This is a genomic window from Betaproteobacteria bacterium (assembly GCA_016720855.1).
GTDB lineage: Bacteria > Pseudomonadota > Gammaproteobacteria > Burkholderiales > Usitatibacteraceae > FEB-7.
In genome coordinates, this window is sequence record JADKJU010000001.1 from 635,723 (window position 1) to 693,393 (window position 57,671).

The following is a 57,671-nucleotide window of genomic DNA, read 5'->3' on the forward strand; positions in this document are numbered from 1 at the left end:
ACGTCGCTCTCGGAGAACGAGAGACGGCGCTGCAGCGCCGGGAAGACCGCGCAGTAGCCCTCGCAGTAGCGGCAGGCGTTGCAGATCGCGAGTACGCGCTGCGCCTCCTCGACCAGTTGCGGCAGCGACCTGGGCTCAGCCATGGACATGGCGTGCGGCCTCGCTGCCCGCGATGCGGCCGAAGGTAGTGCCGATCGCCATGCCGATGCCGGCAAGGTAGCCCTTGCCCAGGATGTTGCCGGCCATGATCTCCCCGGCGGCGAAGATGTTGGCCGCTGGCCTGTCGTCCTGCAGGATCATGCGGGCCTTCTCGTCGATCGCGACGCCGAGGTAGGTGAAGGTGAGGCCGGGGCGCAGCGGGTAGGCGTAGAAAGGCGGCGTGTCGATGGCGCGCGCCCAGTGGGTCTTGGCGGGCACGATGCCCTCGGTGCGGCAGTCGTCCTGGACCGTGTGGTCGAAAGTGCCCGGGCGCACCGCGGCGTTGAACTCCGCGACCGTTTTCTCGAGCGCGCCCGGATCCAGGCCGAGCTTCGCTGCGAGTTCGCGCACGGTTTTCGCCCTTTCCGGCGGGAACACCGGCGGCATGAACTTGCCCATCGACTTGGCGTCGATGATCGAATACCCGATCTGGTCCGGCTGCCCGGCCACCAGGCGACCCCAGATCGCGTAGCGCTTGGGCCAGAAGTCCTCGCCCTCGTCGTAGAAGCGCTGCGCGTTCTTGTTGACGACGATGCCCAGCGACACCGCGTCCACGCGCGTGACGATGCCTCCGTCGAACCGCGGCGAGCGCGCATCGATCGCCACGCAGTGCCCTTGCGTGGGGTCGCTCACCTGCTTGGCGCCCTTGGCGAGCAGGAGCTTGAGCACCACGCCCATGTTGAAGGGGGTGCCGCGCACGAGGAAGTTGTCGGCCGGTGGCCCCCACGCTTCGCGCAGCCACGCCAGGTTCGATTCGAATCCGCCGGAGGCGGCCACGACCGTCTTCGCGCGGATCTCGTGGCGCGCGCCCCGGCATTCCACGATCGCGCCGGTGAACCGGTCGCCGGAGATCGCCAGATCGACCACCGCCGTCTCGTAGGCGATCTCGACACCCAGCTTTGCCGCGCTGGCGTAATAGGCGTTCATCAGGGCCTTGCCGCCGCCCAGGAAGAAGGCGTTCGTCCGCGACAGGTGCAGCGTCCCGCCCAGCGGCGCCTGGAAGCGCACGCCGTGCGCCTTCATCCACGGCAGGTGCTGCTCGGTCTGGCGGATGGTCATGCGCGCGAGATTCTCGTCGGTGAGCCCGCCCGTGACCTTGAGGAGGTCCTGCCAGTACTCCTCCTCGGGATAGGCCTGCGTGAGCACCTCCAGCGGGCCCGAGTGCATCGTTCGCATGTTGCGCGTGTGGCGGCTGTTGCCGCCGCGAAACGGAATCGGCGCCGCCTCCAGGACGAGCACGCTCGCTCCGGCCTTGCGCGCCGTGATGGCAGCGCACAGCGCGGCATTGCCGCCGCCGAGCACCAGGACGTCGCAGGTTCGTGAGGGGTCCATCGCCGGTCAGTCGTCCAGCATCAGGCCCAGGCGAGCCCGATAGGCGGCGCGGATGTGGGCGCGGGCCGCGGCCGCGGCGGCTTCGGCATCATGACGGGCGATCGCCTGGACGATCGCGTCGTGCTCGGCGCGCGCCGCTTCGGGCCGACCGGCGATCGCGAGCGTCGTCCTTCCCAGGAGCACCATCGATTGCCGCAGCGCGTTCACCGAGCGGACAAGGAAGCGGTTGTGCGCGCTTCGGAGCAGGGCTTCGTGGAACAGGCGGTTGATGCGCGCCAGGCGCATCGGATCGGCTCCGACCTCGCGATCGCGCTGGGCGATCTCGCGCAGCGTGTCGATCTCCGCTTCGGAGGCATGCCGGGCCGCCAGCCCCGCGGCAGTGCCCTCGAGCACCTCGCGCATGTCGTAGAGTTCCGCGACCATTCCGGGGTCGAGCTCGGCGACGATCATGCCGCGCGAGGGGTCACGCGCGATGAGCCCGTCGCTTTCCAGACGCCCCAGGGCCTCGCGCACGGGCGTGCGGCTGGCGCCGACCCACGTCGACAGCTCGACTTCCCGCAGGCGCGTGCCGGGCTTCAGGACCCCGGTTTCGATCGATTCGAAGAGCTTCCTGTAGGCGTGGTCGCCACGCGAGGCCCGGCTCGCTCCGGGCTTCGGTTTTCGTGCGATCGCTGGCTTGTGCGTGGGCATCAACAGGGACGGGGCGCGGATTGACAGGGGGCGGTGTGTGTATACAATCGTATACTGGATTCGCCATGACCGACAAGACCCCGAGGAGAACGCGCATGAGACGCTTGCTGCTTGCCGCCGCCGCACTGGCCTTCGCCGGAGCCACCGCCGCGCAATCGGATTTCCCTACCCGCTCGATCACGATGCTGGTCGGGTTCGCACCCGGCGGGGCGAGCGATACGGCGGCGCGCATCATCGCCAAGAAGCTCTCCGAGAACATGGGCCAGACGGTCGTCGTGGAGAACAGGGCCGGCGCCGGCGGCAACATCGCGCACCAGCAGATGGCCGGCGCTACCCCGGACGGCTACACCATCCTGCTCGGTTCGGTCGGCCCGCTCGCCGTCGCGCCGCACCTCATCGCGAAGCTGCCGTACGACCCGCTGAAGGACCTCGCCCCGCTCACCATGGCGGTCTCGTTCCCCAACGTGCTCGTCGTTCATGCCGGCGTGCCGGCGAAGACACTGGCCGAATTCGTGGCCCTCGCCAAGGCGAAGCCCGGTAGCCTCGACTACGCATCCACCGGCGTTGGCAGCGCCTCCCACCTGGCCGGCGAGCTCTTCAACCAGCGCGCCGGCGTGGACATCGTGCACATCCCCTACAAGGGCGGCGGCCCGGCCATGACGGATCTCCTCGGCGGGCGCGTCTCGGCCTATTACTCGACCCCGTCCACCGCCGGCCCGCACATCGAATCCGGGAAACTGAACGCACTGGCCGTCACCGGCCTGAATCGCTCGGTCTTCCTGCCCAACGTGCCCACCATCGCCGAGTCCGGCTACCCCGGGTTCGAGGCGGAAAACTGGTACGCGTTCGTGACCACGTCCAGGATGCCCGTGGCTCTCCAGGAGCGCTGGAACAGGGAACTCGTGAAGGTACTGAGCTCGCCGGACGTGAAGGAGCAACTGGCCAAGCATTTCTTCGAGCCCAAACCCTGCACGCGCGACGAACTCGCGAAGTACATCAAGAGCGAGTACGACACCTGGGGCCGCGTGGTGAAGAAGGCGGGAATCACCGCGAACTGAAGACTGCATGCGTTCGACGATCACGGAGGCCGAACTCGGCGAGCTCGCGACGAACGCGCTTGCCGGGCTGGGCCTGGATCGCCGGGATGCGGCCGACGCCGCCCGCATCCTGGTGCTCGGTGATCTCTTCGGAGTCGGCACGCACGGCGTGAGCCGCATCGAGTCCTATGGCGAGCGCCTCGACCTCGGCGGCATCAAGGCGCGCCCCGACATCCGCATCGACCGGTTAGCGCCGGCCCTCGTGAAAGTGGATGGCGACAACGGCGTGGGTCCCCTGGTCGGGATGCGCGCGCTCGAGGCTGCGATGGCGCTGGCGGGCGAATCCGGCGTGGGCATTGCATTCGCGCGTTCGAGCAACCATTTCGGCGCCGTGGGCCCCTACTGCCTCATCGCCGCGCAGGCCGGGTTCGCGAGCCTCATCGGGAGCAACGCCACGACGACCATCGCCCCCACCGGCGGGCGCGATGCGCGGTTGGGCAACAGCCCGGTGGGCTTCGGCGTACCCAATCCCGGCGGCATGCCCATCATCCTCGACATGGCGATAAGCGTCGTCGCCCGCGCGAAGATCCGCAATGCATTCAAGCGCGGCGAGTCCATTTCCCCCAGCTGGGCAACGGACAAGGACGGCAACCCGACCACCGACCCGAAGGCGGCGCTCGACGGATTCCTGCTGCCCATCGGCGGCTACAAGGGCTACGGACTGGCGCTCATCGTGGATCTCTTCGCCGGCCTGCTCTCCGGCGCCGCCTACCTCACGCACGTGAAGTCATGGTCCGACAACCCGGAACTGCCGCAGGACCTGGGGCATTTCTTCTTCGTCATCGACGCGAAGCGGCTCGGCCCGCCCGAGTGGCTGGCCGAGCGCATGCGGGACTTCATCTCGATCCTGCACTCGACGCCGCCGGTGGACCCCGCCTCGCCCGTCCTCGTGCCGGGCGAGATCGAGATGCGCAACGTCGAGCGCCAGCGCCGCGACGGGATCGCGATAGACCCGGAGCTGCGCTCGAAGCTCGAGGCATTCGCCGCCCGGCTGAAATGACAAAGGGGACAGACCCCTATTCAGGAAAAGGGGTCTGTCCCCTTTTTCACGGGTCTGTCCCTCAATCGAGCCGCCGCAGATGCGAGGGACGCAGCTCGTCGAGGCGGTTGATGCCCATCATCGCCATGTCGCGGTCGATCTCGATGCGCAGGATGTCGATCGCGTGGCGCACGCCCGCCTCTCCCCCGACCGAAGCGGCGTAGCCGAAGGATCTTCCCAGGAACACGAACTTCGCTCCCAGGGCGAGCGCCTTCAGGACGTCGGTGCCGCGGCGAATGCCGCTGTCGAGCATGACGGGCACGTCCCCGCAGACATCCACGATCTCGGGCAGCACCCGCAGCGGCGCAATGGCGCCGTCGAGCTGGCGGCCCCCGTGATTGGAAACCACGATGCCGTCCGCCCCGTGGTCGATCGCGATGCGCGCATCCTGCCTGTCGAGGATTCCCTTCACCACGATCCGGCCCTTCCACATGGCGCGGATCTTCGCGAAGTGGGCCCAGTCGAGGTCTCCCCGGTCCGAGTAGTCGCGAAGCACGTTTGGCGACAGGATCGGCGCGCCGCGCGTGGCGAAGTTATTCTCGAAGTGCGGCATGCCGTGCTGCGCGATCGTGCGCAGGAAGGTCCCGAAGAGCCAGCGCGGATGCGTGATGCCGTCCCACGCGAGTCTGGGCGTCGGCCTGAGCGGCGTGGAGAACCCCGCGCGAACGTTGTTCTCGCGGTTTCCCGCCATCGGCACATCGACGGTCACGACGAGCGTGCGATAACCCGCCTGCGCGATCCGTTCGATGAGCGGCACGAAGCGCGCCTCGTCGCCCGTGAGGTAGGCCTGGAACCAGGTGTCCGGCGCGGCCTGCGCCACCTCCTCCAGCCTGATGAGCGAGGAGCCGCTCATGGCCATGGGGATGTTCGCCCCACGCGCCCCGCTGGCCAGCACGAGGTCGCCGCGAAAGGCGTAAAGCGCGGCGATGCCGATCGGGGCGATGCCGAAGGGCGCCGCGTACTCGTGCCCGAAGAGGGTCGTGGACTGCCGGCGTCGCGCAACGCCCTTCAGTACGCGCGGAACGAAAGCCCATTCCGAGAACGCGGCCCGGTTGTCGTTCATGCCGGCGTTGTCCTCCACGCCCCCGGAGAGATAGGCAAAGACGGGCCGTGGCAGGTGGCGCCGGGCAGCCTCCTCGAAGTCGTCGAGGGAGAGGATGCCTCGCAGGCGGGCGGGCGGATCGTTGTTCGCGGCAGGCATGAAAAGGTTCGTGGAAGAATCGGCAACCCGAACGATAGCGCAATCGAAGCGATCCCCGCGTTTGCGGGTAAGCAGGCAGGCGTTGATCCCGACGCCCTTCCCGACGGAGAATCTCCCCATGAACCGAACTCTTTGCAATGTCCTCGCGGCGATCGGCCTTGCGTCGCTCGCCTTCGCCTCTGCCGCCCAGACCCCGCTCAAGCTTCTCATCCCCGCCGAGCCCGGGAGCGCCTGGGACCAGGCCGGCCGAACCCTCGGCGCCGCGATGGTCAAGGCGAAAGCGGCCGCCTCCGTGCAAATCGACAACGCTCCCGGTGCCGGTGGCACCCTCGGACTTGCGCAATTCGCGAATGCGTCGAAGGGTGACACGGCGGCCCTGATGATCGGGGGCTTGGGCCTGGTCGCCGCCGTGGAACTCGACCGCTCGGCCGTTCCAGTGCAACGCGTGACACCGCTCGCGCGGCTCGCGACCGGCTACGAAGTGGTCGTCGTCGCGGCCGACTCGCCCTTGAAGTCGATGTCCGACCTCATGAAGGCGTTCAAGGCCGGTCCGGGCGCAATCGCCTGGGGAGCAGGCGCGGTGGGCAGTCCCGAGCACCTCACGGTCGCCCTCCTGGCCCGGGCCGCGGGCGTGGATCCCGCCAGGATCCGCCATGTCGCCTTGAACGAAGGCGATGCATCCAAGGCTCTCGTCGGGGGCCGCATCGCCGTGGCCGTCGTGGGGTTTCGGGAAGCCGCAGAGGCCCGTCGCGGCGGGAAGGTGCGCGCGCTGGGCGTCTCCGGGCCCAGGACCATGGATGGCATCCCCTCGTTGCGGGAACAGGGCATCAACGTGGTGTTCGGCAACTGGATCGGGCTATTCGCCGCCCCAGGCCTGCGGCCCAGCCAGCGCGACAACCTGCTCGACGCCGTCCGGTCGGGCATCGAGGCGCCGGAGTGGATGGCGATTCTCTCCAGGATGGGCTGGACGCCCGTCTTCATGCACGGCTCCGACTACGCACGCTTCATCGACGAGGAGTCGAGGAGCCTCGGATACCTGGTGGAAGCGCTCGGCCTGCGCAGGAAGTAGCAGGCGGCAGGTCCCTAGCCTGCCGACGCAGGCGCAATCGTCACCTCGCCGACGCCGCTCTCGGCGAGCGCGCGCGCGACGAATCCGGACCGCTTGGCCTCCTCGATGAATTCCGCCAGGAAACGATGCGCAAGGCTTCGACCTTTGGGAACGCCGGAAGCCTGCCGGATGACCATGAAGCTGTCGGCCAGGACGCGCAAGCCCGGATGACCCGCGGCATACGCCTCGAGAGGCTGGCGCACGCCGGCGACAGCGTCGAGATTCCCGGCCAGGAAGAGTTCGATCGCAGCGGGCGAGCTTGGCGCACGCTCGAGCCTGGCTTGCCTGATCTGCCTCGTGAGATAAAGGTCGTAGGCCGTCTTGAGCCCCACGGCGATGCGGGTGCCTTCGCGGTCCAGCTCGCCCACGCTGCGAACCGGCGACTCCGCCGGCACGAGGTACGTGCCTTCGATGTGCACGTAGGGCGCCGTGAAGTCGATGTCGATCGCGCGCGCCGGATCCACCGCGAGGAAGGCGACATCCCACGCATCCTCCTTCACCGCATCGGCCGCCTTGCCGGCGGTGTCGTAGGTGACAAACTCCACCGGCACACCGAGCCGCGCGGCGAGCTCGCGACCGAGCGCAGGGCCGACGCCCTTCGGTTCTCCGCCGTCGGGATCGCGCTGCGCGATGACGGGATTGCCCAGGTTGATGCCGATGCGCAGGATTCCGGAAGGAGCGGTCTGCGCAACGACCCGCACGCTGGGGGCGACATCGTTGACCGGATCGACTTTCACGGTTCGGTTCTCCTCGTCGACATGTTCAGCTGGCCGGCACGCAAACCCAGCCCTCCATCAGCCTTCGGGCGCTGCGGCTCATGACGGCCTTCGTGACCGCCCATTGGCCATCGCGCAACGTGGCTTCCGCGCCCACCGTGAGCGTGCCTGAAGGGTGCCCGAACCTGACTTGCGCGGGATCACATTCCGGCCGGGCGCAGCGCTGCACGACCGTTCCCGGGATGGAGGCGGCGACCGCGATCGCGACCGCGCCGGTGCCCGTCATGGCGTGGTGGAGCTTGCCCATCGAGAGGATGCGCGCCGTCACGTCGATCGTGTCCGCGCCGACTGTCTTGCCGTCGGAGGCGACGTAGGACTGCGGCGCCGACATGAAGGCGAGCTTCGGGGTGTGGAGCCGGCTTGTCGACGCCTCCTCGACCGAGGACGCGTGGCCCATCGCGACGGCGCCGTGCGCCCGGACAGACTCGCAGCGCGCAAGGAGCGCCGCGTCGCCGTTCATCGCTTCCTGCAGCTCGGTTCCGCCCAGTCCCAGCGCCCGCGCATCGACGAAGACCGTGGGATTGCCCGCATTGATGAGCGTGGCCTCGATCCGGCCGACGCCCGGCACGTCGAGCACGTCCGTGATGTGTCCCGTGGGAAACATTGCGCCGCCCTGCGCCCCATCCTCGCCTCCGCCCGGCTCGAGATACTCGATGCGGATCTCGGCCGAGGGGAACGTCACGCCGTCCAGGTGGAAGTCGCCCTCCTCCACGACCTCCCCGTCCCGCACGGGAACATGCGCCACGATCTTCTTGCCGACGTTGGCCTGCCAGATGCGCACGGCCGCCATGCCATCGCGCGGCGCCGCGACGAGTCCTTGCGAGATCGAGAACGGACCCACGGCGCCGATGAGGTTGCCGCAATTGCCGGACCAGTCGATGAACGCCTTGTCGATAGACACCTGGCCGAAGAGGTAATCCACGTCGCAGTCCGATCGAGAGGACTTCGACAGGATCACGATCTTGCTCGTGCTCGAGGTGGCCGCCCCCATCCCGTCGATCTGTTTCCCGTAGGGATCGGGACTCCCGATCACGCGCTGCAGGATGCGGTCGCGAGCAGCGGAATCGGCCGGCAGGTCCTCCTTGCGGAAAAAGACGCCCTTGCTGGTGCCGCCGCGCATGTAGACGGCGGGAATGCGAAGTTGGGTCATGGCAATCGTCTCGGTGAGCCGGGTCTCGGCGAAGCCTGTGGCGAACACAGGCAGTCGGGTTCGATTCTACCGCCATGCGCCCCGCGGCACGGACAGTCGGGCAACTCAGGTGCGTGCTACGATTTGCGCCCCATGAGCACCCCTGACAAGCCCCCGCAACGTGCTGCGGGTGAATCGCCGGCGCCTGCCTACCCGCGTCTTTCCCGACCCGGATCACCGCTGCGCGAAGCCATCACTGCCGCCTATCACCGCGCCGAGCCGGAAGCGGTGGCGGCCCTGCGCCTGGCCGCGACCCTCGATGAAGCCGCCCTCGCCCGCATCCGGTCCCGCGCCGGCGCTCTGGTCGAGCGCGTCCGTGCGGAACGGTCCGGCGCCTCGGGGGTCGATGCGCTGATGAGCGAATTCGACCTGTCGTCGGAAGAAGGCATCGCGCTCATGTGCCTGGCGGAAGCGCTGTTGCGCATCCCCGATGCGCCCACCGCCGACCGGCTGATCCGCGACAAGCTCTCGCGCGGCGACTGGCGCTCGCACGTGGGCGGCAGCGAATCGCTCTTCGTCAACGCCGCGTGCTGGGGGCTCGTGGTCTCCGGCAGGCTCGCCCGTGCCGAGTCCGCCCCACGGGGTTTCGACGGGGCGCTCACGGCAGCTCTCGGGCGCCTCGGCGAACCGGTTATCCGTGCGGCGACCAAGGCGGCCATGGGATACCTCGGTTCGCAGTTCGTGCTGGGAGAGACGATCGACGGCGCGCTCGACCGTGCGCGGAAGAAGGAAGCCCGCGGCTACCGCTACTCCTTCGACATGCTGGGCGAGGCTTCCATGACGATGGCGGATGCCGACCGCTACCGTGAAATCTACCTCGAGGCGATCCAAGCCGTCGGCCGCTCCTCCGCGGGGCGGGGGATCTATGCGGGGCCGGGCGTTTCCGTGAAGCTCTCCGCCCTGCATCCGCGCTTTTCGCGCGCGAAGCACGAGCGGTCCATGGCAGAACTGCTGCCGCGCGTGAAGGAACTGATGCTGCTCGCGAAGCGGTACGACATCGGCCTCACCATTGATGCGGAAGAAGCCGAGCGCCTGGAAATCACCCTCGACCTGCTCGAATCGCTGGCGCTGGACGCGGACCTTGCGGGCTGGGACGGGCTCGGCTTCGTGATCCAGACCGTGCAGAAACGCGCGCCCTTCGTGGTCGACTGGATCCTCGATCTCGCCCGTCGAAGCGCTCGCCGCCTCATGATCCGGCTGGTGAAGGGCGCGTACTGGGATTCGGAGGTCAAGCGCGCGCAGGTGGCCGGCTACGACGACTATCCCGTCTTCACGCGCAAGAGCCACACGGACATCGCCTATCTCGCCTGCGCGCGCAAGCTGCTCGCCGAGCCGGGGCTCGTCTTCCCGCAGTTCGCCACGCACAACGCCTCGACGCTTTGCGAGGTGATCGAGATCGCCGGCAACCACCGCGACTTCGAGTTCCAGTGCCTGCACGGCATGGGCGAGACGCTCTACGACCAGGTGGTCGGCTCGAAGGACTTCGGCCTGCCCTGCCGGATCTACGCGCCCGTCGGGACCCACGAGACGCTCCTTGCCTACCTGGTGCGCCGGCTCCTGGAGAACGGCGCCAATTCGTCCTTCGTGAACCAGATCGTCGATCCCGAGGTGCCGATCGAGCGCCTGCTGGAGGATCCGGTCACCACGGCGAAGCCGTTTGCGGGAAGCCCGCACCCGCGCGTGCCGGCGCCCTCCGCGCTGTACCCGGATCGCCGCAACTCGCGCGGCATCGATCTCACCGACGAGCACGCGCTGGCCGCCCTGGAATCGGCTCTCGCGGCCGCCGCGAGCGAACCCTGGCCCGCCGCCCCGGATGCCACGATCGGCGACGTCGAACGCACGCTGGACCTTGCATGCGCGGCTGATGCGTGGCGGGCCACGACGCCACACGAACGCGCCGCCATCCTCGAGCGCTCGGCGGACCTTCTCGAGCAGAACGCCGCGCGCCTCATCCATCTCGCCGTGCACGAGGCCGGAAAGACGCTTCCCAATGCGGTCGGCGAGGTGCGCGAGGCAGTCGATTTCTGCCGCTACTACGCCGTGCGTGCCCGTGGCGAGGCGCTCGCCGCGCCCCTCGGCGTGGTCGTGTGCATCAGCCCGTGGAATTTCCCGCTGGCGATCTTCATCGGGCAGGTTGCGGCCGCTCTCGCCACCGGCAACGCCGTCATCGCCAAGCCCGCCGAGCAGACACCCCTCATGGCCGCCGAGGCGGTGCGCCTGCTGCACCAGGCTGGCGTGCCCTCTTCCGCCCTGCAACTGCTGCCGGGGCCGGGCGAGACGATCGGCGCCCGTCTCGTCGCCGATTCCCGCGTGGACGGCGTCGTGTTCACGGGGTCGACCGAGGTCGCCGAGATCATCCACCGCACCCTCGCCGCGCGCGGGAACGTCCCTCTCATCGCCGAGACCGGGGGGCAGAACGCGATGATCGTCGATTCGTCGGCGCTGCCCGAGCAGGTGGTCTCCGATGTCCTCGTCTCGGCGTTCGACAGCGCGGGCCAACGGTGTTCGGCGCTGCGGGTACTCTTCCTGCAGGAGGAGATCGCAGACCATGTCCTCGCGATGCTTGCCGGTGCGATGCATGAATTGGAGATGGGGGACCCTGCGCACCTCTCGACCGATGTGGGCCCCATCATCGACGCGGCCGCCAAAACCGGCCTCGACGCGCACGTCTCGCACCTGGAGAGAACGGCGAAGCTCGTCGCGCGGGCGCCCATGCCGGGCGGGCTCCAGGGCCATTTCATCGCGCCCGTCGCCTTCGAGATCGGCTACATCCGGGACCTGGAGCGCGAAGTCTTCGGTCCGGTCCTGCACATCGTCCGGTTCAAGGGCGCCGAACTCGCCCGCGTGGTGGACGAGATCAATGCCACCGGCTATGGACTCACGCTGGGTATCCACAGCCGCCTCGATTCCACGATCGATTTCATCGTGGACCGGGCGCGCGTCGGAAACATCTATGTCAATCGCAACATCGTCGGCGCCGTGGTCGGCGTGCAGCCATTCGGCGGCGAGGGAAAGTCCGGCACCGGGCCGAAAGCCGGTGGCCCGCAGTACCTGCGCGCGCTGGTGCGCGAACGCACGAGCGAGGCCGCTCCACCCCCTTTCGCGCCCCCGGTCGTCAACACGGCAGCGGCCACGGCGTTCGATGCCGCGATCAAGGCACTTGCGGGGGCCGAGCCCGGTTTGCGGGCGATCGACCGTGGCAAGGTACTCGCCACGCTGGCAACACAGGGCGGTGAGATCGTGGCGGCACTGGCGCGTGACTGCGCCGCGGCGCTCGATGACGGGAAGGAGCGCGAGCTGCCCGGGCCCACCGGCGAACGAAATACCTGGAGAACACACCCGCTCGGGCTTGCCGTCGCGCTGGGGAATGAATCCGGGCACGCCCTCGTCTGGCTCGGACAGGCGATGGCAGCGATCGCGGCGGGGAATCCCGTGCTCCTTGTGCCGGGGGGCGACACCTCCGATGCGGAGCGGATTGCTTCATGGGTGCGTTCGGCGGGATGGCCCGCGATCGCCGTGACGCGCGCCCCCCTCACGCAGTGCTCACGCCTGCCGAACCTCGCCGTGGTCGTGGCCGGCAGCCGTTCGATGGCCGCCTCGGCCGCTCCAGTGCTGGCGGCAAGGGCCGGCGCGCGAATCCCCGTGGTCGAACCGGCCGGCTCCGCGTGGCGCTATCCGGTGTGGCGACTGGAGACGGAGCGAACCGTCTCGGTGAACACCGTGGCCGCAGGCGGGAACGCCCACCTGCTCGCGCAGATGGACTAGTGCCTCTCCCGCGCGAAGTCCTGCGCGCGGCGAGGCTTCAGAACCGGAACCGCGTGAGCGCGAGCTTTCGTCCGTTCGGCAGCGTCATCGTCGCCGTGGTGGTCGTGTCGAACTGCACCGTCACCGGCGCCACGTTGTCGCTGATGCGCGTGGCCGGCTTGTACGGGCCCATGAGCGTCTGCCCGTTGCCGTAGCTCCACCAGTTGCCGCTGAAGGTGCGCGGGTCGGGCGTCGGGTAGAGCGACAGGTACCACACCGGGTTGCCCGCCTCGTCGTACATGTAGGCCGCGAGGTCCGCGCTCCCGTTCTGCCACTCGATGAAGAAGCCGCGGCCGGTCTCTGCCGCGTTCCACCACCAGCCCGACTCCGGCGCATCGGCCTGCGGAGCCGCCGCGAGCCCGCCGGGCACGATGTTGAAGCGCTCGATGGCCACTGTCCCGCCGGGCCACACCATCGTCCCGTTGGAAGCATCCGAGAAGGCAAGGGTGAACGGACCCACGCTCTGCGGGGAAGAAGGCGCCTTGTAGGCGCCGGAGAGCGTCTGCCCTCCCGTGACCTTGAGCAGGTCGCCGGTGAAAAGCGAGCGGTCGAGGGACATGTTGCCGGTTGCCACGTACCAGTTCGAGCGGCCCGTGTCGTCGTAGAGAAAGCCGGCAAAGAAGATGTGGTTGCCGGCCACCTCGATGGAATAGCCGCGGCCGCCCTCCTTCGTGTTCCACCACCAGCCGGTCTGCGGTGCCTGCGGCTTGCACTCGCGCGCCCCGGGCACGGACACGACGCTGCGATTGATGCCGCTGCTCAGCATCGAAGCGGCGCTCGAGCCGTAGCCCACGTAGAAGGTCGCGCCACCGATGTTGGCCGTGGCCACGCCATTGATCACATTCACGGCCTGGCCCTGCGCGGAGAGAACGCCGGTGACGTAGGCTTGCAGGCTCGAAGCGGAGACGGCCTTGAGCTGCCCGGTTGAATCGAGCTGCGCGAGCACGCACGCCACCGCCGTGTCCTTGGTCCCGTCCGCCAATGTCGCGTACCCCAGTGGAGGCAGTGAATCCTCCAGGACCGCGGCCTTGACCAGGGTCGACGGGGCCACGGCGAAGGTATAGACGCTGCCGGGCCTGCCGACGTCCTCGGGACGATACTGGATGGCCGCGGCGATGTTGGACACCGTGGGCCCGATACTGCCCGTCACGACCATCGGGAAGGCGGCCGGCACTCCCGTTCCCGTGATGGAGTATCCAAACGTCAAGGTGCAGGTAACTCCATTTCCCGCCGGCGCCGTTATGGGGCCGCAGGTTTTTGATGTTCCGTTCATCGCGAGCGAAGGAGACGCCATGTATTGAACGTTCAGGTCGCAGTACGCCGGAATGCCGTTGAGACTGTAGGTATAGGTGTGCTCGAGGGCCGCACCGGTTGGTGAGATGGGATATGAGCGATCATAGGCGGGAAATGTATAGGACCCGTCTCCAAGGCCGACGCAGGTTTCCGAAGCGGGTCCGTACACGCCGTTGAACTGTCCCTGTGCGTCCACAGCTCCGGTCCACGGATCGGTGCGCGTGCATGTCTGCGAGTTCCCGTTGCAGACGGTCAGGTAGGAAGAAGTCAGTGTTCCGCGCCACGTTCCGGCAAACGGACTTGAAGCACCCTGGGCGAACGCGCTACAGGCGCCTGCCACGAGGACCAGCACGCTTCCGGCTGCAACCAGGAAGCGCCTCACACCGGGAATATTCCGTGCCGACCCGCCGAGAGTTCCCATCGCCATCTCCCCTTCTCAGAACCGGAACCGCGTGAGCGCGAGCTTTCGTCCGTTCGGCAGCGTCATCGTCGCCGTGGTGGTCGTGTCGAACTGCACCGTCACCGGCGCCACGGTGTCCGGAGGAAGATTGGGTGGCCTGTAAGCCCCAGCAAGAGTCTGCCCGTTGCGGTAGCTCCACCAGTTGCCGCTGAAGGTGCGCGGGTTGGGCGTCGGGTAGAGCGACAGGTACCACACCGGGTTGCCCGCCTCGTCGTACATGTAGGCGGCGAGGTCCGCGCTCCCGTTCTGCCACTCGATGAAGAAGCCGCGGCCGGTCTCTGCCGCGTTCCACCACCAGCCCGACTCCGGCACGTTGTCCTGGGGCGCCGCCGCCAGCCCGCCGGGCACGATGTTGAAGCGTTCGATGGCGACTGTTCCGCCAGGCCAGATCATCGTCCCGTTGGACGCATCGGAGAAGCTCAGGGTGAACGGACCCACGCTCTGCGGGGCCGTGGGCGCGATGTAGGCACCCGTGAGCGTCTGCCCTCCCGTGACCTTGAGCAGGTCCCCGGTGAAGAACGAGCCTTCGAGTGACGTGTTGCCCGTGGCCACGTACCAGTTCGAGCGCCCCGACTCGTCGTAGAGAAAGGCGGCGTAGAAGATGTGGTTGCCGGCCACCTCGATGGAGTAGCCGCGCCCGCCCTCGGCGCTGTTCCACCACCAGCCGGTCTGCGGGGCCTGCGGCTTGCACTCGCGCGTGCCAGGCACGGAGACGACGCCGCGATTGATGCCGCTGGTCAGCATCGAGGTCGCGCCCGTCCCGTAGCCCACATAGAACGTCGCGCCCCCGATGTTGGCGGTAGCAACGCCGTTGATGATGTTCACCGCCTGGCCCTGCGAGGAGAGCACGCCCGTGACATAGGCCTGCAGGCTGGACGGGGAAACCGCCTGCAGTTGCCCCGAGGCGTTGAGCTGCGCGAGGACGCAGGCCACCGCCGTGTCCTCCTTGGTGCCGTCCGCCAACTTCGCATACCCCAACGGCGGGAACGAGTCCTTCGCGAGCGCACCTTTCACGAGCGTTGCGGGAGCCACGGCGAAGGCATAGACGCTGCCCGTCGTGCCCACGTCCTGCGGACGATACTGGATCGCCGCGGTGATATTGGACACCGTGGGCCCGATGCTGCCCGTCACGACCATCGGGAAGACGGGAGCTTCGGCCTTGAGCGTCACCACGGTACTGACTTCGTACAGCGCCGCGTTCAAGCTGCCGGGTAACGTTGCATTCGGGCGTACATCCACGATCGCCGAGTAGCTTCCGATGGCGACATATTCCTTCCCGGCGACGAACGTATTGGCCGGCACGGTGTAGGTCAGGAAGTTGGTGCCAGGCACGGCGGAGTGGAATTGCGCCTTCATCTGCGGTCCCCACTCGCAGCCGAACGGTGCGATTTCGGAGAATGGCAGGGTCGCGGCGTCGGCGGCCCCGACACAGATGAGGTCATCCGCGTGCGATCCGTAGGCCGTGAAAGCACCCGTCGTGATCGTGAGCGGCAGGGCAGGATCGAAGACATATTTGCCGTTCAACCATTTGCCGCCGGTGAGCGTAAGCACCGGGGCGTTGGGGAACGCATCGCCGCCGAGATTCAGGGAGATCGGGGTGCCGTTCACCGTGATCGTGTAGGTACCGCTGCCGAAGTACGAATTCAGGCTGGCGAGCGACGAAGTCCCGAAATCATTCCCGTTGAGCCCCCAGCGCCAGCCGCTGTCCCCGGGCACGTACACCAGCTTCCCGCCGTTGTGGATGCTCCCCAGGCCCGCGGTGTTGATGGGGCCGGTGAGGACGGGCGTCGGGAGCGAGGAGATGTTCGTGCCATCGATGTCGGCGCCGAAGCCGTAACCGTTGGTGGTGGGAGCCTGCGTGACCGTGGTGGCCGACGTCTGGACGTGCTCGATGTTCTTCTTGACGGTCACCGACCGGACCTGCGCCAGCACATCGCAGGCGAAAGAGGCGAGGAGCGCCGCCGCCAGCATCGCGGCGCCACGAACATGGACCAAGGAATGAGTGGTGCGAAGATGGGACGTCGTCATTTTCTCTCTCGTTTTTTTTGAATTTTCAAGGGGCATGAACGACAACGGATGCCTGTGCGCGGGCCAGATGGTATCGCACATGCGGGCGCCGTGTAATTGTCCGACCGCATGACTGCCGGGCGGCGTGCGCCACCAGGACCGGGACATCCTGTCATGCGAAACCGCAATGCCGCCGCCGAAGCCGCCGGCGTCGCGGATGACGGCCCCGCTCGCGAGCTCGTAGCGGCCTCTACCTCTCGCGCGGAACTTCAGTCGTGCGCGATGGCCTTCTCGGTGAACAGGTAGTCCTTCAGTTCCTTCGAGAACGTCGGATCCTTGCGCCGGATCCACTCCAGCAACATGGAAGCGTGTTCCTTTTCCTCGTCACGATTGTGGGCGAGGATCGCCCCGAGCTCGTTGTCCTGGCAGGCGTCGGCACGCTGGTTGTACCAGTCAATGGCCTCCAGTTCCTCCATCAACGACACGATGGCCCGGTGCATGTCGCGCGTTTCGTGGGACAGCTCTTCAACGGGTTCGTGATAGCCGACGCTGGACATGTCTTTCTCCTGTTTCGTGGATGGGCAAGGATCGGTGAAGGAGCGATAGCCGAATGTGGTGCACAACGATGACCTGAAGAAGTCGGCGTGACCTGCCGGAATGCGATTGTCGAGATCGCTTTCAGCCACCCACGAAGGGAGTCACGCCACCCATGTAGAAGGATACGATAGTTGAACTTCACCGGCCAGCGCGGGGACAGGGTCGCCTGGGCCCGATGCTTCGAGCAGGCACGCAGCGCCTGGCTTCCCGGGCCGTGCGGGCCGAAGCGGCGCGTGAACTAGACCATGCGCTCTGGGCGCACCCAGTCGTCGAATTGCGCCTCGGTGACGAGCCCGAGCGATAGCGCCGCCTCGCGCAGCGACGTTCCCTGCTCGTGGGCCAGCTTTGCGATCGCCGCCGCGCGTTCGTAGCCGACATGCGGGCTCAGCGCGGTCACCAGCATCAGGGAGTGCCCCACCAGCTCGGCAATTCGCGCACGGGCAGGCTCGATGCCGCGCGCACAGTGGGCATCGAAGCTCGCCATCGCGTCGGCCAGCAGGCGCGCGCTCTGCAGGAAGTTGTGGGCGATCAGCGGCTTGAAGACGTTCAGTTCGAAGTTCCCCGACGCACCGCCAACCCCCAGCGCCACGTCGTTGCCGAACACCTGGCAGCAAGCCATCGTGAGCGCCTCGCACTGCGTCGGATTCACCTTGCCCGGCATGATCGAACTGCCGGGCTCGTTTTCCGGCAAGAGCAGCTCGCCCAGTCCGCAGCGCGGCCCGGAGGCAAGCCAGCGGACGTCGTTGGCGACCTTCATCAGGGCCACCGCAAGAGTCCTGAGTGCCCCGTGCGCGCTCACCAGGGGATCGTGGGAGGCCAGCGCGGCAAAGCGATTCCCGGCGCACCGGAAGGGGTGCCCCGTCTCCAGGGCGAGCCGGGCCGCGACGCGCTCGCCGAACTGCGGATGCGTGTTCAACCCGGTGCCGACGGCAGTGCCCCCCACCGCCAGTTCCAGGAGCGCCCCGAGGGTCGCGCCAATCGCCCGATCGGCGTGCTCGAGCTGCGCCACCCAGCCCGACATTTCCTGCCCCAGCGTGAGCGGCGTCGCATCCTGCAGGTGGGTGCGGCCGATCTTCACGATGCCGGCAAACGCCGTTGCCTTCTCCGACAGCGTCGCGCGCAGAGCACGAAGCGACGGCAGCACGCTCGAGGTGAGGCAGGCCACTGCCGCCACATGCATCGCGGTCGGAATGACGTCGTTGGAAGACTGGCCGAGGTTCACGTGATCGTTCGGATGCACGGAGCGCGCCTCGCCGCGTCCGCCGCCCTGCAATTCCGAGGCCCGGTTCGCCAGCACTTCATTCATGTTCATGTTGGTCTGGGTGCCCGAGCCGGTCTGCCAGACGGAGAGCGGAAACGCATGCGGGTGGGCACCGGCAAGCACTTCATCCGCCGCCTTCGCGATGGCGCCGGCTACCGCTGCGTCGAGCACGCCCAACTCTCCGTTGACCAGCGCGGCGGTGCGCTTGACCCGGGCCAGCGCCATCAGCAGCGCCTCCGGCATGCGTTCGGTCGAGATGCGGAAATGAACGAGCGAGCGCTGCGTCTGCGCTCCCCATAGCGCGTCGGCCGGCACCTCGATGTCGCCGAATGAATCGTGCTCGATCCTCACGTCCTTGCCCATGGGCATGTCCTCCCTGCGTGGATGACCTCGGCACCGCTCCGGGTTACGCCCCAGTGTAGTCCGACTCCGGCAAGGCGCCCGGCGCCGTCCAGCTGTGAAGCTGCTTCCGCCCCCGTGGGACAATGCTGTCCATGAACGCGGAAGACGACTGTGTCGACACGGACGAGGGACCGGCCGTCTCGTGCGCCACCTGCAAGGCGTGCTGCTGCCGGCTGGAAGTCCTGCTGATGGGCGAGGACGACATCCCGGCCGAATTGACCCTCCAGGATCCGTGGGGCGGATGGGTGATGCGCCGCCTCGATGACGGCTGGTGCGCGGCCCTGGATCGAAGCACGATGCTGTGCACGATCTACGAGCGCCGGCCGGTCATATGCCGCGATTTCCGGACGGGCGAAAGCGAGTGCATCGAGGAACGGCTCCAGCTTGTCGCTTCGCCATCCCGGGTACGCGCAGGACTCGTGGTCCCGCCGTGACGGATCCCGCGTCGGCCGATATGCGCGTCGAACAGGTTCGGGATCGTTTGCGTGCCCTGGGCGCCAAGCCCTGCCATGAGCGCCTCGTGCTCCGCGCCTGGACGCAGTCGGCTCCCCTGGACAGCGGCCCGCGCCCGGCCGAGGACTTCCTTCCCCGCCAACTTCGCGACGCCCTGCCCGCCCTCGCAGCCGAATTGCGTGGACTCGCACGCCTGCGATCCGAGCACGCCGGCAAGGACGGTTCCGCGCGAATGCTGGTCGGCTTGGCCGACGGCCAGACGATCGAGTGCGTTCTGCTGCCTCGAGACGGCCTGTGCGTCTCCACGCAGGTAGGCTGCGCCGTCGGCTGCGTCTTCTGCATGACCGGGCGCGAAGGCCTCCTGCGCCAGATCGGCAGCGCGGAAATCGTTGCCCAGGTGGCGCTTGCCCGAACGCTGCGCCCCGTGAAGAAGGTCGTGTTCATGGGCATGGGCGAGCCGGCCCACAACCTGGACAACGTCCTGGACGCCATCGAGCTGCTCGGAACGGAGGGCGCGATCGGCCACAAGAACCTGGTCTTCTCGACCGTCGGAGACTTGCGCGTGTTCGAGCGGTTGCCGCTGGGGCGCGTCAAGCCGGCGCTGGCCCTTTCGCTGCATTCGACCCGCGCCGGGCTGCGTGCGAAGCTGCTTCCACGCGCGCCGCGCATCGACCCCGCCGAACTCGTGGAACGGGGGGAGCACTACGCGCGGGCGACGCGCTATCCCATCCAGTACCAATGGACGATGCTCGAAGGCATCAACGATGGCGACGACGAACTCGATGGCATCGTCCGGTTGCTCGCCGGCAAGTACGCCGTCATGAACTTCATCCACTACAACCCGGTTCCGGGACTCGCCTTCAGGCGCCCCTTGCGGGGGCGCGCGCTAACGATGGCGCGCTACCTGAACGAGCGCGGCATCCTCGCCAAGCTGCGCGATTCCGCCGGCCAGGACGTGGAAGGCGGCTGCGGGCAACTGCGTTCGCGCGCCAAATCGCAATTCCTGAATCTCGATCAAATCGCCGCCTCCTGAAGGGTGCAGCATCGACAGGGAGCATCACGCTCCCAGTATCCCGATCACGAGGAACCATCATGAACAAGACTTTCGTCCGAACGCTCATCGTCCTGACGCTGTGCATCGCCTCGACCGCCTTCGCCAAGCCCGACAAGCGCGGCTGCACCGACCACCCGCTCTTTCCCACCCGCATGCCGGAGTACTACATCGTCGACTGCCAGACGAGGGAATTCGACGGCTACGACTTCTTCACCGCGAAGCCACCGAAGCTCCACCAGGAAGGCAGGTTCACCTACATCGCCTACCTCATCGAGAACCGGAAGAACGAGCAGAGCGGCCTCGCGATGGTGCGCAATTACGAGAACGCGATCACGAAGATCGGCGGCACCATCGCCGCGAGCGATCCGAACCGCTGGGTCAACGGCAAGGTCGTCGTCGACGGCAAGGAGGTCTGGGTTCAGGCCGAAAAGGGCAACGGTGCGATCTGGCTGCGCATCATCGAGAAGCAGCAGATGCAGCAGCACATCGTCGCCGACGCGGCATCCTTCGCCAACGACCTGAAGGCGACGGGGCACGTCGTGGTGCAGGGCATCTTCTTCGACACCGGCAAGTCGGTGGTGAAGCCCGAGTCGAAGCCGGCGCTGGACGAGGTCGCGAAGCTGCTCAAGGCCGATGCCACCCTCAAGCTCTGGGTCGTCGGGCACACCGACTCGGTCGGCAAGGTCGAGGACAACATGCGGCTCGCCCAGGCGCGCGCCGAAGCCGTCGCCGCAGAACTCGTCTCGGCGCACGCAATCGCCGCGGCGCGGCTCAAGGGCTATGGCGTCGGGCCGCTCGCGCCGGTGGCAGGCAACGATGCCGAGGAAGGCCGGGCGAAGAACCGCCGGGTCGAACTCGTGAAGCAGCCTTGAACTGCCTGGCGGGCGACCCCTGTCAGGCGACAGCGACGAACACCATGGCGCCGAGGACGACGGTTTCGCCCATCACCAGCATCGCCGCCTTCAACCCCACGCCGGCAAGAGCCCGAAGCGACGTCTTCATCCCGATGGCCGCCAAGGCAATGACCAGAAGCCAGCGCGACGCGTTGTTGCCCGCGTCGACCACCGCCGCGGGTACCCAACCCACGCTGCCGAGCAAGACGAGGATGGCGAACACCACCGCGAACCAGGGCAGCACCGGTGCCGATCCTCCGACCCGACGACCGCGCACGTGCAACACCATGCCGATCACGATGCAGACCGGAAGCAGCGTGGCCACGCGAAGCAGCTTCACGATGGTGGCCGTGTTGCCCGCCTGTTCCGATACAGAATAGCCGGCACCCACGACCTGGGCCACGTCGTGGATGGTCCCGCCCAGGAAGATGCCGGCGGTGCGGTCGTCGAAGCCTGCGATGACAGCCAGGACCGGGTACAGGAACATCGCGACCGTGGAAAGCGCCGTCACCGCGATGATGACGAAGCTCGCATCGCGCTCCGAATCGGCGTCCTTGGGCAGGACCGAAGCGATCGCGAGCGCCGCCGAGGCGCCGCAAATCGCCACGGCGCCGCCGCTCAGCACGCCGAAGCGCTCGCCGAGCCGAAGCCACTGCGAAGCCAGGATCCCCACCCCGATCGTGAGGCAGATTCCGGCGATGACCATCGCGACCGTGGACCAGCCGAGGGATGCGATCTCCCCTACCGTGATGCGCAGGCCGAGCAGGGCCACCCCGGCACGCAGCAGCCCCCGGGACGCCAGGTCGATACCGACGCGGCAGCGTTCGTCCTGCGACAGGAAATTGAGGGCCATGCCGAGTAACAGCGCGAACAGCAGGGCGCTCACGTTCGTGCGTAGCGAAAGAAAGGTGGCGGCGATTCCGACGACGGCAGCCACCATCAGACCGGGACGCGCCTCGTTCAGGCGGCCGACCATGTCCATGGGAAGCCTTGCCAAGGCTGGCCCGCCAAGCGCCATTGTGCTGGATTGATCCATTACGTCTCCGTCTGCCTGCATTGGCCTTCTACGCCCGGATCGCGGCATCGAACGGGAGGGATGCACGCTGATTCGCGTAGGTGGCCAAGGGTATGCGGCCGGCGGAAACCCTTGCTGTGTTCTCCGTCACAACTGGAGCGACCATCGGGCGTCGCCTCTCTTACATTGGTAGTCGGGGCTACCGCCCTGCCGTTTGCGGTATTCTCGCGATCGCTTCCGCTCCGCCCCAGCCATGGACCTTCGCGACCAGATCATCAAGGAGGCGCTCGACAAGACGGTCGGCCCCTACCAGCCGGAAAAAAAACTTCGACCCCGGCTCGCCCGCGTCGCGACCATCGCCGTCCTGGCGGTCGCCGCTGCGCTGGGAGTCGTGATCATCCTGAATCGGCCCGCCTCCAAGCTCCACCCGTCAGGCAACGACCGCAATCCCGTAACCGTGAACCTGCTGCCCGCACCCGAGAAGCGCTGAACCCATGTCGAAAAATCTCGTCGCCTTCGCACTGCTGCTCGCGCTGCTCCCCGACACCTCATGGGCCCAGGTCGTCGCGAAGCTGGTCGGCCGGTACCAGATGGAGGTCCAGGGAGGCGATATCCTCGAGCTGAGAGCCGACGGCACTGCCTGGCTGGCGGGTGACGAGATGAAATGGTCGGTCAAGGGTAACCAGCTCGTCGTCGGAACGGATGTCATGGCCTACAGCCTGCAGGGGGACCGCCTGATGCTGACGTTCGGCGCCATCCAGCTGGCCTGGAAGAGGATCGGCGGCGCCGGCAAGGTACCCTCGGCCATGCAAAGCGCCGCGAACAAGGCGAAGCCCCAGCAGCCCTCCGCAGCGCCTGCGCCGGCCGCCACCGCAGCCAACGGCAATGCGCAGGACGACCAGGCACGGCAGGTGCTGACCAACAACGCGTGGTGCTCGTTCACCTACAACAAGACGAGTGGAACCTCGACCACCCGCAAGGTCGTCTTCCGTCCCGACGGGCTGATGACGGTCAACGGCGGTGCGGAATCCTACAGTTCCGGCTACGGCGGCACCTACGCCGGGCAGTCGAGGACCGGCAGCGCGATGCGCTGGCGGCTCGAGAATCTGCGTGTGTTCGTGGACCAGGGCAACGGGGGCGGCTTCCAGGACATCGGGCTGACCGCGAACAGGAACTCGAACGGCTCGCTGATCCTCAGCGCCGGCGGGCGCGAATACTCGATGTGCAACTGACCTGCGCAATCGCTGCGGTCCCGCAGCTATTGCGCGGACCGGGAACAACGCCCCCAGTCAGCGCAGGGAAAGACGCCAGAGCGACGTCACCTCGGCAGCGCGCGCCGCGTGGAGCGGGTCCGCCTCATCGGACACCTTGGGATGCTTCGGCCGCGCATCGATCCGGTCCGCGACCTTCAGCCCCGCATCATCGAACCACCCGAGCAGCTCCGGCCGTGATCGCAGGCCCAGGTGCTCCGCAAGATCCGACAGGATGAGCCAGCCCTCGCCCGCAGGCTCGAGATGCGCGGGCAGTCCACGCAGGAATCCCCGCAGCATGCCGCTCTCGGGATCGTAGATCCCGCGTTCGATGGGAGAGCTCGGCCGCGCCGGCACCCAGGGCGGATTGCAGACCACCAGCCCGGCCCGCCCTTCCGGAAAGAGATCCGCCTGCACGACCTCGACCTGCGCCGCCAGTTCCAGGCGAGCGAGGTTCTCGCGAGCGCACGCCAGCGCGCGCGGATCCTGGTCGGTCGCGATCACCCGCGTGAAGCCGCGCCGCGCGAGCACGGCCGCCAGCACGCCTGTCCCGGTGCCGATGTCGAAGGCCACGCCGGACGACGAATCCGAAGCCGGCAGGCGCGCCTTGGCAACGAGATCCACGTACTCGCGGCGTATGGGCGCGAACACCCCGTAATGCGGGTGGATCCTGCCGCCGATAGCCGGGACATCGATTCCCCGGGTGCGCCATTCGTGCGCGCCGATGAGGCCCAGCAACTCGCGCAGCGATGCGACCGAGGGTCCCTCGGGCGGGCCCCACGCCTCCAGGCACGCCTGCCGCATGTCCGGCGCGCGCCGCAACGCAATGCCGTATCCCTCATCGATTGGCACCAGCAGCCTGCCCAGCGTGCGGGCGCGCTGCGATTGCGCCTGGCGATGCCGATGGAAGGCCTGAGCGGCCGATGCGGACTCCGGCGAGGCGTGCGCATCCTTCGACTTTCGCGGCCGGCGGTCCGCGCGGCTCGCGAGCGCCACCAGCATCTGGCGCGCGTTCTGGAAGTCGCTGCGCCACAGGAGAGCCGTGCCCTGGCACGCGAGGCCGTACGCCTCATCGGCCGTTATCCGGTCATCGACGACGACCACGCGCGCCGGGGGCGGCGCCCCGCTCTCCGAGCGCCAGCGCGCGCAGCGTGCCTCGCCGTCCTCGGTCCACTCAACGGTCGGCTGCGCGTCCAAGTCAGAGTTCGGTGTATTTCCTGCTGCTTCCGTGCGCCTTGTCCACGGGATATCTCCTGGCGTTCTTCAGGAGCTTCTCCCTGGCAGCGGCCATCGGATCGATGCCCAGCTTGTCGCTCAGCCGCACCAGGTACAGGAGTACGTCGGCAATCTCCTCGCCCGCCGCGGCAAGCGCCTCGGGCGCAAGACTTTGGCTCTGCTCTTCGGTGAGCCACTGGAAATGCTCCAGCAATTCACCCGCTTCTCCCGACAACGCCATCGCCAGGTTCTTGGGCGAATGAAACTGGTCCCAATCGCGCTCGACGGCGAAGGTCCTCAGTTGCTCACGCAAGTTGTCGAGATCGGTCATGTTGCCGCTCCAGGGGAGTCAAGGGCACCGAGAGTGCGGCCTGCAGTATTTGGGGCATGGCCGCCGGAGTCAATCCGGTTGGCGCGGGATTGCCGCAAGCATGGGGTTTCGAACCGGCGTATTCTGGATTCGACGCCGCTGCCGGCGGCGCCATGCAAGCGTCGAAGCCCACAGTGGAGCGGGCTAACCGGCTTCCAATTTCAAGGAGGCGTTCATGTCGAGTCGAAGCAATCCTTCCAGGCAGGTGCTGCGCCTGGCCGGGGTGATTCTCGGCGCCATGCTTTCGCTGCAGGCCCTGTCGCAGGCGGGGACGGAAATGCGCGTCACCGTCACCCTCAACGATCACACCTTCCTCGACAGCCCGATAGCCGGAGGCATTGCCCTGACTTGCAAGGGCACGCCCACGTGCGTGGCGGACACCACCTACCTGGACTTCACCCCGTACTTCGCGGGCCTGTGCTCCAACGCCCTGGTTGGCACGTTCAACGGCTCGATGACCGGGCTGAATCTCGCCCAATCCGGGGCAATACAGGGGCAGATGAACCTGCTGGGCTCGACCCCGACCCCGAATGCGGACGGTACCTGCTCGCTCACGCCCACGGACATCACCTACTTCTACACCGGGACCTGGGACCTCGGCAGCAGGACCGGCACGCTCTCGATCAACAGGACCGAGTGCGTATCCCAGGGGATTTCGCTTTGCACCGGAGCCAACACGCCCCCATTCACGGGTTCGCTCAAGGCCGACGCGATTCCGCCGCCGGTCTTTCCGATGACCGTGCGATCGGAAATCAATGCGGTATCCGCCACCGCGTCCGCGGACATCGAGTTCCGGCCGCAGGATGTGGGAACGAACGGCAGCGTCTTCGTCTTCGCCCTGGCGCCCGCCACGCTGGTGAAGGGCGGCGAGGATCCCAAGGCGATGCGCTTCGGATTCGCCAAGGACGCGAGGAAGGTCGATACACCCATCGCCTGCGTGCTCGCGCAGCTCTCGCAGTCGGGGCAGATGACCGCGGTCACTTCCTCCCAGCTCCAGGCCTACGTGACGGGCGTCCTGTCGGCACAGGGGGCCTCGGTCGCGATCCTGACCGGCGTCCCGACGAGCAGCGTGGCCGGGGCGACGTTCTTCGTGGGCTACGGCTCCAGCGGATCCTCGATGATCAACACCGGCATCAATCGCGGGGCGGTCACCGTACCGGCCGCGGTCCAGTGCCAGCCGGGCCCGCCACAGACGGGCTGGTGGTGGAATCCCCAGGAAGACGGGCGCGGCTTTTCGCTCGAGGTGCGCGGCAACAACATCTTCTTCGCCGGTTTTCTCTACGACGTCTCGGGACGTTCGACCTGGTACGTCTCCACCGGCGCGGTGTCGCTCGACGGGTCCTACTACACCGGGGACCTGCTGAGCGCGAGTGGCGGGCAGACGCTGGGCGGAGCCTACCCGGGGTTCCCCGCACTCAGGAGCGTCGGCCCCATCACGCTCACCTTCCACTCGGCAAGCCAGGGCACGTTGGTATGGCCAGGCGGCACGGTGCCGATCCAGCGATTCAACATCGTCCCCAACGGGCTGAACCTTCCTCCCGCTGCGGGGCAACCCGAGAGCGGATGGTGGTGGAACGAGGAGGAATCCGGACGCGGGTTTTTCCTCGAATGGCAGGGGGGAACGCTCGACATCGCCGGCTACATGTATGACGACCCCGGCAACTCCGTGTGGTATCTCACGGTCGGGGCGATCGGCGGGACGCCCACGGCCAGGTCCTTCCAGGGCAACTGGTGGAGCTATGGCAATGGCCAGACCCTCACCGGGGCGTGGAAGCCCAATACGCGCCTGAGCACCAACGTCGCCCCCGTGACGATCCAGTTCAGCAGTACCGAAACCGCGGTCATGACGCTGCCCAACGGGCGCACCACGAATCTCAAACGGCATCGGTTCTAGCGCCTGCCTGGGGAGGTCGTCCCCGGCGATGCCGGAGTCCGCTCGCGCAAGGAACCCTCGCCATCGTCGCGGGTGTTTCCCTTGGCGCAGGGGCGATCCGGAAGAAACCTTGGAGGCGCGGGCCGGAATCGAACCGACGTAGACGGATTTGCAATCCGCTGCATAACCACTTTGCTACCGCGCCTGAACGCTTGAAACGAAGCGGGGGGAGGATAGACCTCCCCCCGAAGGGAAAATGGAGCGGCAGAAGAGTCTCGAACTCTCGACCTCAACCTTGGCAAGGCCGGTCCCCCACCGCGCAACCACTGACAACCCCCAAATTATACAATAGATTGTTGTCCGGCGTAGCGCTCCGAAGCATCTCACCTGAACCGCAGCAGGGCGTAGCCAGTCTGCGCATCTCACTTGCTCGCGCTGGGCGCCCGAAAGAACAAAGCCAACAAGCCTAAATCGTGCCGCGCGACTACATTCCCCTAGATCGCACCTTCTATCCCGTTCAGGAAGGCGAGCGCACCGTCGCTATCTGGTTCTCACTCGCCGGTCGGGGCGAGTTACGTTGGGAAGATTTGCTGCGGTACTGGCGCGTCGTGATTCTGGCGGAAGGCGGAAGCGGTAAGACGGCCGAGCTCGAGCACGCGGCCCGCGCTCAGATCGCCGACGGGCGCCAAGCCTTCTTCGGTCGCCTGGTAACCGTGGCCAATAGGGGCCTGCCGGAAGGACTCGAGATCGGCCGGGACACCTTCGCCACGTGGAAGGCCTCCGGGGAGCCCGCTTGGCTCTTCTTGGATTCGGTAGATGAAGCTAAGGGGGAAGGCGTGAGAGTAGGCGACGCGTTCCGCGCCGTGGCCTCGGGGATCGAAGGGGCCGCCTCCCGCATCCATATCGTGATCTCGGGACGCTTTACGGACTGGGAACCGCAAGGCGATCTCGCCCTCTTCAAGCGCGACCTCACTTGGTCCGCTGCAGCCACCGATGAAATCTCCGAGGATCCGGACAAGCTGCTCTTGGAGATCGTGAACGGCGAAGCCCGCCGACAGCGCTTTGCCCCGCACCGGAAGGTCGACGACACCCATGAGGCGCTGGTGGTCGGCCTCTCCCCAATGAGCCCTACCCAGGTCAATGCATATGCACATGCCAGAGGCGTTCATGACGTCGCTGCGTTCGTGGAGGCGGTGGACGCAGGGAACCTCAGCACGTTCGTGCGTCGACCAATGGACTTGGACTGGCTGGTTACCTATTGGAACCGAGAAGGTCGATTTGAACGGTTGGAAACCATGCTCGAGGCCAACCTGCTGCAGCGACTTAAGGAACCTGATACCCATCGTCGCCGCGGCGAGCGCTTTAGCAAAGAATCGGGAATGCGTGCGCTCGAACGGATCGGCGCCGCGCTGGTATTGGGACGAGTTGACGAGATCGCGATACCCGATTCCGAGGCAAGCGAGCCTCAAAGCGACAAGGCCCTCGCACTGGACCAGATTCTTCCGGACTGGAACAATGCTCAGCAGATCGAGCTGCTGAATCGCCCGGTGTTCGACCCCGCTCGTGAAGGCCGTGTTCGCCTTCATAACGACAATGGCGGCGAAGTTCGAGCCTACCTCGCTGCGCGGTGGCTGCGCCGACTCCTTGCACAAGGCGAAGGCCACCTCTCGGTAGCCGCGTTGAAGCGACTCCTGTTCGCCACCTCTTATGACGTCGAGCTAGTAAAACCCTCGATGCGGGCCACGGCGGCCTGGCTCTCGCTCTGGGTACCGGCGGTCTGTGAGTTCGTCTTGGCCGTGGATCCTCGACTTCTCATGGACGCGGGAGACGCGGCCGGCCTTCCACGAACGGCGCGCGAACAGGCGCTTGAGCGCTGGACCGAGGAAGCCAAAAGCGCGCAATTCATTGGCATGCCAGATCGCCGTGCTCTCGCCCGATTCGCGCAGCCCGATCTGGCGACCAAGGTACGCGCTTTGTGGAAGCTCCACGGGAAACAACCCGACGCGCGCTCGTTCCTTCTCTTTACGATCCAAGCGGGGCGACTCGTCGATTGCGCTGATCTCGCTGAAGCAGCCGCCACCGGCAGTGGGATGGACAGTGAGAGCCGTACCCATGGCACGCTTGCTCTCCTTGATGTGGGGAATCCCGACGCCCTCACGCGCCTCGCGCGCCATGTTCACGCAAACGCGGGCGGAGACTCTGCGAGCATCGTGTGGCGGGTAGTCGAAGCGCTCTATCCCCGCCACATCACCGACGACGAACTGCTGGACATCATGCGGGCCACGTACAAGACCGCCACGCGCCACATCGAGCGCTTCGAGTATGTAGCACCCACGCTCGCGAAAAATCTCGATCGACCCGACCGCGTGGAGCACGTTCTCAAAGGCACTCTTAACCTGGCGCAGCTCCATCGGCCGGGGAGGAATGAACGCCGCAGTCAAGAGAACCGCGACCGCTTCTTGCCCACGATCGAAGCGTTCGGAGAGCGCTTGTTGGAACTCACCCCGACAACGCAGGCACCAGCAGCCGCCATCGATGCTGCGATCGACGCCAAGCACGAGCGACGCTACCGACCACTCCCGAGTCGCGAAGAGAACGACCTGTATGCGCTCTTGAATGCGACGCCCGAACGACGAGCAGCGTCGCTTTGGCACGCCGCCGCCAAGTTCCCCTCCAACTCGCGCGGCGACATCGATGACATCTTCACTTTGCAATATCTCGGCTTCGCGCCCGATCTGGTGGCCGAGGATGCTACGTGGCTGCTCGAAGCCGCGCGCTCGCGACCGTTGCCGAAGGATCGACGGCTAGCCGCCAACGCGGTTCTGCGCCTATCGGTTGTAGACGGAAAGCCCACTGGACCACTACTTGATGCGCTCAAGCAGATCGGGGACGGCGATGCGGCCGTGTCCGAGGTGGTGAAGGTGTGGACCACGCCGCGCACGCCCACGGCGGACGACATCGAGCATGCGCGTGTGATGGAAGAGCTCGAGCAGCGCAACGCCCGTGACCGCAAGGCCCTGAATGATAGGTGGCTCAACTTCGCCGCCAGGATACGCGCTGACCCGTCATCTATTCGGACACCGGCCTCAGCGAAACCAGGGAGCATGTCAGGCGCCCTATATGACTGCCATCAATTGCTTTCCCTATTGGCGCATGAGGACAATCGCTACGGCATCTCTTCCGTCGATCCTCTGCGCTCCATTTTGGGTGACGCCGCAGCCGAGGTCACGAAGCAAGCGCTGATTGCGTATTGGCGCACCTGGCAACCCGCCATACGTTCCGAGACGCCTGAGATGCATTTGCACGCCATGTCTCACGGTGACCGCCTCGGGCTGGCCGGGGTATCGATCGAAGCGGCCTCGTCGCCCGCGTGGGCTCGTACGCTGACGCGTGCGGAGGCCGCGACCGCAACGCGTTACGCCCTACTCGAGTTGAACGGTTTCGCCGATTGGATAGAGGACGTCGCGCAATCGCATCCGGCTGTCGTTGCCGACATCCTAGCGCGTGCCTTGCGCGAGGAACTGTCACCGAACTACAAGGGCGAGCGAGATATCCTCCGAAAACTCACCAGCACGTCGCCAGCGATTTTGGCGCTTGTCCGACCGACGCTTATCGATGCGGTCGATCGACGGGGTGATCTCGCGGACGTCGTCCTCGCGCTCGCTCTGGAATGCCTGATCCGCGCGGGCGAGTTCAAGGGTCTCGAAGGGACGCTGAAGAAGAAGGTTCGCAGCGCGAAGGGTGTCTCGGCCCAGGCGGCGTACCTGGCCGCGATGTTTCGGATCGCGCCCGCCTCGGCCACCGGCACGCTTGAGTTGACCTTGAAGCGCCTGCCCGCCCCCCGTCGAGCTCCCCTGGTCCAAGCTGTACTTCCGAGCATGTTTGGCGACGAGATGCGGGGGAGATCCGCCTTAAACTTCGACACGATCCCAGCCGAAGCCTTGGAGGATATGGTCCGGCTAGCCTTTGCTCACGTGAGAGTCGGCGACAACCTGGAGGACCTGGGCGTGTATTCGCGGACTCAACGCGACGATGCTGAGAGCGTTCGTAACCGACTCCTCAACTTGCTCGTAAACCGTCCTGGGCCCTATACGTTCTACGCAGTCGGGCGCCTGCAGCGTGAACCCAATCACCTCGGCGTGCCCATGGCCAACCTGGCTTCCATGGCCTATACGCGGGCCGCGATGGACGCCGAAAGGTCGCGCTGGCCTCCGAATCACGTATACCAGTTCGAGCGTGATGCCATGATGTGTCCGCGGACTAGTTGTGGTTTCTACGACCGTTGTTCACGAACTTGCGGCCGTCGGCTGATGGGTGGGAGGTAATTGAGGCTAGCATGTGGTCGCTCCTGATTGTAGAAGGCAAGCCATCGGGCGAGGTGCTGCGTGCGGATAGCGCTGGTGAGGTATGCGCGTCCGTAGGCCCATTCCCTGAGCATGGTCTGGATGAAGCGCTCTGCCTTGCCGTTGGTTTGCGGGGTGTAGGGCTTGGTACGCAGATGTCGCAGCTCCAACGTGTGGCAGGCATCACGGAATCGATGGGATCGGTAGCCTGTGCCGTTATCGGTGAGCAATCTCTTGATCGTGATTCCCTGCTTGGCATACCAGCTCGTGGCGCGATGCAGGAAGGCTGCGCATGTGTCCCCCTTTTCGTCGGGCAGGACTTCGGCGTATGCAATCCGGGAATGGTCATCGATGGCAACGTGGACGAACTCCCACCCCGCGCCGTAGCTCTTGCTGGTGCGGTTGCCGGTGACGCGATGACCCGGACTGCGGAATCTGGCGAGTTTCTTGATGTCCAGGTGAAGCAGATCGCCAGGCCGGCGTCGTTCATAGCGACAGGGCGGCCGTACAGGCTCGAGGGCGTGCTGTGGGCCCAGACCTCGGCGTGCCAGTACCGCGCTGACGGTCGAGCGCGCAAGCCCCAGTTGCTCTCCGATGGCTCGTGCGGGCTGACGGAAGTGCCGGAAGTACTCAACAAGTTCGGCCCAGTCGTCCGGCAGCGCGTGTGGCTGCCGATGCGCTCTCGACGAGCGGTCGCGAAGACTGGCCAACCCATCGTCTCGGAAGCGCCTGAGCCACTTGTACGCCGTACGCGGGCTGATACCGGCGGCGTGCGCCGCCTCGCAACACTCCAGCCCGCCTCCAGAATGCGGCGGACAAGCAACTCTCGACTGGCCGGTGTGGTGCGGGCATTCTCATGGATGTTCATCCGGGCTTCTCCCTTGATGTTGGTCGGCTCGCACCAACCAGCTTCTCGGGTTTAGCTCGGATGAACAACCTTCATAGAAATCACAACTAGTCAGGATCTGCAAGCAGTCGCCATCGGCGCCCTCGCGGACCTCCAACAGAAGCTCCTGAGCGACGATAATTCTCTCGCCGGCATCGTGGCCACATTGCCGAATGAAGAGGCTGTGCAGCAATGGGTCCGAGACCAGATTGAAGTGCTCTTCGGCCGTGCTTTTGTCATCGAACGCGAACCGCACGTCCACGACGAGAAGGAACCGGACCTGCGGCTTAGCTCTCGGGACACCAACGCCAAGAGTCCCATCGAGATCAAGCTGTCGACTTGGACTTTGAAGGAACTCGAGGAAGCGATCACGAAACAACTGATCGGACGCTATCTCAAGAACCCCGAATATCGCTTCGGAGTCCTCCTTATCGTCCACCAGAAATCACGCCCCGTTGGGTGGAAACACAAGAACGGGAAGTTCCTCTCCTTTGAAGATATCGTCGCGCATCTGCGGGAGCTAGCGCGTTCCATCGGTGCCGCGAGCGCCACCGCCGCACAGGTGCAAGTCGTCGTTCTCGACGTCACCCTTTGAACGAATTCCCCTTGGGTTTTTTGGAACTGCACGCGGGCCTGCTCGACGTGCCGGGTCCGGACCAGGTTCTGGTGAAGGTCATGAAGGCCGAGAACTTCGCGCGGTCGGTGTGTGAAAGGTACCTACACTTCAACCGCGTTGACGGCTACCGCGATTTTCCAGATGCCGACCACGAGGATGGCGCTCAGCTTCCGGGCGATCGTGTGGGGAATGTGGCGTCTCGGTTCGAGAAATCGCAGGACTTCACAGCCAGCCACTATTACGACCTTTCGCGCGCGCGGACCTACGCGTATTGCGTTTCCCTCAACGACAGCCCGCGATTGTGGGAGTACGGTGCCGGCGCCCCGCGCGGTCAGATTGGCATCTACTTCCGATTTGGAAAGCTTCGGTCGTACCTCAACGAGCTATACGGGGACAAGGCGGCAAAGCCCGAGGTCGACGGCCACGCGATGCAACAGATTCTTTCCCTCAACTATGGACTTGTCCGCTACATAGATCGCAACAGTCACCGGGAAAACGCCAACCTCCTGCCGAACCCGATCATTTACACGTTTCTCAAAGACCTCAAGTTCGCGGACGAGGCTGAGTTGCGTATCACTCTTTCTGCTATCGGGATCGGGAGTTTTCAGGTCAACGGGAACTCCGTCGGCTTTCCCAACTGTCTGCGGTTTCCCTTCGACTATGTCGAGGCGCTGAAGCGAGGTGCCATTGAAAGATTTGAGAAGTCGGCGGATTGCGATCCAGATTGGCTCCGCGATGCCTTGGAGCCAACCGGCATAGTTGTCGAACGGTAGCTGCGCTCAACTCTCATCCCGCACACTAATCGTTTACTGAGCCGCGCGCAGGTATATGTACCGGATCCGCCGCGAGATACCTCGGTGGATCACTTCAACAAGTCCCTGATCATCGCTAGCGAACATCAAATTTCTCCCTCGCCGTCATGTGATCCGTAAATTTGCCGTAGATACTGCGGCGGGGGCCGGTCCTCGCGAAGCTCAACCGCCCGTGCTGCGTGCTCAGAAAACGCCGTGCCGGCAGCGAGGCACGAGACGTTTATCTGAAGTTCGCCCTCCGCCTCAGTCACGCTGCGAACATGACCTATCATTGTTTGGACCTTTCTTCCAGACATACCGTCCGCACGAGCTGATGTGCTTGTACAAAACCACGCATCAAAGACGTACTCGACGCGTAATGAATGTCCACGATAGTAAGCCCGCCTAAGTTGCCGGTTGTTCTTGCGGCGAGACCCTTCATCCTTAAAGTAGAACGGTAGCTGCATAGCAATGTATGGAATTCCCCCGCTTCTCCGGACACTACGCTAAGCCCGCATGAGTACGTTCGAACTCCATCGGGCTGACCTGCCCAAGCGTCGAATGTCGGCGCCGGGAATTGTAGAACACTTCGATGTAGTCGAAGATGTCGGCGCGCGCGACTTCGCGCGTGGCGTACGTCCTGCGATAGACACGTTCCTTTTTGAGCGAGGCGAAGAAGCTCTCGACCGCGGAGTTGTCCCAACAGTCGCCGCGCTTGCTCATGCTGCAGGTGATGCCCTCGGCCGACAGCAGGCGCTGGAAGTCCTCGCTGGTGTATTGGCTGCCCTGGTCGGAATGGTGCAAAAGCTCCGAAGGCTTGCCGCGTCGCCACAGCGCCATTATCAACGCGTCCAGCACCAGTTGCGCGGTCATGGTGGGTTGCATAGACCAGCCGACCACGCGCCGGCTGAACAGATCCACCACAACGGCAAGGAACAACCAGCCCTCGCCCGTCCAGATGTAGGTGAAATCGGCTGCCCACTTCCGGTTCGGAGCAGCAGCGGCGAAGTCTCGCTCCAACACGTTCGGTGCGATGCTGTGTTCCGGACGCAATCCAATGTCGGTAGGCATGCGCCGCGGCTTGGGCTGCGCGCTCATGCCAGCCCCTCGCATCAGTCGCGCCACTCGATTCTCGCTGCAGGATTGGCCTGCGACGACCATGTCCTTCCAGACCCGCGGCGAGCCGTAGGTCTGGTGACTCAAGGCGAAGCTTTCCCGGATCAGCACCAGCAAGCCCGCGTTGGCGATCGAGCGCACGCTCGGCGAGCGTCCAAGCCACTCGTAGAACCCGCTCGACGACACCTCGAGCAAGCGGCACATCATCCGGGTCGGCCACACCGGCCGATAGCGGGCTACAAACACATACCTCACGTTGGTTCCTTCGCGAAGTAGCCCAGCGCTTTTTTTAGAATGTCGCGCTCCATTCGAACTTTCGCCAACTCTCGCCTAAGCTGCTCGTTCTCCAGCTGCTGCGCAGCCTTCAACGGCAATGCCCGGTCCTTCTCGTATCGACCTGCCGCGAAGTTGTCCACCCACCCCTTCAGGACCGAACGCTCCACGCCAAGCTCACGCGCAACCGCCGACACCGATCGTCCAGGTTGCTGTGTGAGTTTCACTCCCTCGCGCTTGAACTCGGCCGTAAACTTCCGTCTTTGCTTCGTTGCCATCGAACACCTCCAATTGCCAGTTTGGCATCATCAGATGTGTCCGGGGAAACGGGGGAATTCCAGCCTTCTTGTCCGCGACGCTCGCGTGCGCGTAGCGGGCAGAAGCCGTGAGGGTGCGGTGTCCCATGCTCTGCATGATGAGCTGTTGGCTTGTGCCCGCCTTGGCAAGCGCGTAGCCGTGCCCATGGCGCAGTTCGTGGAACACTCGCCTGGCGAGCTGCGCTTCGGCGCAGATCCGCGTCCAAAGAGGTCGATATGTGAAGGGCTTGCCGCTCTTATTGGCGAACACGAGTTCGTCGGCGGCGACCTTCGGTAGGCGCTTCAACTCGGCCACGGCCGCGCTGGAGAGCCCTGCGGTGATGGGGTCGCCGTTCTTCGTGCGAGGCACGGTGAGAGTGCCGGCCACGAGGTCGAGGTCCTTGCCGCGCACCGCCAGGATCGAGCCCACGCGAAGGCCCGTGTGATAGGCCACCACGATGAGGGCGGTCATCTTGCCCCAGTGCTTGTCGAGCACGCGCGAGAGCGCCACCAGGCGCTCGACCTCCTCGGGGCGCAGGTAACGCTCCGGGTCGGCCCGCTCGGGGGCTCGCTCGATCCCGCGAGTAGGTGATGCGAATGCCCGGGGCACGAGTTTCAGGCGCCGGGCGTGCTTGAAGATGCTGCCGGCCTGAGTGAGGTAGCGGTTCACCGTGGAGCCCGCGAGGGGCTTGCCGGCGGCGGCGGTGTCGCGCTTGCCGCCGATGAGCCGGCCACGCTCGGCGAGCCGCACAAGGGCGGTGTCGATATCGTCCGGGGTGAGGGTTGCGAGCTCGCGATTGCCGAGGGCGTCGGTCCAGAACGCGAGCCGGGAAAGGCTCGCCGCGTCGAGCTCACGGGAGGCGATGTAGGCCTCCACGACTTCCTTGAAAAGCGCCATTTTGCTGTCTCCTGACTGCCGATCGACCAGAACCCTTTTCGGGGTTCACCGTGTCGCCGTGGTGGCGCAGTTTCGGAGTGCTGTCAGGCACTTACGAGAATATTGGAGCGGCAGAAGAGTCTCGAACTCTCGACCTCAACCTTGGCAAGGTTGCGCTCTACCAACTGAGCTACTGCCGCATGGAAGCCGAGCATTATATCGGTTTCCACCCCTTCCGTTCAACCCTGCGTCCCGCCTCCGCCCTCGGGGCCGTGCGGCTTCATGGCCGCCTTGAGGTACACCCCCATCGACCAGAGCGTGATGAGCGCGGAAATCCAGATGAGGACACGCCCCACGGGGTTGGTGTGGAACAGGCCGAAGAGCACGCCGTTGAAGAGCAGGAACGGAATCGACACCAGTTGCGTCACGGTCTTGATCTTGCCCAGGATGTTCACCGCGACGTTCTTCGACTGGCCGAGCTGCGCCATCCACTCCCGCAGCGCCGAGATCGTGATTTCCCGGCCGATGATGATGAGCGAGGCGAACGGGTCCACGAAGCCCTTCTCGGTCAGCACGATGAGGGCCGCCGTTACCATGAGCTTGTCGGCCACCGGGTCGAGGAAGGCGCCGAAGGACGTGGTCTGGTTCCACCGGCGCGCGAGGTAGCCGTCCGCCCAGTCGGTGATCGCCGCCAGGATGAAGATCCACATGGAGATCACGTTGGCCTGCCGCTCGGAGAGCCAGTCCTCGGGAAAATAGAGGACCGCCACGAACAGCGGTATGGCGACGATGCGCAGCCACGTGAGAAGGAGCGGCAGGTTCAGTGGCGCGATCTTCAAGGCCTTCGGCTCAATGCAGTTCGTTGTAGATGCGTTCCGCCAGTGTACGGCTGATCCCTTGCACCCGCGCAAGATCCTCGACGCTCGCGGCCATCACGCCCTGGAGCCCGCCGAAATGCGCGAGAAGCTTCTGGCGTCGCTTCGGCCCGACAGATCCGATGTCCTCCAGGCGGGAGGCGGTGCGTGCCTTGCCGCGCCGTGCGCGGTGGCCGGTGATGGCGAAGCGGTGCGCCTCGTCCCGTACCTGCTGGATGAGGTGCAGGGCCGGGTGGTCGGGCGGAAGCCTGCGCGCGCCCTCCTCGCCCGCCACGAAAAGCTGCTCCAGCCCGGGCTTGCGCTCTTCCCCCTTGGCCACCCCGATCATGGCGATGTTGGCCAGGCCCAGCTCCTGCATGACGCCCATCGCGATGTTGAGCTGCCCGGTGCCGCCGTCGATGAGGATGAGGTCGGGCGTCCTGCCCTCGCCCTCGGCGAGCTTGCGGTAGCGGGCGTCCAGGGCATAGCGCATGGCGCCGTAGTCATCGCCGGCCGCCACGTCCTTCACGTTGAAGCGGCGGTATTCGGAAGGCTGCATCCCGCCCTTGTCATAGACCACGCAGGAAGCGACGGTCGCCTCGCCCATGGTGTGGCTCACGTCGAAGCACTCGATCCTCGCCAGCGGGGACTGCGCGCCGAGGAACTCGCCCAGGGCCGCCCCCCTCGCCTCCTGGGTCGCGTGAGCGGCAAGGCGGCTGGCGACGGCAAGCTCGGCGTTCTTGCGCGCCATCTCGAGCCACAGCCGCGCCTCGCCTTGCGGGCGCGTGAGGACGGTCACCGCCCGGTTGCCGATGGCCTCGAGCAGCGCGGCCAGGGCCGGCGCATCCTCGATGGCATCGGCGATCACGCGTGGGGGCACCGGTTGCACGGCGTAATGCTGGGCAAGGAAGGCCTCGACCACCGTAGCCGCATCGCTGCCGCCGGCGTTCTGCGGGAAGAAGCTGCGGTCGCCCAGGTGCCGGCCGCCGCGGATCATGGCGAGGGTCACGCACCACACGCCCTGCCTTTCCAAGGCCGCCACGACGTCGGCATCGCGCGCGCCGGCCGATTCGACCACCTGCCCGGACAGGATTTGCTGCAGCATGCGCACTTCGTCGCGGTAGCGGGCGGCCAGCTCGTAGCGCTGCGCGGACGAGGCCGCCTCCATCTTGAGGTTCAGCTCCTCGATCACGTCGTCCTCGCGGCCCTCGAGGAACTTGGCGGCGTGATCGACGTCGCGGTGGTAGTCCTCCTCCGTGATCCTGTCGACGCACGGCGCCGAGCAGCGGCCGATCTGGGCCAGCAGGCAAGGGCGCGAGCGGTGGCTGAACACGCTGTCGTCGCACGTGCGCAGGCGAAAGATCTTCTGCAGGTGGCCGATGGTCTCGCGTACCGCCCAGGCATTCGGGAACGGTCCGAAGTAGCGGTTGAGCTTCTCCTGCGCGCCGCGGTAGAAGCGGATCTGCGGATACTTGTGCCCCGTTACCAGGATGTAGCCGTAGCTCTTGTCGTCGCGGAAGAGGACGTTGTAGCGCGGGCTCAGCGCCTTGATGAGGTTGTTCTCGAGGAGGAGCGCCTCGGCCTCGGTGCGAGTGACCGTGGTCTCCGCCGAGGCGATCTGCCCCACCATGAGGGCGGTGCGCGGGCTCGGATGACTCTTCTGGAAGTACGAGGAGACGCGCTTCCTCAGCTCCCGCGCCTTGCCGACGTAGATCACCTCGCCGGCCGCGTTCAGGAACCGGTACACCCCCGGCAGGTTGGGCAACCCGGCAAGGAACTCCTTCGGAATAAAGGGGACAGACCCCTTTTCGGCCGTCAAGGGGCGAAAAGGGGTCTGTCCCCTTTTTTCACGTTGCGCGGACGCGCGCCAGGTTTTCCGTGGCGGCGAGGTAGGCCGCGCTCGCCTTCAGGGCGGCGGTGGAAATGGCGCGGCCGCGCATCGTCTCGAGGCGGCGCGCGAGCGTGGGCGCGACGGCGCGGCGCTCGAGGCCCTCCAGCATCGTGTCCTGCGCGCGCGGGTCGTTGCAGACTACGACCACGTCGCATCCTGCGTTGAGGGCGGCGTTGGCGCGCCCGATCATGCCGCCGGCGGTGCTCGCCCCCTCCATGGACAGGTCGTCCGAAAAGACGAGCCCGTCGAAGTGAAGCTTGTCGCGCAGCACTTTCTGCAGCCACACGGAGGAGAACCCGGCCGGCTTCGAATCCACCCTGGGATAGATCACGTGCGCGGGCATGACGCCTCCCATCCCCGCGCGGGCGAGGCGCTGGAAGGGCACGAGGTCCATCGCGACGATCTGCGCCATCGTGCGATCGTCCACCGGCACCTCGAGGTGGGAATCGGCGCGCACGAAGCCGTGGCCGGGGAAGTGCTTGCCGACGGACGCCATGCCCGCCGCATTGAGGCCCGCCTGCAGCGCCTCGGCGAGCGTGGCGATGACATTCGGATCGCCATGCAGGGCGCGGTCGCCGATCACGCTCGATTCGCCATAGTCCACGTCGAGGACGGGGGCGAAGGAGAAGTCGATGCCGTGCGCCTGCAGCTCGCTCGCGATCACGAAACCGCAGCCCCGCGCCGCGGCCAGCGCCTGCGCCGGATCTCGGTCGAACAGGCGGCCGAGCTCACGCATCGCCGGTATCGCGGTGAAACCGTGGCGGAAGCGCTGCACGCGCCCGCCCTCGTGGTCCACGGCGATGAGGAGTGCGGGTTTGCGGATCTCGCGTATCGAGTGCGCAAGCTGGATGAGCTGCAGTGGCGCCGCGAAATTCCTCGCGAAGAGGATCACGCCGCCCACCTGCGGATGCTGCAGGCGCTCGATGTCGTCGGCCGTGAGCTCCAGCCCCGAAACATCGACCATCACCGGTCCGAGTCGCATGTCTGCCTTTCTAGCGTTCGAGGACGACGAATGCCATGGCCACGCCGGCGTCGTCGGCAAGCGAGAGGTGCGAGGCCGTGACCCCGATTTGCGCGAGGTGGCGGGCCATGTCGACGCTCGGCACGAGGCCGGGCTTGCCCCGCCCGTCGCGCCCGACTGCGATCGAATGCCAGCGGAACGGCTCGCGGATGCCGGTGCCTATCGCCTTCGAGAAGGCCTCCTTGGCGGCGAAGCGCTTGGCCAGGTGGCTCGCCTTCTGGCGCGTATGCACATAGCGCACCCGCTCCTCCGGCGTGAGGATGCGGTTCACGAACCGCTCGCCCCAGCGTTCCAGGGCCTGCGCGACCCGGACGATCGAGACCACGTCGGTGCCCACGCCCAGGATCATGGCGCACGTCCCTTGAGGAGCGCATGCCCGGCCGCGGTGACCATCAACGCCTTCATCTCGCGAACGGCCTCGCGCATGCCGACGAAGACGGCCCGGCTCACGATGGCATGGCCGATGTGCAACTCGCGCACGCCCGGCAGGGCCGCGACGGGCTCGACGTTGAAGTAGTTGAGCGCATGCCCGGCGTTGAAGCGCATTCCCAGCGCGTGGATCGCCTCGCCGGCCGAACGGATCCTCGCCAGCTCCGCCACGACCGGAGCGCTTTCCGGATCGCGCCCCCGGGAATGAAAGGCATGGGCGTAGGGGCCGCTGTGGATCTCGCACACGCGCGCACCGGCGCGCGCCGCAGCCTCCACCTGCGTTGCGTCCGCGTCGATAAAGACGCTCGTCACGATGCCTGCGCCGGCCAGCCGGGAGATCACCTCGCGGATGCGCGCCTCCTGCCCCGCAATATCCAGTCCGCCTTCCGTCGTGACTTCCTGCCGGCCCTCGGGAACGAGCATCGCCATCTCCGGCTTCACGCGCAGGGCAATGCCCACCATCTCGTCGGTTGCCGCCATCTCCAGGTTCAGCTTGATGTGGGTGAGCTCGCGCAGGCGCCGCACGTCCTCGTCCTGGATGTGGCGGCGGTCCTCGCGCAGGTGCACGGTGATGCCATCCGCACCGCCCAGGTGCGCCTCCACCGCGCCCCAGACAGGGTCGGGTTCGTAGGTGCGCCGCGCTTGCCGGATAGTGGCGATGTGGTCGATATTGACGCCGAGTTCGATCATGCGACGTCCTCGATTCGCTGCAGGTCCCGCACGATGGCCCGCGTGGAGAGTTCCTGCCCGTTCAGGCAATGGTGGATGAGCATTCGCATGAGGCTCTTGGCCTGCGCCGCCGTGCGCGGATCGTCGAAACGGCCGCCGTCGAGGTGCGCGAGGGTGAGGCCGGACAATCTTACTGCATCGGCCCGCTCGGCAGTCCCTTCCGCCGGGACGGGCCCGCGCTCCATCACGTACCAGTAGTCGCGCTCCGGATCGATGGGCGCTCCCCCAGCCGCGTCGCGCCCGAGCTCCACCGCGTAGCCAAGCTCCCGCAGCATCGCGAGCTCGAAGCGCCGCAGCACCGGCTCGATGGCGCGTGGAACGCCCACGCCGGGCTCCGCGGCCAGGAGGCCCGGCACGCCGGTGGCGCGGCGAGACCGGTCGCGAAGCGCGGTGATCGCCTCGTCGTAGGCGGCCCAGAGCTGTTCGTGCGGATCGTCGCGGTGGATGAGCTTGAGCAGGAGTTCATTCAGGTAGAACGCGGAGAGCAGGCTCGCGCCGGCCAGCGGCAGCGCACCCCCGTCGGGTTCCGCAGCCTTGAGCGTCTTCACCTCGCCGCGCCCGAACCAGGTCAGGGCAAGCGGCTGGAACGGAACCAGCACCCCGCGGGCGGCGCTCCTGGGCCGGCGCGCGCCTTTCGCCACCACGGCGAAGCGGCCGTGCTTCTCCGTCCACGCCTGCAGGATGAGGCTCGTCTCGCGGTACGGATACGAATGCAGCACGTAGCCGCGATCGGGACTGCTGCCCGGCCCGCTCACTCGTAGCCCCATTGGCGGACCATCGATTCGCTGTCGGCCCAGCCTGCCTTCACCTTCACCCACAGCTCGAGGAAGACCTTGCCCTCGAAGAGCGCCTCCATCGCCACTCGGGCCTCCGTGCCGATGCGCTTGAGCGTGGCCCCCTTCTCGCCGATGACGATCGCCTTGTGGCCCGGGCGGTCCACGTAGATCGTGGCCTGGATGCGCCGCATCGTGCCGTCCATCTCGAAGTTCTCGATCACGACCGCGGTCGTGTAGGGCAGCTCGTCCCCCAGCAGGCGGAAGAGGCGCTCGCGCACGAGCTCGGCGGCGAGGAAACGCTCGCTGCGGTCGGTGATGTCCTCGGGACCATAGACGGGCTCGGCCTCGGGAAGGAGCTTCGCCACCTCGCCTGCCAGGGCCTTGACCTGCGTGCCCTTCTCGGCGCTCACCGGCACGAGCGCCGCGAAATCGCGCCTCGCGGCGCAGGCGGCAAGCAGCGAGGCGAGCTTTGCCTTGTCCTTCACCCGGTCCACCTTGTTGAGGGCGAGGATCACGGGGACGCCTTCGGGCAGGAGCTCGAGAACGGGGTCGTCGCGCTCGTCCCACTCCCGGGCCTCCACCACGAAGACGATCGCATCCACACCGGCCAGCGTCGTGGTGACGGAGCGGTTCATCGCGCGGTTGAGGGCGTTCGAGAAGCGCGTCTGGAATCCGGGCGTGTCCACGAACACGAGCTGCGCCTGCTTGTCGGTGCGGATGCCCATGATGCGGTGGCGCGTCGTCTGCGCCTTGCGCGAGGTGATCGAGACATGCGCGCCGACCAGCTGGTTCAGGAGCGTGGACTTGCCCACGTTGGGCCGGCCGACGATCGCCACGGTGCCGGCGCGAAAGCCGGGCGTCGTCACGCCCTTCCCGTCATGTTCTTTTCCGCCAGTCGGGACAGCACCGATTCGGCCGCCTGCTGCTCCGCCGCCCGGCGGCTGGTGCCCTCGCCCACGCCGGTCACGCCCAGCTCGTCCACGCGGCATTCGACGCGAAAGACCTGCGTGTGCGCCTCCCCCCCCACGTTGAGGACCGCGTACCGGGGCAACGGAAGGCGCCGGCCCTGCAGGGTCTCCTGCAGCGCGGTCTTGGGGTCCTTGGCGGGCGGCGCCTCGCGCGCGCACTCGATCCGGCCCGCAAAGTGCTTCTCGACGACACCGCGAACGGCGTCGAAGCCGGCATCGAGGTACACGGCGCCCAGGAGCGCCTCGAAGCCGTCGGCCAGGATGGAGGGCCGGCGGAAGCCGCCGCTCTTGAGTTCACCCTCACCGAGCAGCAGGTCGTCGCCCAGTTCGAGCGATTGCGCAACCTCGTAAAGGGAGACCTGGTTTACAAGACCGGCGCGAAGGCGCGACAGCTCTCCCTCGGGCAGGCCGGGCAGGCGTTCGAACAGCAGGATCGCGACCACGCAATTGAGCAGGCTGTCGCCGACGAACTCGAGGCGCTCGTTGTGCTCCGCGGCATGGCTGCGATGGGTAACGGCCCGGCGAAGGAGCGCCGGATCGCGAAAGGTGTGCCCGAGCCGATGCTGGAGCCCGGAAAGGTCGCGCTCGGCCGCGCGTCGGGCCACGACGGCGCTTACTTGGCCGTGGTCACCGAGAAATCCAGGCAAGCACTGAAGTTCGCGATGACGGGGACCTTGGTCGACCAGGTGGCGGTGATGACGGCCTCGCCGCCTTCCTTGGTGATCTCGAGGTCGTCGGGATTCACCGACTTGATGCCCTCGATCACGTTGCGGCGCGCCCAGGAGTTGCGGATCTCCTTCACGCTGGACTTCGTGTCGCCGGCCGCTTCCATCGTCGCGAGCATCTTCTTGACCGCATAGTATTCGATATAGGCCGGCATGAGCTTCGCACCGAAGAGGGCCACGAAGGCGATCACGATCATGGCCATGAGGGCCTGGGTGAGCGAAAAGCCGCGCTGCGATCTCGTCATCGTTCTTCTCCGTTTGCCGGTCTCGCCCTCGCGGGCGCAAATGCCTATTCGATCTCGTTGCCGATTCGCTTGAGGTCCCCGAAATTCATCCAGACGAGGAACGCACGGCCCTTGATGTGGTCATCCTGGACGAAACCCCAGTACCGGCTGTCGGCGCTCTGGTCCCGGTTGTCGCCCATCATGAAATACTGGCCGGGCGGCACCGTGCAGGTGAAACCGTCGTCATTGTATTCGCAATTCTCGCGGTACGGAAACTGCTTCACTTGCGAGAGATTCACCACCGGCTCGGGGGGCACCACCAGTATCGAATGGGACTTCTCACCCAGCTTTTCGGTGAAGCTCGGCAGGCGCAGGAAATTGAGTTCCGCATCCGTGTAGTACCCCGATGCCTGCACGGGGACAGGCTGGCCGTTGATCGCGAGGAGCTTGCCCTTGTAGGCCACCTTGTCCCCCGGCAGGCCCACCACGCGCTTGATGTAGTCCACGGAAGGATCGGCCGGATAGCGGAAGACGACCACGTCGCCGCGCTTCACGTCGCCCACGTCCACCACCTTGCGATTGAGGACGGGGATGCGGATTCCGTACGTGTACTTGTTCACGAGGATGAAGTCGCCCACCAGCAGCGTGGGCTTCATCGAGCCCGACGGGATCTTGAAGGGCTCGACCCAGAACGAGCGGATGAGGAACACCACCACGATCACCGGGAAGAAGGCGCGCGCCATGTCCACCACGATGGGCTCGGAGGTGCCCTCCGGGCGGTTCGGCGCGAGCACCTGGCGGTCGAAGAGCCAGATGAGGCCGGTGGCAACCATCGCCAGGAGCAGCACCGCGGCGAAATCCGTGAACTTGAGCAGCATGCCCATGAGGGCGATGAAGAGCACGGGCCAGGCGATCTCGAGGATTCCCTTGAGCACGTCCGGTCGCGGGCCCTTGCGCACGGCCGCATCCCAGCCGATGAGCAGCGCCGAGGCACCGCCGGCCACCATCGCGATGAGTTCCCAGTTCAGTCCGCCCTGCATCTACTTGCCCTCCACCTGCAGGATGGCGAGGAAGGCCTCCTGCGGAATCTCGACCGAGCCGACCTGCTTCATGCGCTTCTTGCCGGCCTTCTGCTTCTCGAGCAGCTTCTTCTTGCGGGTGATGTCGCCGCCGTAGCACTTGGCGAGCACGTTCTTCCTCAGCGCCGAGATGTTCTCGCGCGCGATGATGTTGGCGCCGATCGCCGCCTGCACCGCCACGTCGAACATCTGGCGCGGGATGAGCTTGCGCATGCGCGAGGCGAGCTCGCGTCCCCGGTATACGGAGTTCTCGCGGTGGACGATGAGCGAGAGGGCGTCCACCTTCTCGCCGTTGATCTGGATGTCGAGCTTCACCAGGTCGCCGCCGCGGAATTCCTTGAACTCGTAATCGAGCGAGGCGTAGCCGCGCGAGACGCTCTTGAGCTTGTCGAAGAAGTCCATCACCACTTCGTTCAGCGGCATGTCGTAGGTGAGGATCACCTGCCTGCCCACGTAGAGCATGTTGACCTGCACGCCCCGCTTCTGGGTGCAGAGCGTGATGACCGGCCCCACGTATTCCTGCGGCATGAGGATGGTGGCGCGGATGATGGGCTCGCGGATCTCCTCGATCCTCGAGGCGTCGGGAAGCTTCGACGGGTTCTCGATCTCGATCACCGTGCCGTCCCGGAGCGCCACCTGGTACACCACGGTCGGCGCCGTGGTGATGAGTTCCATGTTGTACTCGCGCTCCAGACGCTCCTGGACGATGTCCATGTGCAGCAGGCCCAGGAAGCCGCAGCGAAAGCCGAACCCCAGCGCCTGGCTGGTCTCCGGCTCGAAGCGAAGGCTCGAGTCGTTCAGCTGCAGCTTCGTGAGCGCGTCGCGCAGCGCCTCGTACTGGTTCGACTCGATCGGATAGAGGCCGGCGAACACCTGCGGCTTGATCTCCTTGAAGCCGGGAAGAGCCGCGTCCGCGCGGCGATCGGCCAGCGTCACCGTGTCGCCGACCTTGGCGTCCTTCAGGTCCTTGATGCCGGCGATCACGAATCCCACCTCGCCGGCGGAAAGGCTTTCGCGCGCCAGCGACTTGGGCGTGAAGACGCCCACCTGCTCGCACAGGTGCAGCGCGCCCGTGGCCATGAGGAGGATCTTGTCCTTGGGCTTCAGGATTCCGTCCACCACGCGAACGAGCATGACGACACCCACGTAGTTGTCGAACCACGAGTCGATGATCAGCGCCTTGAGCGGGCCCTCGAGGTTGCCCACCGGCGGCGGAATGCGCGCGATGACCGCCTCGATCACGTCGTCCACGCCCTCGCCGGTCTTCGCGCTGCAGCGGATGGCGTCGGTGGCGTCGATGCCGATCACGTCCTCGATCTCCTGGATCACGCGCTCGGGCTGGGCCGAGGGCAGGTCGATCTTGTTGAGGACGGGGATCACATCCATGCCGAGTTCCGTTGCGGTGTAGCAGTTGGCGACGGTCTGCGCCTCCACGCCCTGCGAGGCGTCCACCACGAGGAGCGCCCCCTCGCAGGCGGAAAGCGAGCGGCTCACCTCATAGGAGAAATCCACATGGCCCGGGGTGTCGATGAGGTTCAGCCGGTATTCCTGGCCGTCGCGCGCCTTGTAGGACAGGGCCGCTGTCTGGGCCTTGATGGTGATGCCGCGTTCGCGCTCCAGGTCCATGGAATCAAGGACCTGCACGTCCATTTCACGCGTGGACAGGCCGCCGGTGCGCTCGATGATGCGATCGGCGAGCGTCGACTTGCCGTGGTCGATGTGGGCGATGATGGAAAAATTGCGGATGCGCTGCATGCTCGTGGCCGGTCGGAAAAAGGGGACAGACCCCTTTTCCGAAAGAGACCGGAAAAGGGGTCTGTCCCCTTTTTCTATTTTACTTCATCCGGGCCAGGCGTGCTTCGAGCGCCTCGATGTCCAGGAAGTAGTGGCAGATCTCGCGCTCCCCGTCGAGGAGAACCGGGACCTTGTCGCCCCATTTCTCCTCGAGCGCGGGGACGCTGTCCACGTCGATCACCTCCACCCGGAAGTCGTAGCGACCGCGGAACTTCTCGAGTTCCGCGATCATCTGGTGGCACAAGTGGCAATACCCGCGGGAAAGGACGGTGAGTGTCGGGTTCAATCCTCGGCCCTGAGCGTGACGAACCGGGTGCCGTTCTCGTCACGGATGAGGAGCGCAACCGGCCGCTTCGAGTCGAGCTTCGCGATCGCCTCGTTGTAGCCCTTCAGGTTCTTGATATCGACGTTGTTCACGCGAAGGACCACATCGCCCGGCTGGATGCCCGCGGACAGCGCAACGCCGTCAACGGCCTCCACGGACACGCCCCCCTGGATCTTGAGCGCCTTTCTCTGCTCGGCGCTCACCTCCGCGACCGCCAGGCCGAGCTTGCCCGGCTTGGCGGCTTCCTTCTTGCCCTTCGCGGACGAGGCAGCCTCTTCGTCCTTGAACTCGCCCACGATGACGGTGAAATCGCGCATCTTGCCGGTGCGCCATACGGAAAGCGTCACCTTCTGCCCGGGACGAACCGCGCGGACGGTGCGCGACAGGTCCGCGGAACTCTCGACGGTGCGGCCGTCGATCCTGAGGATCACGTCGCCCACTTCCACGCCCGCCTTGGCGGCCGGGGAATCGTCCTCGACCGTGCCCACGGCGGCGCCGTCGGTCTTCGGCAGGCCCAGGGAATCGGCAAGGTCCTTCGTCACGTTCGCGATGGAAACGCCGATGCGGCCGCGCGTGACCTTGCCCGACTTCTTCAACTGGTCGATCACGTTCGTCGCATAGTCGATGGGAATCGCGAAGGAGATGCCGGCATAGCTGCCGGTGCGCGAGAAGATCTGCGAATTGATGCCGATCACCTCGCCCTTCAGGTTGAAGAGCGGCCCGCCCGAGTTGCCGGGGTTCACCGCGACATCGGTCTGCAGGAACGGCACCGCGTCGCTCGCGGTCGAGTCGGCGGGCAGGTCGCGGCTCTTGGCCGAGAGGATGCCGGCGGTCACCGAATTGGTGAAGCCGAAGGGCGAGCCGATGGCGACGACCCATTCGCCCACGCGCATGGAGCTCGAGTCGCCCAGCTTGAGGAGCGGGAGGTTCGCCGCCTCCACCTTGACGAGCGCCACGTCGGAGCGCTTGTCGGCGCCGATCACCTTCGCCTTCATCTCGCGCTTGTCGGTGAAGCGCACGTTGATCTCCTCGGCGTTCTCGATCACGTGCGCGTTGGTGACGATGAAGCCGTCGGCCGAGATCACGAATCCGGAGCCCAGACCGAACGGGCGCAGCGGGCCGCGGGGCGACTTGCCGTTCTTGTCACCCTTGTCCGACTTGTCGTCGCGCCCGCGCGGCGCGCCGCGCTGGTCGGGCGGCATGAAACGGCGGAAGAACTCGTACATCGGATCGTCTTCCGAGAGTCCCGGGATCTGGGTGCGCTGCGCGCGTGCCTCCGTCCGGATGTTCACGACGGCGGGACCGTGCTTCTCGACGAGATCGGCGAAGTTGGGCAATCCCGCGGGCTGCGCGTGCGCCGGGAAAGCGAAGCCGAGCGCGAGGGCGAAGCCCAGGAGGAATTTTTTCATGGTCTGCATTGAGGGTCTTCTTTCGGAAAGGGTATTTCTTCGGATCACTTGCCGCTGCCGCTTGCCGCGTCCGCCAGCTTGCCCACGCTGCGCCCCGCCTGCTGCGCAGCCGCGGGCGGGACTTCGCCCAGGACAGTGACGAGGTACTCGCCTGCGGGCCGCACGAAGACCGAGAGAGCGCCATCCTCGTTGGTGGCCTCCGCGGTGCTCGGCGGGTTCGACATGGGCTCGACGAACACGCTCATGGTCGCCAGGCCGTCGCTCAGCACGAGCTGCGTGACGGGCTGCGCGCGGTTGGGGAGCTTTCTCTGCATCTCGTTCACAAGCCGGAAGCCGGCCGGCGGCGAGGCGACGATCCAGCCGGTGGAGCCCGGCTTCGGCTCGTCGGGCGGCTGGACGTCGCGGCGCCAGTCCTTGCTCTGCGAACGGAAAATGCTTCTCACCTCGCTGCGCGATACGTCCCGGCCCAGGCGCAGGTCCGTGAAGGCGACCTGCTCGAGCACCTGCTGCTTCGCCCCGAGCGTCTTCGCCCGCAGCAGCAGGCCCGAGCCGACCTCGGCGCACAGGTGTTGCGCGTAACGCAGGGCGTCCTTCGGGTCGAGGTGGATCCACTGGCAGTTCTGCCCGAGGACCCGCTCCACGCTGCCGAGCGCCAGCTTGTAGTTCGCGGCGATCGCATCCAGCGGGCCGCTCACGAGCGATGGAAAGAACCTCGCCGTCACGCGGCGATCGATGCGGATCGTCTTCGCATCGGGGAAATAGCACTGCAGCTCGTCTCCCCGGCGCACAACCTCGCGGCGCGGCCCGTCCAGCGATTCGATTCTCTCGTGCTCGACCCCCGAGGTGAACACATGCGTGATCCGCGTGATCGCCGTGTGCTCGCCCTGCATGTGCATCACCGTACCGGCGTAGCTCGTCTGCCGGGCCGAAGCCGCGGCGCGCTGCAGCCAGGTAAGCGGATCGATGGGGTCGATGCCCGGGTCGGCGGTGACCGGCAGCCCCGCGCAGAGCGCGAGCGTCGAAAGGGCCGCGGCCAGCCGCCTCATCGGCCGGCCGAGGCCTGGTTCGAGACCGGCCGGTAGAATTCCGCGTTGGGAAGCTGGCGATGGACCACCAGGTACTCGTTCACCTTGTTGAACGGCACCACGTTTGATGCCACCAGCGGCGCGCTCGCGGTGCCGGCCGGGGCCGATTTCGCCACCGTGGGTCCTGCGGGGTTGCCGCTGTCCTGCAGCCCGATCCAGCCCACCACCGCCACCGTGACCACGGACGCTGCCGCCGCGAAGGCAATGCGCCCGACGCTGGCCGGCGCGCGCTTGCGCGGGGCAAGCACCGTCGGCTCGCTCGCAATCGCGTCCATGATCCTCTGCGTGGAACTCTCGGCACAGGACCCCTCGCCCCGCAGAACCTCGCCGACCAGGTGATAGGCGTGCCATTTCTGCTTCAAGGCTGCGTTGCCGCAGACGATTCCGATGGTGCGCTCGGCCTCGTGGGCCCCGAGCTCGCCGTCCATCAATGTAGATAGTTCCTGCGTCATGATCCGACCTCGCGAGAATCGGGAGTGTGGCCTGTCGCGACCCCTGCCCCCGTATAGGTTGCCGCCCTGCTGCCTGTCGTTACCATCTTTGGTCCTTCGTCGTCCCGAGCTGCGGACGGAGCCTCTCGGCAACCGCCTCGCGGGCACGGAATATGCGCGACCGGACGGTGCCGATCGGGCAATCCATGACCTTCGCAATCTCCTCGTAGGACAGGCCGTCGATCTCGCGCAGCGTGATCGCGGTCCGCAGTTCCTCGGGAAGCGCGTCGATCGCGTCGTTCACCGTCTTCCCGATCTGCTTGGACATCAGCAGGTTCTCGGGGGTATTGATGTCGCGAAGGCCCGCCGCATCCTCGAAGCCCTCGGCCTCCTCGTTGTCGTAGCCGGTGGTCGTGGGCGCGCGCCGGCCCTGCGCGATGAGGTAGTTCTTGGCCGTGTTGATGCCGATCCGGTAGAGCCAGGTGTAGAAGGCGCTGTCGCCCCGGAAGTTGGGCAGCGCCCGGTAGGCCTTCACGAAGGCTTCCTGGGCGACGTCCTCGATCTCGTTGGGATCGCGAATGATGCGCGAAAGCAGCCGCTCGAGCTTGCGCTGGTACTTGATCACCAGCAGCTCGAAAGCCCGCTTCTCGCCTCTCTGGGCGCGCTCGACCAGTTGCTGGTCGATTTCCCTGTCGCTCATGCGTGCCTGGATGGGGTGACTTGTCCTGCCGGCCACACCCCCCGCTACCGTCCCTGCCGATGCAGGGGCGACGAAGGGCTTGCCGGCTTCCTGCGGTATTATAAACGTCAGGTTTTTCATCACCTTGTTGTGCGCGATTCAGCCACCATGGCCAACAGACTCCGCCCCGGGCAAATAGTTCCGGCGCGGCCCCGTCCCCGCCCCTCCTCCAGGACTACTCCTTGAGCCACTACGACGTCCTAGTCATCGGCAGCGGGCTGGCCGGCCTGTCGGCCGCCCTTCGCCTCGCCCCCACCCGGAAGGTGGCCCTCGTCACCAAGCACGAACTCCTGGAAGGCGCCTCCGCCTACGCGCAGGGCGGGATCGCCGCCGTGCTCGACGGCACCGACTCCCTGGAAAACCACGCCCGCGACACGCACGTGGCCGGCGCCGGGCTCTGCCACGACGACACCGTGCGCTTCGTCGTCGAGGGCGGGCGCAAGGCCATCGAATGGCTGGTCGCCCAGGGCGTGCCCTTCACGCGCGAGGCGGGCGGGGCCGAGGAGCTGCACCTGCACCGAGAGGGCGGCCACAGCCACCGGCGCATCGTGCACGCGGCGGACGCGACGGGCAACGCCGTGCAGCGCACGCTCATCGGGCAGGTGAAGGCGCACCCCAACATCGAGATCCTGGAGTGGCACCTGGCGATCGACCTCATCACCAGCCGCAAACTCGGGCTCGCCGACGACCGTTGCCACGGCGCCTACGTCCTCGACCTCAAGGCGGGCCAGGTAAAGACGATCGGGGCGCGCTCCACGGTCCTTGCCGCGGGCGGCGCGGGCAAGGTTTACCTCTACACGACCAACCCCGACACCGCGACAGGCGACGGCATCGCCATGGGCTGGCGGGCGGGCTGCCCGGTGGCGAACATGGAGTTCATCCAGTTCCACCCCACCTGCCTTTACCACCCGCATGCCAAGAGCTTCCTCATCTCGGAGGCGGTGCGCGGCGAAGGCGGGCTGCTCAAGCTTCCCAACGGCGAGCGCTTCATGCCCCGCCACGACGAGCGCGGCGAGCTGGCGCCCCGCGCGACGTCGTGGCCCGGGCGATCGACTTCGAGATGAAGAAGCGCGGCCTGGACTGCGTCTATCTCGACATCTCGCACAAGGGCGAGGCGTTCGTGCGGGAGCACTTCCCCAACATCCACGCCAAATGCCTCGAGTTCGGCATCGACATCGGCAAGGATCCGATCCCGGTCGTGCCGGCGGCCCATTATTCCTGCGGCGGCCTGCAGGTGGACCTGGCCGGCCGCACGCGGGTCGCCGGCCTCTACGCGCTGGGCGAGGTGGCCTGCACCGGGCTGCACGGCGCCAACCGCCTCGCCTCGAATTCCCTCCTGGAGTGCCTCGTCTTCTCGGAGGCCGCCGCCGCCGATATTCTTGCCGGCACACCGGCCGCCATCCCGGCCCTGCCCCCGTGGGACGAGAGCCGGGTGACGGACGCGGACGAGGAAGTGGTGATCGCGCACAACTGGGACGAGCTGCGCCGCAGCATGTGGAGCTACGTCGGGATCGTGCGCACCAACAAGCGGCTCGAGCGGGCGCTGCACCGCATCAATCTCCTGCAGGGCGAGATCGAGGAGTTCTATTCGAACTTCCGCGTCTCCAACGACCTGATCGAACTGCGCAACCTCGTGGTGACCGCGGAACTGATCGTGCGCTCCGCCCTCGAGCGCCGGGAGAGCCGAGGGCTTCACTTCAGCAGCGACTGGCCGCAGGCGTTGCCCGAGGCGCGCGACACCGTCCTGGATCCCCGGATCCTCACCCTGTGAAACCCCTCCCCGTCCTCACCACCGCGCAGGTGCGCACGCTGGAGGAGCGGGCGGCGAAAGGGCTCGCGGGCCCGACGCTCATGCAGCGCGCCGGACGCGCCACGGCCGAGGCGGCGCGCGCGCTGGCCGCCGACACGGGGGCGACTGTCCTCGTCGTCGCGGGCCCGGGGAATAACGGCGGGGACGCGTGGGTGGCCGCCGCGCACCTGCGCGAGTCGTTTCACCGCGTGACGGTGCTCGACTTCGCGGGCACGCAGCCCAAGGCGGCCGAGGCCCGCGAGGCGCGCAGCCGTTTCCTTGCGGCCGGCGGGCTGTCCGTTCGCCACTGGGCCGCCGACCTGCGTCCCGCCCTCGTGATCGACGGCCTGCTCGGGATCGGGCTCGCCCGCGACCTGGAGACGGAAATGGCGGCGCTGGTGGGGCGCATCAACGGCTGCGGCGCGCCGGTTCTCGCGATCGACATCCCGAGCGGCATCGCGAGCGACACGGGCACCGTGCGCGGCGCCGCCGTCCGGGCCGCGCGGACGATCACCTTTCTCGCGCGCAAGATCGGCCTTTGCACGGGCGATGCGCTCGACCATTGCGGCGAGATCATGGTGGAAGATCTCGGCGCGGACCCGGCGCTGCTCGCCGGGTCACCCGGCACGCTGCTCACGCCCGAAAGCGTCCGCGGCTGGCTCCCGCCGCGCCGGCGCAACTCGCACAAGGGCTCCTACGGGACACTGGGCATCGTGGGGGGCGGCAAGGGCATGACCGGTGCCGCGATCCTCGCCGCACGCGCCGGCCTACTCGCGGGAGCAGGCAAGGTCTACGTGGGGCTCCTCGCCCCCGAACCGCCCGCATTCGACCCGCTGCATCCCGAGCTGATGCTGCGCCCGGTCGACGACACCCTCGCGGCCGACGTGCTCGTCGTCGGCCCCGGCGCGGGACACTCGCCCAGCGCCACGTCGCAATCGACATTCGAGCGCGTCACCCTGCCCGCGCTGCTGTCGCTGCCCAAGCCGCTGGTGATCGATGCCGACGCGCTCAATGCGATCGCGCTCCACGACGCCATGCGCGACGCCATCGCCTCCAACCGCCGCGCGCCCACGATCCTCACCCCGCACCCGGCCGAGGCGGCGCGGCTCCTGCGCACCACGACGGACGGGATCCAGTTCGACCGCCTGTCCGCCGCGCTGGCGCTCGCGGCGATGTTCAGGGCCGAGATCGTGCTCAAGGGCGCCGGCAGCGTCTGCGCGAGCCCCGACGGCACCTGGGCAGTCAATGCCAGCGGCAATGCGGGACTGGCCAGCGGCGGCACGGGCGACGTGCTCTCCGGTCTGATCGGTGCGCTGCTTTGCCAGGGGCTGCCGGCCCGCGAGGCGCTGCGTTACGCGGTCTGCCTGCACGGCGCCGCTGCGGATTGCCTGGTAGCGCGCGGCATCGGTCCGGCGGGGATCACTGCCAGCGAAGTCGCGGCCGAAGCGCGCTCCGTGCTGAATCGCTGGGTGAACGCGCGCTGAAGCGGGCGGTGCCGGTCCAGGAAGTCGGGCCGATCCCGATACTGAACGAAGCCCCGATATGGCAGAAAACAAAAGTGGGATGGGTTGTTTTTTGGTTTTAGGCCGGATGGAATTGCACCGGACTGCGACTCCGGGGACGCTTCGAGGGAGGTTCGGACGGCGACGCCCGACGCAATTTAACCCGGCCTAAAACCAAAAAAAACCCATCCCACTTTTTTTTCTGCCCCTTCCGCGTCCTTTGAGACATCGAAACGGCTCGACTTCCTGGCCCGGCACCTCCTACACCAGTGCGCGATACGTCGCGATCCCCAGCGCCGTCATTGCCAGCGAGCCCAGCAGGTGGCCGCCGGTGTGCAACGCCGCCCAGCCGTAATCGCCGCGCAGCAGCAGGCCCACGGATTCCGCCGAGAACGTCGAGAAGGTCGTGAGCCCGCCCAGGAAGCCGGTCACGATGAACAGCCGCCATTCCCCGGGCACTTCGGGGCGATTGCTGATCCAGGCGACGGCGATGCCCACCAGGTAGCCTCCGACGAGGTTCGCCGTGAGCGTGCCCAGCGGCAGCGCGGGAAATCGCGGATTGAGCCACGTGCCGAAGCCCCAGCGCAGCCACGCGCCCATGACGGCGCCGATGCCCACGGCGATGAAGCCGCCGGCGATCGGGTTCACGCACCCCCCGCGAGGATGGCGCGCAGCGAAACGGGCACGGACACCGCCTTCCCTGCTGCGTAATCGAACCACACGATCACGAACTCGCCCTCGGTGAACCTCTCGGACGCGTCGCGCCCGTTCACGATGTCGGAGGTCACGGTGAAGCTCGTGTTTCCGATGCGCGAGGCGAAGAGGCGCAACTCGACCTCGCTCGGATACACGATGGGTTTGAGGTAGGAAACCGAGGCCTTGGCGAGGATGGGCCCGGTGCCCACCCCCGTCGTCGGGTAGCCCAGCCCCTCGAGCCACTCGATGCGCGACTGTTCGAAGTAGCGCAGGTACTCGGCGTTGTTCACGTGCCCGAGGGAGTCCATGTCGCCCCAGCGGACGTGGAGCTTCAGGGAATGCAGGAGGAGCGGCGTGGCGGGCATGGTCGGCGTTGGGGAGGAAAGGCGGTTCAGGGGGTGCGCAGTCCGATTATCGCCTCGTTGTCCTGACCGACGCGAGGCGCGGGAACGCAAGCCTTCGACGTGCGCAGCGATGGCGCGATGGGCACGGGCAGGGCCGCCAGCACGTGACCGGGAACCGCGACCTGCCGCTCGAACACACCCCGCGCCTGGAAGTGCAGGTCGCGCACCGCCTCCTCGAGCGTGCGCACCACGGTGCAACACGTGTCGGTGGCGCCGAGCGCCGTCTCCCAGTGCGCCGCGTCCTTCGCGGCCACGCATTCGGCCACCGCGGCCAGGGTGGCTTGCGGATCGCGCTTGTCATCGCGCAGCGCCTCGGGCACGCCCGCGATGTCGCAGAACGCGAGCCAGAACTTGTCCTCGAGCGCGGCGACCGCCAGGTGGCGACCGTCGGCCGTGCGGTAGATGCGGTAGCGCGCAGCGCCCCCGGTGAGCGGCTCCGCGCCCGCGCGCGGCCAGGCGCCCGCGCCATGGCCCATCGCCAGTCCCAGGAACATGAAGGTGAAGAGATTCTCCGACATCGCGATGTCGATGAAGCACCCCTCCCCCGTGCGGTCGCGGCGGCGCAACGCGAGCAGGATGTTGACCACCGCCGGATAGGTGCCCCCCCCGATGTCGCCCACGAGCCCCGGCGGAACGCCGGGTGCCCCATCGCTGCCTGCGGTGAGGCCAAGGAGCCCGGTGCACGCCTGGTAGTTCATGTCGTGCCCCGCTTCAACGGCCCGCGGACCGTCCTGGCCGTAACCGGTGATGGCGCAATAGATGATCTTCGGGTTGGCCGCGCGCCACGCCTCGTAGCCCAGGCCCAGGCGGTTCATCACCCCGGGGCGGAACTGCTCGAGGACCACGTCCACCGTCGGCGCCAGCGCGAGGAGCGAGTCCGCCGAGCCGGGCGCGCGCAGGTCCAGCGCAATGGCGCGCTTGCCGCGATTGAGGATGGCGAAGCTTGCGCTCGCGCCGTCTAGGTGCGGCGGGTATGAGCGCATGTCCTCGCCGCTGCCGGGACGCTCGACCTTGATCACTTCCGCTCCGGCCTCGGCCAGGATCAGGCTGGCCAGTGGTCCGGGAAGCAGCGTGCTGAAGTCGAGGACGCGGATGTCCTGCAGGGGAAGCAAGTCGTTCTGCTCCGCAAGGGTTTCGTCGCAGCAAAATACCACGCCGGCGACGGATGCCGGCGGCGCACGCGGGTCAGGCCGGTGCCTCGAGGGCTTCGGCCACCAGTTCCGCGACATCGCGCGTCGGAACGTCCTCGGCGCGCCCGAGCTGCGCCACGCCGTCGCGCAGCATGATCGCGCAGTACGGGCAGGCGGTGGCGATGACGCGGGGCTTCACCTCGAGCGCCTGCTCGGCGCGCAGCACGTTGATGCGCTTGCCCGTGTGCTCCTCCATCCACATGCGCCCGCCCCCGGCGCCGCAGCACATCGCCTTGTCGCGGGTCAGCGCGAACTCGGGCGGCGTGTCGCGGGAGACGGCGGCCAGCACGCGCCGTGGCGCCTCGTACTCGCCGTTGTGGCGCGAGAGGTAGCAGGGCTCGTGATACACCACGCCCTCGAACATCCGGCGCGGGGCGATTCTCTTCTGCGCCATGAGGCGATCGATGAGCTGCGTGTGGTGCACCACCTCGTAGTTCCCGCCAAACTCCGGGTACTCGTTGGCGAGCGAATTGAAGGCATGCGGATCGCAGGTGACGATGCGCTTCACGCCCAGGCCGTTCATCGTCTCCACCAGCGCCTTCGCGAGGGACTGGAAGAGCATCTCGTTGCCGGCGCGGCGGACGCACTCGCCCGTGGAGCCCTCGCGGGCGCCGAGGATGGCGAAGCGCACGCCCGCGGCCTCGAGGATCTTCACGAAAGCCGTGGCCGTCTTCTGCGCGCGGGCATCGAAGGACTGCGCCGAGCCCACGTAGAAGAGCCAGTCGATCTCCTTCGCCTGCTCCGCGCTTTCGAGCACCGGCACGCCCAGGCCCTTCGCCCAGTCGCCACGCGTGTCCGCCGGCAGCCCCCACGGGTTCGACTGGCTTTCGTAGGCGTCGAATACCGCCTTCAACTCCTGCGGGAATGCACCTTCCATCATCACCTGGTGCTGGCGCAGGCGGTAGAAGCGCCCCAGGTGCTCGAGGCCGATGGGGCACGAGCGCTCGCAGTAGCCGCAGGTGGTGCAGGCCCAGAGCGTCTCCTCCTTGATCACCTCGCCCACGATCGCGGGAAGCTCGCCCACCCTGCGCTCGAGGATGGCCTCGCGCTTCTCGAGCAGGTGGTGCTTGAGGGAATCGTTCACCCACTTCATGGCGAGCGGCTTGCCGGTGAGGAACGTGGGGCACGAATCCTTGCAGCGGCCGCACTCGGTGCAGGTGAAGGGGTCGAAGGCCTCCGTCCAGAGGAGGTCCGCGGCCGTCTTCGCGCCCACCTTCATGTCCTCGCCCGCGTCGTCGGCCATGATGGCCTCGAGGTCGACGGACGGCACGCGGTTGAGCGGAGTATCGCGCGCCACGAACAGCGCGGGCAGCGCCGTCACGATGTGGAAATGCTCTCCCAGGGGCAGGATGACCAGGAAGGAGAACACCGTGAGCATCTGCACCCAGTACGACACTTGCAGGCCGATCGCGAGCGAGGCGGGCGAGGCGCCCGCGAAGAGCGTGGCCACGGCCGCCCCCACCGGGGCGTAGGCGCGCTCGTGGTCGATGCCCGGGCTGCCCGCGAAGATCACGAAGCGCAGGCCGTCGAAGAGGAAATCCGACACGACGATCACGACGATGAGCGACAGGATGAGGATCGCCTCGCGATTGGGCTCCAGTCGCCGGGGCTTGAGCACAAAGCGCCGCCAGAACGCGTAGGCCACGGCGGCCAGCACCGCAACCTCGACGAAGTCCTTGAACGCGGCGTAGGCCGCGCCCGCCACGCCGGGGATGATGGCAAGCGCGTCGTAGCCGATCACGATGAGGTGCAGCTTGCGCACGAGCAGCGCGCAGAAGCCCAGGAAGATCGCCGCGTGCATGATCCCCGGCTTCCACTCGCCGGCCACCATGCGCG

At 66.7% G+C, this 57,671-nt stretch carries 49 protein-coding genes, 2 tRNA genes and 2 pseudogenes (2 of these 53 running past the window's edge); 15 read left to right on the plus strand and 38 right to left on the minus strand.

From position 1 onward, the window contains the following. The 3 genes in view from tcuB to IPP91_02790 are tightly spaced (at most 6 nt apart) and all read right to left on the minus strand, a layout consistent with a single transcriptional unit that may run on beyond the window. On the minus strand, positions 1 to 143 hold the 5' portion of the coding sequence (gene tcuB / locus IPP91_02780) for a tricarballylate utilization 4Fe-4S protein TcuB (GenBank protein ID MBL0141000.1). It extends 991 nt beyond the left edge of the window; the window shows 143 of its 1,134 coding nt (coding positions 1–143); the start codon lies at positions 141 to 143; the stop codon falls past the left edge of the window. Continuing rightward, positions 136 to 1,530, minus strand: a complete 1,395-nt coding sequence (tcuA, locus tag IPP91_02785) for an FAD-dependent tricarballylate dehydrogenase TcuA (protein MBL0141001.1) — start codon at positions 1,528 to 1,530, stop codon at positions 136 to 138. The genes tcuB and tcuA overlap by 8 nt, the downstream gene beginning before the upstream one ends. Before the next feature lie 6 nt (positions 1,531 to 1,536). Next, complete coding sequence (locus IPP91_02790) at positions 1,537 to 2,220, minus strand: GntR family transcriptional regulator (GenBank protein MBL0141002.1); 684 nt, start codon at positions 2,218 to 2,220, stop codon at positions 1,537 to 1,539. Between the two features lie 95 nt (positions 2,221 to 2,315). Here IPP91_02790 and IPP91_02795 point away from each other — a divergent pair, with 95 nt between their 5' ends. Continuing rightward, positions 2,316 to 3,278, plus strand: coding sequence for a tripartite tricarboxylate transporter substrate binding protein (locus tag IPP91_02795; protein ID MBL0141003.1), 963 nt, complete (start codon positions 2,316 to 2,318; stop codon positions 3,276 to 3,278). A 7-nt stretch (positions 3,279 to 3,285) separates the two neighbouring features. Beyond that, entirely contained in the window at positions 3,286 to 4,317 is a 1,032-nt protein-coding gene (locus IPP91_02800) for an Ldh family oxidoreductase (GenBank protein MBL0141004.1), read from the plus strand. Positions 4,318 to 4,378: 61 nt separating this feature from the next. Here IPP91_02800 and IPP91_02805 read toward each other — a convergent pair whose 3' ends face one another. Then, on the minus strand, positions 4,379 to 5,557 hold the full coding sequence (locus IPP91_02805) for an alpha-hydroxy-acid oxidizing protein (protein MBL0141005.1): 1,179 nt from the start codon (positions 5,555 to 5,557) through the stop codon (positions 4,379 to 4,381). Between the two features lie 118 nt (positions 5,558 to 5,675). On the opposite strand from IPP91_02805, the gene IPP91_02810 reads away from it, so the two are divergent. Beyond that, a complete protein-coding gene (locus IPP91_02810; GenBank protein ID MBL0141006.1) occupies positions 5,676 to 6,626 on the plus strand; it encodes a tripartite tricarboxylate transporter substrate binding protein in 951 nt (316 codons plus the stop codon). Between the two features lie 14 nt (positions 6,627 to 6,640). On the opposite strand, the gene IPP91_02815 is transcribed toward IPP91_02810, so the two are convergent. Beyond that, positions 6,641 to 7,366, minus strand: a complete 726-nt coding sequence (locus IPP91_02815) for an ABC transporter substrate-binding protein (GenBank protein MBL0141007.1) — start codon at positions 7,364 to 7,366, stop codon at positions 6,641 to 6,643. A 61-nt stretch (positions 7,367 to 7,427) separates the two neighbouring features. Then, complete coding sequence (gene prpF, locus IPP91_02820; protein MBL0141008.1) at positions 7,428 to 8,591, minus strand: 2-methylaconitate cis-trans isomerase PrpF; 1,164 nt, start codon at positions 8,589 to 8,591, stop codon at positions 7,428 to 7,430. Positions 8,592 to 8,723: 132 nt separating this feature from the next. Between prpF and IPP91_02825 the strand changes: the two genes are divergently transcribed. Next, the gene (locus IPP91_02825) at positions 8,724 to 12,395 is read left to right on the plus strand and encodes an L-glutamate gamma-semialdehyde dehydrogenase (protein MBL0141009.1); all 3,672 of its coding nucleotides are present in this window, start codon (positions 8,724 to 8,726) and stop codon (positions 12,393 to 12,395) included. A gap of 37 nt (positions 12,396 to 12,432) precedes the next feature. Here IPP91_02825 and IPP91_02830 read toward each other — a convergent pair whose 3' ends face one another. The 4 genes from IPP91_02830 to fumC all read right to left on the minus strand — a co-directional run bounded on the left by IPP91_02830 (position 12,433) and on the right by fumC (position 18,415). Then, positions 12,433 to 13,641 carry a hypothetical protein gene (locus IPP91_02830; protein ID MBL0141010.1) on the minus strand — a complete coding sequence of 403 codons (1,209 nt, stop codon included), beginning with the start codon at positions 13,639 to 13,641 and terminating at the stop codon, positions 12,433 to 12,435. A gap of 522 nt (positions 13,642 to 14,163) precedes the next feature. Further along, positions 14,164 to 16,215, minus strand: a complete 2,052-nt coding sequence (locus IPP91_02835; protein MBL0141011.1) for a hypothetical protein — start codon at positions 16,213 to 16,215, stop codon at positions 14,164 to 14,166. A gap of 248 nt (positions 16,216 to 16,463) precedes the next feature. Continuing rightward, positions 16,464 to 16,751, minus strand: coding sequence for a ferritin (locus IPP91_02840; protein MBL0141012.1), 288 nt, complete (start codon positions 16,749 to 16,751; stop codon positions 16,464 to 16,466). Between the two features lie 278 nt (positions 16,752 to 17,029). Beyond that, positions 17,030 to 18,415: a class II fumarate hydratase gene (fumC, locus tag IPP91_02845; protein ID MBL0141013.1), complete on the minus strand. Its 1,386-nt coding sequence runs from the start codon at positions 18,413 to 18,415 to the stop codon at positions 17,030 to 17,032. A gap of 131 nt (positions 18,416 to 18,546) precedes the next feature. Here fumC and IPP91_02850 point away from each other — a divergent pair, with 131 nt between their 5' ends. The 3 genes from IPP91_02850 to IPP91_02860 are packed head-to-tail and all read left to right on the plus strand — an operon-like array spanning position 18,547 to position 20,833. Continuing rightward, complete coding sequence (locus IPP91_02850) at positions 18,547 to 18,888, plus strand: YkgJ family cysteine cluster protein (protein ID MBL0141014.1); 342 nt, start codon at positions 18,547 to 18,549, stop codon at positions 18,886 to 18,888. A gap of 20 nt (positions 18,889 to 18,908) precedes the next feature. Further along, the gene (locus tag IPP91_02855) at positions 18,909 to 19,940 is read left to right on the plus strand and encodes an RNA methyltransferase (protein ID MBL0141015.1); all 1,032 of its coding nucleotides are present in this window, start codon (positions 18,909 to 18,911) and stop codon (positions 19,938 to 19,940) included. A gap of 59 nt (positions 19,941 to 19,999) precedes the next feature. Further along, positions 20,000 to 20,833, plus strand: coding sequence for an OmpA family protein (locus tag IPP91_02860; protein ID MBL0141016.1), 834 nt, complete (start codon positions 20,000 to 20,002; stop codon positions 20,831 to 20,833). A 22-nt stretch (positions 20,834 to 20,855) separates the two neighbouring features. Here IPP91_02860 and IPP91_02865 read toward each other — a convergent pair whose 3' ends face one another. Beyond that, positions 20,856 to 21,836, minus strand: a complete 981-nt coding sequence (locus IPP91_02865; protein ID MBL0141017.1) for a putative sulfate exporter family transporter — start codon at positions 21,834 to 21,836, stop codon at positions 20,856 to 20,858. A 286-nt stretch (positions 21,837 to 22,122) separates the two neighbouring features. Between IPP91_02865 and IPP91_02870 the strand changes: the two genes are divergently transcribed. Then, positions 22,123 to 22,359 (plus strand): hypothetical protein, encoded by a 237-nt coding sequence (locus tag IPP91_02870; GenBank protein ID MBL0141018.1) that lies wholly within the window; start codon positions 22,123 to 22,125, stop codon positions 22,357 to 22,359. A gap of 4 nt (positions 22,360 to 22,363) precedes the next feature. Next, the gene (locus tag IPP91_02875) at positions 22,364 to 23,101 is read left to right on the plus strand and encodes a hypothetical protein (GenBank protein ID MBL0141019.1); all 738 of its coding nucleotides are present in this window, start codon (positions 22,364 to 22,366) and stop codon (positions 23,099 to 23,101) included. A gap of 57 nt (positions 23,102 to 23,158) precedes the next feature. Here IPP91_02875 and IPP91_02880 read toward each other — a convergent pair whose 3' ends face one another. Continuing rightward, a complete protein-coding gene (locus IPP91_02880; GenBank protein ID MBL0141020.1) occupies positions 23,159 to 24,316 on the minus strand; it encodes a class I SAM-dependent methyltransferase in 1,158 nt (385 codons plus the stop codon). Position 24,317: 1 nt separating this feature from the next. After that, a complete protein-coding gene (locus tag IPP91_02885) occupies positions 24,318 to 24,665 on the minus strand; it encodes a nucleotide pyrophosphohydrolase (protein ID MBL0141021.1) in 348 nt (115 codons plus the stop codon). A 214-nt stretch (positions 24,666 to 24,879) separates the two neighbouring features. Between IPP91_02885 and IPP91_02890 the strand changes: the two genes are divergently transcribed. Beyond that, positions 24,880 to 26,598, plus strand: coding sequence for a hypothetical protein (locus tag IPP91_02890; GenBank protein ID MBL0141022.1), 1,719 nt, complete (start codon positions 24,880 to 24,882; stop codon positions 26,596 to 26,598). Between the two features lie 110 nt (positions 26,599 to 26,708). On the opposite strand, the gene IPP91_02895 is transcribed toward IPP91_02890, so the two are convergent. Then, a tRNA-Cys gene (locus IPP91_02895) sits at positions 26,709 to 26,782 on the minus strand. Positions 26,783 to 27,050: 268 nt separating this feature from the next. Between IPP91_02895 and IPP91_02900 the strand changes: the two genes are divergently transcribed. After that, a complete protein-coding gene (locus tag IPP91_02900; protein MBL0141023.1) occupies positions 27,051 to 30,902 on the plus strand; it encodes a hypothetical protein in 3,852 nt (1,283 codons plus the stop codon). On the opposite strand, the pseudogene IPP91_02905 reads toward IPP91_02900, so the two are convergent. After that, positions 30,851 to 31,788, minus strand: a pseudogene (locus IPP91_02905) (IS481 family transposase). The gene IPP91_02900 and the pseudogene IPP91_02905 sit on opposite strands and share 52 nt — an antisense overlap. 175 nt (positions 31,789 to 31,963) lie before the next feature. Here IPP91_02905 and IPP91_02910 point away from each other — a divergent pair. Continuing rightward, entirely contained in the window at positions 31,964 to 32,401 is a 438-nt protein-coding gene (locus IPP91_02910; GenBank protein ID MBL0141024.1) for a hypothetical protein, read from the plus strand. Continuing rightward, positions 32,398 to 33,195, plus strand: coding sequence for a hypothetical protein (locus IPP91_02915; GenBank protein ID MBL0141025.1), 798 nt, complete (start codon positions 32,398 to 32,400; stop codon positions 33,193 to 33,195). Before IPP91_02910 ends, IPP91_02915 begins: the two co-directional genes overlap by 4 nt. A gap of 519 nt (positions 33,196 to 33,714) precedes the next feature. Here the strand turns inward: IPP91_02915 and IPP91_02920 are convergent. The 19 genes from IPP91_02920 to rpoE form a co-directional block, all read right to left on the minus strand. Then, positions 33,715 to 34,880, minus strand: a protein-coding gene (locus tag IPP91_02920; GenBank protein ID MBL0141026.1) for an IS3 family transposase whose coding sequence is annotated in 2 segments (ribosomal slippage) — positions 33,715 to 34,610 and positions 34,610 to 34,880 — 1,167 coding nt in all. Because the reading frame shifts where the segments join, the coding sequence is not laid out codon by codon here. Next, positions 34,780 to 35,796: a tyrosine-type recombinase/integrase gene (locus IPP91_02925; protein MBL0141027.1), complete on the minus strand. Its 1,017-nt coding sequence runs from the start codon at positions 35,794 to 35,796 to the stop codon at positions 34,780 to 34,782. The genes IPP91_02920 and IPP91_02925 overlap by 101 nt, the downstream gene beginning before the upstream one ends. Before the next feature lie 103 nt (positions 35,797 to 35,899). Continuing rightward, positions 35,900 to 35,975: transfer RNA gene (locus IPP91_02930), tRNA-Gly, on the minus strand. A 39-nt stretch (positions 35,976 to 36,014) separates the two neighbouring features. Next, the gene (gene pgsA, locus IPP91_02935; GenBank protein ID MBL0141028.1) at positions 36,015 to 36,614 is read right to left on the minus strand and encodes a CDP-diacylglycerol--glycerol-3-phosphate 3-phosphatidyltransferase; all 600 of its coding nucleotides are present in this window, start codon (positions 36,612 to 36,614) and stop codon (positions 36,015 to 36,017) included. Between the two features lie 10 nt (positions 36,615 to 36,624). Continuing rightward, positions 36,625 to 38,418: an excinuclease ABC subunit UvrC gene (uvrC, locus tag IPP91_02940; protein ID MBL0141029.1), complete on the minus strand. Its 1,794-nt coding sequence runs from the start codon at positions 38,416 to 38,418 to the stop codon at positions 36,625 to 36,627. Between the two features lie 58 nt (positions 38,419 to 38,476). Further along, entirely contained in the window at positions 38,477 to 39,502 is a 1,026-nt protein-coding gene (nagZ, locus tag IPP91_02945) for a beta-N-acetylhexosaminidase (GenBank protein ID MBL0141030.1), read from the minus strand. A gap of 10 nt (positions 39,503 to 39,512) precedes the next feature. After that, on the minus strand, positions 39,513 to 39,890 hold the full coding sequence (locus tag IPP91_02950; GenBank protein MBL0141031.1) for a holo-ACP synthase: 378 nt from the start codon (positions 39,888 to 39,890) through the stop codon (positions 39,513 to 39,515). Next, the gene (locus IPP91_02955) at positions 39,887 to 40,660 is read right to left on the minus strand and encodes a pyridoxine 5'-phosphate synthase (GenBank protein ID MBL0141032.1); all 774 of its coding nucleotides are present in this window, start codon (positions 40,658 to 40,660) and stop codon (positions 39,887 to 39,889) included. Before IPP91_02955 ends, IPP91_02950 begins: the two co-directional genes overlap by 4 nt. Further along, entirely contained in the window at positions 40,657 to 41,466 is an 810-nt protein-coding gene (gene recO, locus IPP91_02960; protein MBL0141033.1) for a DNA repair protein RecO, read from the minus strand. The genes IPP91_02955 and recO overlap by 4 nt, the downstream gene beginning before the upstream one ends. After that, positions 41,451 to 42,341, minus strand: coding sequence for a GTPase Era (era, locus tag IPP91_02965; GenBank protein MBL0141034.1), 891 nt, complete (start codon positions 42,339 to 42,341; stop codon positions 41,451 to 41,453). Before era ends, recO begins: the two co-directional genes overlap by 16 nt. After that, positions 42,338 to 43,048 (minus strand): ribonuclease III, encoded by a 711-nt coding sequence (rnc, locus tag IPP91_02970; GenBank protein MBL0141035.1) that lies wholly within the window; start codon positions 43,046 to 43,048, stop codon positions 42,338 to 42,340. The genes era and rnc overlap by 4 nt, the downstream gene beginning before the upstream one ends. A gap of 8 nt (positions 43,049 to 43,056) precedes the next feature. Continuing rightward, complete coding sequence (locus IPP91_02975) at positions 43,057 to 43,413, minus strand: DUF4845 domain-containing protein (protein MBL0141036.1); 357 nt, start codon at positions 43,411 to 43,413, stop codon at positions 43,057 to 43,059. 44 nt (positions 43,414 to 43,457) lie between these two features. Then, positions 43,458 to 44,270 (minus strand): signal peptidase I, encoded by an 813-nt coding sequence (gene lepB / locus IPP91_02980; protein MBL0141037.1) that lies wholly within the window; start codon positions 44,268 to 44,270, stop codon positions 43,458 to 43,460. Between the two features lie 162 nt (positions 44,271 to 44,432). Further along, positions 44,433 to 46,226, minus strand: a complete 1,794-nt coding sequence (gene lepA / locus IPP91_02985) for an elongation factor 4 (protein ID MBL0141038.1) — start codon at positions 46,224 to 46,226, stop codon at positions 44,433 to 44,435. A 79-nt stretch (positions 46,227 to 46,305) separates the two neighbouring features. Continuing rightward, positions 46,306 to 46,497 (minus strand): glutaredoxin family protein, encoded by a 192-nt coding sequence (locus IPP91_02990; protein MBL0141039.1) that lies wholly within the window; start codon positions 46,495 to 46,497, stop codon positions 46,306 to 46,308. 50 nt (positions 46,498 to 46,547) lie between these two features. Beyond that, complete coding sequence (locus tag IPP91_02995; protein MBL0141040.1) at positions 46,548 to 47,999, minus strand: DegQ family serine endoprotease; 1,452 nt, start codon at positions 47,997 to 47,999, stop codon at positions 46,548 to 46,550. A gap of 44 nt (positions 48,000 to 48,043) precedes the next feature. Then, complete coding sequence (locus IPP91_03000; GenBank protein MBL0141041.1) at positions 48,044 to 49,045, minus strand: MucB/RseB C-terminal domain-containing protein; 1,002 nt, start codon at positions 49,043 to 49,045, stop codon at positions 48,044 to 48,046. Beyond that, positions 49,042 to 49,512 (minus strand): sigma-E factor negative regulatory protein, encoded by a 471-nt coding sequence (locus tag IPP91_03005; GenBank protein MBL0141042.1) that lies wholly within the window; start codon positions 49,510 to 49,512, stop codon positions 49,042 to 49,044. The genes IPP91_03000 and IPP91_03005 overlap by 4 nt, the downstream gene beginning before the upstream one ends. 103 nt (positions 49,513 to 49,615) lie before the next feature. Continuing rightward, positions 49,616 to 50,215: an RNA polymerase sigma factor RpoE gene (gene rpoE / locus IPP91_03010; GenBank protein MBL0141043.1), complete on the minus strand. Its 600-nt coding sequence runs from the start codon at positions 50,213 to 50,215 to the stop codon at positions 49,616 to 49,618. Positions 50,216 to 50,436: 221 nt separating this feature from the next. On the opposite strand from rpoE, the pseudogene nadB reads away from it, so the two are divergent. Together nadB and IPP91_03020 are read left to right on the plus strand one after the other, a co-directional pair. Beyond that, positions 50,437 to 52,025, plus strand: a pseudogene (nadB, locus tag IPP91_03015) (L-aspartate oxidase). Continuing rightward, entirely contained in the window at positions 52,022 to 53,527 is a 1,506-nt protein-coding gene (locus IPP91_03020) for an NAD(P)H-hydrate dehydratase (protein ID MBL0141044.1), read from the plus strand. Before nadB ends, IPP91_03020 begins: the two are co-directional and overlap by 4 nt. 279 nt (positions 53,528 to 53,806) lie before the next feature. Here IPP91_03020 and crcB read toward each other — a convergent pair whose 3' ends face one another. The 4 genes from crcB to IPP91_03040 all read right to left on the minus strand — a co-directional run. Next, positions 53,807 to 54,193, minus strand: coding sequence for a fluoride efflux transporter CrcB (gene crcB / locus IPP91_03025; protein ID MBL0141045.1), 387 nt, complete (start codon positions 54,191 to 54,193; stop codon positions 53,807 to 53,809). Then, the gene (locus tag IPP91_03030; protein MBL0141046.1) at positions 54,190 to 54,606 is read right to left on the minus strand and encodes an acyl-CoA thioesterase; all 417 of its coding nucleotides are present in this window, start codon (positions 54,604 to 54,606) and stop codon (positions 54,190 to 54,192) included. The genes crcB and IPP91_03030 overlap by 4 nt, the downstream gene beginning before the upstream one ends. A 26-nt stretch (positions 54,607 to 54,632) precedes the next feature. Continuing rightward, positions 54,633 to 55,757: a CoA transferase gene (locus IPP91_03035; protein MBL0141047.1), complete on the minus strand. Its 1,125-nt coding sequence runs from the start codon at positions 55,755 to 55,757 to the stop codon at positions 54,633 to 54,635. A gap of 73 nt (positions 55,758 to 55,830) precedes the next feature. Then, positions 55,831 to 57,671, minus strand: the 3' portion of a protein-coding gene (locus tag IPP91_03040; GenBank protein ID MBL0141048.1) for a (Fe-S)-binding protein. It continues 136 nt past the right edge of the window; the window shows 1,841 of its 1,977 coding nt (coding positions 137–1,977); its start codon lies beyond the right edge, outside the window — the gene reads right to left on this strand; it ends in the stop codon at positions 55,831 to 55,833.

Excerpts from the sequence above, each read along its gene's own strand:
- IPP91_03005 (MBL0141042.1), bottom strand. The coding sequence starts at position 49,512 with ATGGACGGCGAGCTCGGGGCCCACGAGGCCGAGCGCACCATCGGAATC.
- lepB (MBL0141037.1), bottom strand. The coding sequence starts at position 44,270 with ATGCTGCTCAAGTTCACGGATTTCGCCGCGGTGCTGCTCCTGGCGATG.
- prpF (MBL0141008.1), bottom strand. The coding sequence starts at position 8,591 with ATGACCCAACTTCGCATTCCCGCCGTCTACATGCGCGGCGGCACCAGC.
- recO (MBL0141033.1), bottom strand. The coding sequence starts at position 41,466 with ATGGGGCTACGAGTGAGCGGGCCGGGCAGCAGTCCCGATCGCGGCTAC.
- IPP91_02825 (MBL0141009.1), top strand. The coding sequence starts at position 8,724 with ATGAGCACCCCTGACAAGCCCCCGCAACGTGCTGCGGGTGAATCGCCG.
- IPP91_02925 (MBL0141027.1), bottom strand. The coding sequence starts at position 35,796 with ATGGCGCTTTTCAAGGAAGTCGTGGAGGCCTACATCGCCTCCCGTGAG.
- IPP91_02855 (MBL0141015.1), top strand. The coding sequence starts at position 18,909 with ATGCGCGTCGAACAGGTTCGGGATCGTTTGCGTGCCCTGGGCGCCAAG.
- IPP91_02790 (MBL0141002.1), bottom strand. The coding sequence starts at position 2,220 with ATGCCCACGCACAAGCCAGCGATCGCACGAAAACCGAAGCCCGGAGCG.
- IPP91_02835 (MBL0141011.1), bottom strand. The coding sequence starts at position 16,215 with ATGACGACGTCCCATCTTCGCACCACTCATTCCTTGGTCCATGTTCGT.
- IPP91_03000 (MBL0141041.1), bottom strand. The coding sequence starts at position 49,045 with ATGAGGCGGCTGGCCGCGGCCCTTTCGACGCTCGCGCTCTGCGCGGGG.
- IPP91_02810 (MBL0141006.1), top strand. The coding sequence starts at position 5,676 with ATGAACCGAACTCTTTGCAATGTCCTCGCGGCGATCGGCCTTGCGTCG.
- IPP91_02865 (MBL0141017.1), bottom strand. The coding sequence starts at position 21,836 with ATGGACATGGTCGGCCGCCTGAACGAGGCGCGTCCCGGTCTGATGGTG.
- IPP91_02950 (MBL0141031.1), bottom strand. The coding sequence starts at position 39,890 with ATGATCCTGGGCGTGGGCACCGACGTGGTCTCGATCGTCCGGGTCGCG.
- IPP91_02850 (MBL0141014.1), top strand. The coding sequence starts at position 18,547 with ATGAACGCGGAAGACGACTGTGTCGACACGGACGAGGGACCGGCCGTC.
- IPP91_02875 (MBL0141019.1), top strand. The coding sequence starts at position 22,364 with ATGTCGAAAAATCTCGTCGCCTTCGCACTGCTGCTCGCGCTGCTCCCC.
- IPP91_02890 (MBL0141022.1), top strand. The coding sequence starts at position 24,880 with ATGTCGAGTCGAAGCAATCCTTCCAGGCAGGTGCTGCGCCTGGCCGGG.
- tcuA (MBL0141001.1), bottom strand. The coding sequence starts at position 1,530 with ATGGACCCCTCACGAACCTGCGACGTCCTGGTGCTCGGCGGCGGCAAT.
- nagZ (MBL0141030.1), bottom strand. The coding sequence starts at position 39,502 with ATGCGACTCGGACCGGTGATGGTCGATGTTTCGGGGCTGGAGCTCACG.
- lepA (MBL0141038.1), bottom strand. The coding sequence starts at position 46,226 with ATGCAGCGCATCCGCAATTTTTCCATCATCGCCCACATCGACCACGGC.
- fumC (MBL0141013.1), bottom strand. The coding sequence starts at position 18,415 with ATGGGCAAGGACGTGAGGATCGAGCACGATTCATTCGGCGACATCGAG.
- IPP91_02795 (MBL0141003.1), top strand. The coding sequence starts at position 2,316 with ATGAGACGCTTGCTGCTTGCCGCCGCCGCACTGGCCTTCGCCGGAGCC.
- IPP91_03030 (MBL0141046.1), bottom strand. The coding sequence starts at position 54,606 with ATGCCCGCCACGCCGCTCCTCCTGCATTCCCTGAAGCTCCACGTCCGC.
- IPP91_02870 (MBL0141018.1), top strand. The coding sequence starts at position 22,123 with ATGGACCTTCGCGACCAGATCATCAAGGAGGCGCTCGACAAGACGGTC.
- IPP91_02805 (MBL0141005.1), bottom strand. The coding sequence starts at position 5,557 with ATGCCTGCCGCGAACAACGATCCGCCCGCCCGCCTGCGAGGCATCCTC.
- IPP91_02995 (MBL0141040.1), bottom strand. The coding sequence starts at position 47,999 with ATGAAAAAATTCCTCCTGGGCTTCGCCCTCGCGCTCGGCTTCGCTTTC.
- IPP91_02885 (MBL0141021.1), bottom strand. The coding sequence starts at position 24,665 with ATGACCGATCTCGACAACTTGCGTGAGCAACTGAGGACCTTCGCCGTC.
- IPP91_02840 (MBL0141012.1), bottom strand. The coding sequence starts at position 16,751 with ATGTCCAGCGTCGGCTATCACGAACCCGTTGAAGAGCTGTCCCACGAA.
- IPP91_02860 (MBL0141016.1), top strand. The coding sequence starts at position 20,000 with ATGAACAAGACTTTCGTCCGAACGCTCATCGTCCTGACGCTGTGCATC.
- IPP91_02800 (MBL0141004.1), top strand. The coding sequence starts at position 3,286 with ATGCGTTCGACGATCACGGAGGCCGAACTCGGCGAGCTCGCGACGAAC.
- IPP91_02975 (MBL0141036.1), bottom strand. The coding sequence starts at position 43,413 with ATGACGAGATCGCAGCGCGGCTTTTCGCTCACCCAGGCCCTCATGGCC.
- rpoE (MBL0141043.1), bottom strand. The coding sequence starts at position 50,215 with ATGAGCGACAGGGAAATCGACCAGCAACTGGTCGAGCGCGCCCAGAGA.
- IPP91_02990 (MBL0141039.1), bottom strand. The coding sequence starts at position 46,497 with ATGATCGCGGAACTCGAGAAGTTCCGCGGTCGCTACGACTTCCGGGTG.
- IPP91_02955 (MBL0141032.1), bottom strand. The coding sequence starts at position 40,660 with ATGATCGAACTCGGCGTCAATATCGACCACATCGCCACTATCCGGCAA.